The 55,894-nt window shown below is 74.6% G+C and carries 53 protein-coding genes, 4 pseudogenes and 1 riboswitch (2 of these 58 only partly in view); of the genes and pseudogenes, 25 read left to right on the top strand and 32 right to left on the bottom strand.

The genetic code is table 11. From position 1 onward, the window contains the following. Positions 1-734 carry the 5' portion of an ABC transporter substrate-binding protein gene (locus MY520_RS08745; protein WP_436691696.1) on the bottom strand. The gene continues 238 nt to the left of window position 1, outside the view, so the window shows 734 of its 972 coding nt (coding positions 1-734); it begins with the start codon at positions 732-734; its stop codon lies off the left edge, out of view. A 195-nt stretch (positions 735-929) separates the two neighbouring features. Here MY520_RS08745 and MY520_RS08740 point away from each other — a divergent pair, with 195 nt between their 5' ends. Then, positions 930-1,199: a nickel-binding protein gene (locus MY520_RS08740; RefSeq protein WP_436691695.1), complete on the top strand. Its 270-nt coding sequence runs from the start codon at positions 930-932 to the stop codon at positions 1,197-1,199. On the opposite strand, the gene MY520_RS08735 is transcribed toward MY520_RS08740, so the two are convergent. Beyond that, positions 1,182-4,073, bottom strand: a complete 2,892-nt coding sequence (locus MY520_RS08735) for a helix-turn-helix transcriptional regulator (RefSeq protein WP_436691694.1) — start codon at positions 4,071-4,073, stop codon at positions 1,182-1,184. The two genes, MY520_RS08740 and MY520_RS08735, sit on opposite strands and share 18 nt — an antisense overlap. A gap of 144 nt (positions 4,074-4,217) precedes the next feature. On the opposite strand from MY520_RS08735, the gene MY520_RS08730 reads away from it, so the two are divergent. The 3 genes from MY520_RS08730 (at position 4,218) to MY520_RS08720 (ending at position 6,323) form a co-directional block, all read left to right on the top strand. Further along, positions 4,218-5,588, top strand: coding sequence for an FAD-binding oxidoreductase (locus MY520_RS08730; protein WP_436691693.1), 1,371 nt, complete (start codon positions 4,218-4,220; stop codon positions 5,586-5,588). A gap of 35 nt (positions 5,589-5,623) precedes the next feature. After that, a complete protein-coding gene (locus MY520_RS08725) occupies positions 5,624-5,980 on the top strand; it encodes a hypothetical protein (RefSeq protein WP_436691692.1) in 357 nt (118 codons plus the stop codon). A gap of 61 nt (positions 5,981-6,041) precedes the next feature. Beyond that, on the top strand, positions 6,042-6,323 hold the full coding sequence (locus MY520_RS08720) for a DUF427 domain-containing protein (RefSeq protein WP_436691691.1): 282 nt from the start codon (positions 6,042-6,044) through the stop codon (positions 6,321-6,323). 64 nt (positions 6,324-6,387) lie between these two features. On the opposite strand, the gene MY520_RS08715 is transcribed toward MY520_RS08720, so the two are convergent. Then, positions 6,388-6,810, bottom strand: a complete 423-nt coding sequence (locus MY520_RS08715; RefSeq protein WP_436691690.1) for a hypothetical protein — start codon at positions 6,808-6,810, stop codon at positions 6,388-6,390. Between the two features lie 62 nt (positions 6,811-6,872). Between MY520_RS08715 and MY520_RS08710 the strand changes: the two genes are divergently transcribed. After that, a complete protein-coding gene (locus MY520_RS08710) occupies positions 6,873-7,499 on the top strand; it encodes a RibD family protein (protein ID WP_436691689.1) in 627 nt (208 codons plus the stop codon). Positions 7,500-7,554: 55 nt separating this feature from the next. On the opposite strand, the gene MY520_RS08705 is transcribed toward MY520_RS08710, so the two are convergent. Further along, complete coding sequence (locus tag MY520_RS08705; RefSeq protein WP_436691688.1) at positions 7,555-8,544, bottom strand: ferritin-like domain-containing protein; 990 nt, start codon at positions 8,542-8,544, stop codon at positions 7,555-7,557. A gap of 114 nt (positions 8,545-8,658) precedes the next feature. Beyond that, complete coding sequence (locus MY520_RS08700) at positions 8,659-8,838, bottom strand: hypothetical protein (protein WP_436691687.1); 180 nt, start codon at positions 8,836-8,838, stop codon at positions 8,659-8,661. Between the two features lie 202 nt (positions 8,839-9,040). On the opposite strand from MY520_RS08700, the gene MY520_RS08695 reads away from it, so the two are divergent. Continuing rightward, entirely contained in the window at positions 9,041-9,217 is a 177-nt protein-coding gene (locus MY520_RS08695; protein WP_436691686.1) for a hypothetical protein, read from the top strand. Here the strand turns inward: MY520_RS08695 and MY520_RS08690 are convergent. Then, positions 9,214-9,681 carry an NUDIX domain-containing protein gene (locus MY520_RS08690; RefSeq protein ID WP_436691685.1) on the bottom strand — a complete coding sequence of 156 codons (468 nt, stop codon included), beginning with the start codon at positions 9,679-9,681 and terminating at the stop codon, positions 9,214-9,216. The two genes, MY520_RS08695 and MY520_RS08690, sit on opposite strands and share 4 nt — an antisense overlap. Positions 9,682-9,843: 162 nt before the next feature. On the opposite strand from MY520_RS08690, the gene MY520_RS08685 reads away from it, so the two are divergent. Then, positions 9,844-12,543 (top strand): hypothetical protein, encoded by a 2,700-nt coding sequence (locus MY520_RS08685; protein WP_436691684.1) that lies wholly within the window; start codon positions 9,844-9,846, stop codon positions 12,541-12,543. On the opposite strand, the gene MY520_RS08680 is transcribed toward MY520_RS08685, so the two are convergent. The 7 genes and pseudogenes from MY520_RS08680 to MY520_RS08650 form a co-directional block, all read right to left on the bottom strand. Further along, on the bottom strand, positions 12,506-13,141 hold the full coding sequence (locus MY520_RS08680) for an isochorismatase family protein (RefSeq protein WP_436691683.1): 636 nt from the start codon (positions 13,139-13,141) through the stop codon (positions 12,506-12,508). The genes MY520_RS08685 and MY520_RS08680 overlap by 38 nt on opposite strands. After that, positions 13,138-14,820 (bottom strand): hydantoinase B/oxoprolinase family protein, encoded by a 1,683-nt coding sequence (locus tag MY520_RS08675; RefSeq protein ID WP_436691682.1) that lies wholly within the window; start codon positions 14,818-14,820, stop codon positions 13,138-13,140. The genes MY520_RS08680 and MY520_RS08675 overlap by 4 nt, the downstream gene beginning before the upstream one ends. 20 nt (positions 14,821-14,840) lie before the next feature. Continuing rightward, positions 14,841-15,014 (bottom strand): hypothetical protein, encoded by a 174-nt coding sequence (locus tag MY520_RS08670; RefSeq protein WP_436691681.1) that lies wholly within the window; start codon positions 15,012-15,014, stop codon positions 14,841-14,843. Between the two features lie 5 nt (positions 15,015-15,019). Then, entirely contained in the window at positions 15,020-15,694 is a 675-nt protein-coding gene (locus MY520_RS08665; protein WP_436691680.1) for a hypothetical protein, read from the bottom strand. Positions 15,695-15,703: 9 nt separating this feature from the next. After that, positions 15,704-16,069, bottom strand: a pseudogene (locus tag MY520_RS08660) (hydantoinase/oxoprolinase family protein); the annotation flags it as partial. A 70-nt stretch (positions 16,070-16,139) separates the two neighbouring features. After that, a pseudogene (locus tag MY520_RS08655) lies at positions 16,140-17,102 on the bottom strand (hydantoinase/oxoprolinase N-terminal domain-containing protein); the annotation flags it as partial. After that, positions 17,099-17,767: a GntR family transcriptional regulator gene (locus MY520_RS08650; RefSeq protein ID WP_436691706.1), complete on the bottom strand. Its 669-nt coding sequence runs from the start codon at positions 17,765-17,767 to the stop codon at positions 17,099-17,101. The pseudogene MY520_RS08655 and the gene MY520_RS08650, both read right to left, overlap by 4 nt. Before the next feature lie 134 nt (positions 17,768-17,901). Between MY520_RS08650 and MY520_RS08645 the strand changes: the two genes are divergently transcribed. Beyond that, complete coding sequence (locus MY520_RS08645) at positions 17,902-18,789, top strand: isocitrate lyase/PEP mutase family protein (protein WP_436691679.1); 888 nt, start codon at positions 17,902-17,904, stop codon at positions 18,787-18,789. 59 nt (positions 18,790-18,848) lie between these two features. On the opposite strand, the gene MY520_RS08640 is transcribed toward MY520_RS08645, so the two are convergent. The 3 genes from MY520_RS08640 to MY520_RS08630 form a co-directional block, all read right to left on the bottom strand. Continuing rightward, complete coding sequence (locus tag MY520_RS08640; protein WP_436691678.1) at positions 18,849-19,361, bottom strand: LppU/SCO3897 family protein; 513 nt, start codon at positions 19,359-19,361, stop codon at positions 18,849-18,851. 285 nt (positions 19,362-19,646) lie between these two features. Beyond that, entirely contained in the window at positions 19,647-20,234 is a 588-nt protein-coding gene (locus tag MY520_RS08635; protein ID WP_436691677.1) for a DUF4234 domain-containing protein, read from the bottom strand. 47 nt (positions 20,235-20,281) lie between these two features. Then, on the bottom strand, positions 20,282-21,076 hold the full coding sequence (locus tag MY520_RS08630) for an enoyl-CoA hydratase/isomerase family protein (protein ID WP_436691676.1): 795 nt from the start codon (positions 21,074-21,076) through the stop codon (positions 20,282-20,284). A 114-nt stretch (positions 21,077-21,190) separates the two neighbouring features. On the opposite strand from MY520_RS08630, the pseudogene MY520_RS08625 reads away from it, so the two are divergent. Then, positions 21,191-22,312 (top strand): annotated as a pseudogene (locus tag MY520_RS08625) (ResA-like WAxxUGC motif-containing protein). 16 nt (positions 22,313-22,328) lie between these two features. On the opposite strand, the gene MY520_RS08620 reads toward MY520_RS08625, so the two are convergent. Continuing rightward, positions 22,329-22,874, bottom strand: coding sequence for a hypothetical protein (locus tag MY520_RS08620; protein ID WP_436691675.1), 546 nt, complete (start codon positions 22,872-22,874; stop codon positions 22,329-22,331). A 229-nt stretch (positions 22,875-23,103) separates the two neighbouring features. Here MY520_RS08620 and MY520_RS08615 point away from each other — a divergent pair, with 229 nt between their 5' ends. Then, on the top strand, positions 23,104-29,160 hold the full coding sequence (locus tag MY520_RS08615) for a DUF4011 domain-containing protein (protein WP_436691674.1): 6,057 nt from the start codon (positions 23,104-23,106) through the stop codon (positions 29,158-29,160). 72 nt (positions 29,161-29,232) lie between these two features. On the opposite strand, the gene MY520_RS08610 is transcribed toward MY520_RS08615, so the two are convergent. Further along, positions 29,233-29,628, bottom strand: coding sequence for a type II toxin-antitoxin system VapC family toxin (locus tag MY520_RS08610; RefSeq protein WP_436691673.1), 396 nt, complete (start codon positions 29,626-29,628; stop codon positions 29,233-29,235). After that, a complete protein-coding gene (locus MY520_RS08605) occupies positions 29,625-29,861 on the bottom strand; it encodes a FitA-like ribbon-helix-helix domain-containing protein (RefSeq protein WP_436691672.1) in 237 nt (78 codons plus the stop codon). The genes MY520_RS08610 and MY520_RS08605 overlap by 4 nt, the downstream gene beginning before the upstream one ends. 265 nt (positions 29,862-30,126) lie before the next feature. On the opposite strand from MY520_RS08605, the gene MY520_RS08600 reads away from it, so the two are divergent. From MY520_RS08600 to MY520_RS08580, 5 genes are all read left to right on the top strand, one after another. Next, positions 30,127-31,230: a serine/threonine-protein kinase gene (locus tag MY520_RS08600; RefSeq protein WP_436691671.1), complete on the top strand. Its 1,104-nt coding sequence runs from the start codon at positions 30,127-30,129 to the stop codon at positions 31,228-31,230. 11 nt (positions 31,231-31,241) lie between these two features. Continuing rightward, positions 31,242-31,379, top strand: coding sequence for a hypothetical protein (locus MY520_RS08595; RefSeq protein ID WP_436691670.1), 138 nt, complete (start codon positions 31,242-31,244; stop codon positions 31,377-31,379). A gap of 7 nt (positions 31,380-31,386) precedes the next feature. Continuing rightward, positions 31,387-32,556: a TRAFAC clade GTPase domain-containing protein gene (locus MY520_RS08590; RefSeq protein ID WP_436691669.1), complete on the top strand. Its 1,170-nt coding sequence runs from the start codon at positions 31,387-31,389 to the stop codon at positions 32,554-32,556. Further along, on the top strand, positions 32,553-34,235 hold the full coding sequence (locus MY520_RS08585) for a hypothetical protein (protein ID WP_436691668.1): 1,683 nt from the start codon (positions 32,553-32,555) through the stop codon (positions 34,233-34,235). The genes MY520_RS08590 and MY520_RS08585 overlap by 4 nt, the downstream gene beginning before the upstream one ends. A 144-nt stretch (positions 34,236-34,379) precedes the next feature. Then, positions 34,380-36,059, top strand: a complete 1,680-nt coding sequence (locus tag MY520_RS08580) for a PHA/PHB synthase family protein (RefSeq protein WP_436691667.1) — start codon at positions 34,380-34,382, stop codon at positions 36,057-36,059. Here MY520_RS08580 and MY520_RS08575 read toward each other — a convergent pair whose 3' ends face one another. Both MY520_RS08575 and MY520_RS08570 read right to left on the bottom strand, forming a co-directional pair. Further along, a complete protein-coding gene (locus tag MY520_RS08575; protein WP_436691666.1) occupies positions 36,060-38,264 on the bottom strand; it encodes a SpoIIE family protein phosphatase in 2,205 nt (734 codons plus the stop codon). A gap of 11 nt (positions 38,265-38,275) precedes the next feature. Next, on the bottom strand, positions 38,276-38,626 hold the full coding sequence (locus MY520_RS08570; RefSeq protein WP_436691665.1) for an STAS domain-containing protein: 351 nt from the start codon (positions 38,624-38,626) through the stop codon (positions 38,276-38,278). Positions 38,627-38,702: 76 nt separating this feature from the next. Between MY520_RS08570 and MY520_RS08565 the strand changes: the two genes are divergently transcribed. Genes MY520_RS08565 through MY520_RS08555 form a run of 3 tightly spaced genes read left to right on the top strand, consistent with a single transcriptional unit; the run spans position 38,703 to position 41,826 of the window. Then, positions 38,703-39,131, top strand: coding sequence for an ATP-binding protein (locus tag MY520_RS08565; protein ID WP_436691664.1), 429 nt, complete (start codon positions 38,703-38,705; stop codon positions 39,129-39,131). Positions 39,132-39,137: 6 nt separating this feature from the next. Next, positions 39,138-40,616, top strand: a complete 1,479-nt coding sequence (locus MY520_RS08560) for a serine/threonine protein kinase (protein ID WP_436691663.1) — start codon at positions 39,138-39,140, stop codon at positions 40,614-40,616. Positions 40,617-40,668: 52 nt separating this feature from the next. Beyond that, positions 40,669-41,826 (top strand): RtcB family protein, encoded by a 1,158-nt coding sequence (locus MY520_RS08555; RefSeq protein WP_436691662.1) that lies wholly within the window; start codon positions 40,669-40,671, stop codon positions 41,824-41,826. Between the two features lie 123 nt (positions 41,827-41,949). Here the strand turns inward: MY520_RS08555 and MY520_RS08550 are convergent, their stop codons facing one another. Beyond that, positions 41,950-42,789 (bottom strand): NmrA/HSCARG family protein, encoded by an 840-nt coding sequence (locus MY520_RS08550; RefSeq protein ID WP_436691661.1) that lies wholly within the window; start codon positions 42,787-42,789, stop codon positions 41,950-41,952. A gap of 100 nt (positions 42,790-42,889) precedes the next feature. After that, complete coding sequence (locus MY520_RS08545) at positions 42,890-43,063, bottom strand: hypothetical protein (RefSeq protein ID WP_436691660.1); 174 nt, start codon at positions 43,061-43,063, stop codon at positions 42,890-42,892. A 326-nt stretch (positions 43,064-43,389) separates the two neighbouring features. Further along, positions 43,390-43,541, top strand: a riboswitch (cyclic di-AMP (ydaO/yuaA leader). A gap of 13 nt (positions 43,542-43,554) precedes the next feature. Here MY520_RS08545 and MY520_RS08540 point away from each other — a divergent pair. Then, positions 43,555-44,073, top strand: a complete 519-nt coding sequence (locus MY520_RS08540; RefSeq protein ID WP_436691659.1) for a C40 family peptidase — start codon at positions 43,555-43,557, stop codon at positions 44,071-44,073. A 49-nt stretch (positions 44,074-44,122) separates the two neighbouring features. Here the strand turns inward: MY520_RS08540 and MY520_RS08535 are convergent, their stop codons facing one another. Beyond that, positions 44,123-45,064: a serine hydrolase gene (locus tag MY520_RS08535; RefSeq protein ID WP_436691658.1), complete on the bottom strand. Its 942-nt coding sequence runs from the start codon at positions 45,062-45,064 to the stop codon at positions 44,123-44,125. Positions 45,065-45,300: 236 nt separating this feature from the next. Between MY520_RS08535 and MY520_RS08530 the strand changes: the two genes are divergently transcribed. Together MY520_RS08530 and MY520_RS08525 are read left to right on the top strand one after the other, a co-directional pair. After that, positions 45,301-46,194 carry a hypothetical protein gene (locus tag MY520_RS08530; protein ID WP_436691657.1) on the top strand — a complete coding sequence of 298 codons (894 nt, stop codon included), beginning with the start codon at positions 45,301-45,303 and terminating at the stop codon, positions 46,192-46,194. 7 nt (positions 46,195-46,201) lie between these two features. After that, positions 46,202-47,623 carry a DUF4407 domain-containing protein gene (locus MY520_RS08525; RefSeq protein ID WP_436691656.1) on the top strand — a complete coding sequence of 474 codons (1,422 nt, stop codon included), beginning with the start codon at positions 46,202-46,204 and terminating at the stop codon, positions 47,621-47,623. Between the two features lie 27 nt (positions 47,624-47,650). Here MY520_RS08525 and MY520_RS08520 read toward each other — a convergent pair whose 3' ends face one another. The 4 genes from MY520_RS08520 to MY520_RS08505 form a co-directional block, all read right to left on the bottom strand. Then, the gene (locus MY520_RS08520) at positions 47,651-48,043 is read right to left on the bottom strand and encodes a hypothetical protein (RefSeq protein WP_436691655.1); all 393 of its coding nucleotides are present in this window, start codon (positions 48,041-48,043) and stop codon (positions 47,651-47,653) included. Between the two features lie 158 nt (positions 48,044-48,201). Beyond that, complete coding sequence (locus tag MY520_RS08515) at positions 48,202-49,131, bottom strand: PGN_0703 family putative restriction endonuclease (RefSeq protein WP_436691654.1); 930 nt, start codon at positions 49,129-49,131, stop codon at positions 48,202-48,204. 108 nt (positions 49,132-49,239) lie between these two features. Beyond that, positions 49,240-49,806 (bottom strand): hypothetical protein, encoded by a 567-nt coding sequence (locus MY520_RS08510; RefSeq protein ID WP_436691653.1) that lies wholly within the window; start codon positions 49,804-49,806, stop codon positions 49,240-49,242. A gap of 9 nt (positions 49,807-49,815) precedes the next feature. Then, on the bottom strand, positions 49,816-51,171 hold the full coding sequence (locus MY520_RS08505) for a tyrosinase family protein (RefSeq protein WP_436691652.1): 1,356 nt from the start codon (positions 51,169-51,171) through the stop codon (positions 49,816-49,818). A 105-nt stretch (positions 51,172-51,276) separates the two neighbouring features. On the opposite strand from MY520_RS08505, the gene MY520_RS08500 reads away from it, so the two are divergent. From MY520_RS08500 to MY520_RS08485, 4 genes and pseudogenes are all read left to right on the top strand, one after another. Then, positions 51,277-51,795: an HAD domain-containing protein gene (locus MY520_RS08500; RefSeq protein WP_436691651.1), complete on the top strand. Its 519-nt coding sequence runs from the start codon at positions 51,277-51,279 to the stop codon at positions 51,793-51,795. 166 nt (positions 51,796-51,961) lie between these two features. Further along, a pseudogene (locus tag MY520_RS08495) lies at positions 51,962-52,150 on the top strand (cupin domain-containing protein); the annotation flags it as partial. 51 nt (positions 52,151-52,201) lie between these two features. Further along, on the top strand, positions 52,202-52,372 hold the full coding sequence (locus tag MY520_RS08490; RefSeq protein WP_436691650.1) for a hypothetical protein: 171 nt from the start codon (positions 52,202-52,204) through the stop codon (positions 52,370-52,372). Between the two features lie 103 nt (positions 52,373-52,475). Beyond that, positions 52,476-53,315 carry a carbohydrate kinase family protein gene (locus MY520_RS08485; RefSeq protein WP_436691649.1) on the top strand — a complete coding sequence of 280 codons (840 nt, stop codon included), beginning with the start codon at positions 52,476-52,478 and terminating at the stop codon, positions 53,313-53,315. Positions 53,316-53,329: 14 nt separating this feature from the next. On the opposite strand, the gene MY520_RS08480 is transcribed toward MY520_RS08485, so the two are convergent. The 4 genes from MY520_RS08480 to MY520_RS08465 all read right to left on the bottom strand — a co-directional run. After that, complete coding sequence (locus tag MY520_RS08480) at positions 53,330-53,701, bottom strand: type II toxin-antitoxin system death-on-curing family toxin (protein ID WP_436691648.1); 372 nt, start codon at positions 53,699-53,701, stop codon at positions 53,330-53,332. Beyond that, entirely contained in the window at positions 53,698-53,904 is a 207-nt protein-coding gene (locus MY520_RS08475; protein WP_436691647.1) for a CopG family transcriptional regulator, read from the bottom strand. Before MY520_RS08475 ends, MY520_RS08480 begins: the two co-directional genes overlap by 4 nt. A gap of 61 nt (positions 53,905-53,965) precedes the next feature. Beyond that, a complete protein-coding gene (locus tag MY520_RS08470; protein WP_436691646.1) occupies positions 53,966-55,621 on the bottom strand; it encodes an FAD-dependent oxidoreductase in 1,656 nt (551 codons plus the stop codon). 158 nt (positions 55,622-55,779) lie between these two features. Further along, positions 55,780-55,894, bottom strand: partial view of a DUF4352 domain-containing protein gene (locus MY520_RS08465; protein WP_436691645.1) — the final stretch only. 617 nt of this gene lie beyond the right edge of the window; 115 of the gene's 732 nt are visible here — the last part of the coding sequence; its start codon lies off the right edge, out of view; it ends in the stop codon at positions 55,780-55,782.

Raw genomic sequence — 55,894 nt, 5'->3', positions numbered from 1 at the left:
ACGGCGTCGGGGTTGTCGGCGACGAACCGCTCGCTCATCACGTACGTGCCGATCTGCAGCCCCGGCTTGAGGTCGGAGTAGGGGCGCCCGATGATCCGCATCCCCTGCTGCTCGGCGATGGTCAGGAACGGCTCGATCAGCATCGCGGCGGCGACGTCGCCCTGCTGCACGGCCGCGGCCATGTCGGGGAACGGCAGCTCGACGAACTCGACGCTGTCGAAGGAGAGGCCGGCCTCCTCCAGCATCGAGCCGAGCACGATGTCGTTGATGTTGCGCAGGCTGTTGACCGCGACCCGCTGACCCGCGAGGTCGCCGATGTCCGCCGCGGGGCTGTCGGCGCGGACCATCAGCGCGGAGAAGTCCTGCTCGACCTCCTCGGAGGTGCTGGTCCCGCCGGCCACCATCCGCAGCGGCAGCCCCTCCCCGGCGCCGATGAGGACCGACACCACGTTCGAACCGGCGACGTCGAGGTCACCTCCCACCAGCTGCGGGATGACGGTCGCGCCGCCGGTGGACGCGGTGATCTCCAGGTCCAGGCCGGCGTCCTCGAAGAACCCCTCCTGGTCGCCGTAGGTGAGGAAGTACAGCGGCGCACCGGCCGTGTCGGCGACGGTGAGCGGGACCAGGCCGTCCGCGCCCTCCTCGGCCGGGGCCGGGGCGTCGTCGCCGCCGCAGCCCGCGGCCAGCAGCGCCGCGGCGGCCAGCGCCGCACCGATCCGGGTCCTCGCGGTCATGACGTCTCCTTCCCGTGGATCGCGCGGTGTGGTCCGCGACACGTCGTCGGAGCAGGACGCTCACCGACGTAGCGCTGGGCGCTATGCCGACGAGAGGAAGTTCCGTCATGCCGAACGCGCAGTGGAGGGGTGTCCCCGGACCCCGTCGCGTCGGTACCGTCGGCGCCACCCCTGTGCCCCGGCGGAGGTCCCGCGATGCCCGTCTTCATGATCGAGCGCCGGTACGCCGACGTCCTCGAGGTCACCGCCGAGGTCGCCGACGGCGTCAACGCGATCAACGACGACGAGGGCGTCCAGTGGCTGTACTCGTTCCTCTCGGCCGACAAGCGGAAGACCTACTGCCTGTACGAGGCACCGTCGGCCGACGCGATCCGCCGGGCGGCCGCCCGCGCGGGCCTGCCCGCGGACGTCGTCGTCGAGGTCTCGGCCACCGTGCGGCCGGACGGCTCACTGCATCCCGTCTGACGCCGCCAGGAGCCCGTGCGACGCCGCGTACAGCGCCGCCTGCGTGCGGTTCCCGGCACCGGTCTTGGCCAGGATGCTGCGCACGTGGTTGGCGACGGTGTTCTCGCTGATCACCAGCCGCGCGGAGATCTCCCGGTTGAGCAGGCCCGCCGCCACCAGGCGGAGCACCTCGGTCTCCCGGGCGGTCAGGCCGGCCGGCCCGGTGGCCGGCCGGGGGGTCGGCACCCGTGCCGCCGGCTCGACGGCGGCCAGGGCGCGCAGCACCCGCGCCAGCCCCAGCTCCTCCGCCGGTCCCCTGGCCTCCTCGACCAGCTCGGCGACCCGGCCGGCCGGCGCGCCGGCCCGCCGCAGGTGCGCGGCCAGCGCGACCAGGCTGTGCGCGCGGTGCAGCGTCGCCCCCATCCGGCTGTCCATCTCGAGCGCCGCCGCCAGCAGGGACTCCGCCGAGGACCGGCCCAGGGCGGAGTCGACCATCCCCAGGTACCGGTCGGCGCTGCCGAAGACGGCGACGAACTGGCCGGCCACCAGGTTGGTCCCGGCGTACTCCGCCAGCATCGGCCGCAGGGTGCGCAGCGCGGCCTCGTCCTCCCGCTGCAGCGCGGCCTCCGTGAGGAACGCCAGCACGCACGGCCACTGGGCGGTGCCCTCGTGGGGCGCCAGCCGGCCGTCGAAGAGCCAGCGCAGCAACCGGTCCGCGGGCTCGTGCAGCCCGAGCTCGGTGTACAGGGCCAGCAGGCCCGGCGCCCAGTGCCCCTCGGGTGACTCCGTGCCGGTGATCAGCGGCCGCACCCGCTCCAGCGCGCCCGACTCCCGGCGGACCATGAAGGTCTGCACCGCCGACGAGCCCTCGGTGTCGTCGGTCCCGAAGGCCTCGCCGAACTCGAGCAGCTCGGTGCAGGTCCGGTCGGCGCCGGCGAGGTCCCCGGCGGCGAACTGGCGGCCGTACCGCACGCAGCCGGCCATGTAGTCGAAGAACGCCTCGCCGGTGGCCCGGGCCATGCGCACCAGGTCGTCGTGCGCCTCTCCCAGACCGGCCGGGTCACCCTGCAGGTAGCAGATGTGACCCCGCCAGTAGGCCGCCGGCCCGAGGTGGCCCAGCTCGCCGGTGCGGTGCGCGAGCGCGCACAGCTCGATGGCGCGGACGAGCTTGGCCGGGGCGTCGGCGGGGCGCAAGCCGATCCAGAGGCCGGCCTGGAGCGCGGCGCCGACGAGCCGGTCGTCGCCCTGCGCCCGGGCCAGGTCCAGGGCGCGGCGGCCGAAGAGGTCGGCCTGCTCGGTCGCCCCGGTGAACGCCAGCGCCCGCCCGAGCCCCGCCAGCGCCCGGACGTAGAGCGGGTCGGCCGGGTCGTGCGGGACCCCGCGCAGCGCCTCGGTCAGCATCTGGACGGCGCCGTGACCGGGCAGCCCGGGCCGCCAGGACGCCGCCTCGTACCCGATCGCCGCCTCCAGCCGGTCGCGCGGCCCGGCGGTGGTGGCCACCTCCTCGAACAGCGTCCGCGCCCGGGCGAAGTCGCCGCCGAGCAGGTGGGCCCCGGCGGCGGACAGCAGCACGCGGTGCCGCCGTTCGGGGTCCTCGGTGAGCCCGGCGGCCTGCTCGAACCAGCGGGCGGCGTCCTCGTGGGCCAGGCTGCGCGATGCCGCCTCGGCCGCCTCGGCGAGGTACCGCACCGCCTGGTCGGCGGAGCCGAGCACCGCCCCCTGCGCGTAGTGGTGCGCCAGCCGCTGGGTGCGCCGCTCCGACGCCGCCCCGGAGGACTCCAGGACGCCGGCGACCCGCAGGTGGTCACGGGCCCGCCGGGTGGCCGGCATGAGGTCGAGCACCGCCTGCCGGGCCAGGCTGTGCGGGAACCGGAACGCCGGGCCGGTCGCCTCCAGCAGCCCGAAGGCGACCGCAGTGTCCAGGGCGGCGAGGGTCGTGTCGGCGCCCCACGCGGAGATCGCCAGCACCGTGCCGAGGTCGGTCTCCTCCCCCACCACCGCCGCCAGCTCCAGGGTCTGCCGCTCGGGCTCGGTGAGCCGGTCGAGCCGGGCCGCCACCATGTCGCGCACCGACACCGGGGCCGCCGCCGTCGCGTCGGGCAGCGTGCCGCGACCGGCGCCCTCGCGGACCACCTCCCGGAGCAGGAACGGGTTGCCGCCGGTGCGGTCGCGCAGCAGCGTGGCCGCAACCCGGGCCCGGTGCGTGGGCAGCCGCGCCTCGGCGCAGAGGTACTCGGCGATGTCCTCCGTGGCCAGCCCGGCGAGGTCCAGCCGGCGGACGCCGTCGAGCCGGTAGAGCTGCGCGATCGTGCCGGTCAGCGCCGCCGAGCGCTCCGGCGCCGTCGTCCGGTGGGTGGCGAGGACGAGCAGCCGGCACTCCGCCGTCCGCTCGACCAGGTGCCCCAGCATCTGCAGGCCGGCGGTGCCCGACCAGTGCAGGTCCTCCAGCGCCAGCACCACCGGCGCCTCGCGGGCCAGCGCCCGGACGGCGTCGACGGCTGCGTCGTAGAGCTCGCGGCGGGTGTCGTTCCCGGCGACGTCGTCCCCTCCCGCCCGCCCGACCAGCCGGGACAGCGGGCCGTCGGCGTCCCCCGTGGCGGCCAGCAGCGCCTCGACCGGCTCGACGAACGGCTGGTAGGGCGGGCCGAGCTCGGCCACACAACTGCCCAGCAGGACGGTCGCGCCGCGGCCGTGCAGCAGCGTGCAGAACTCGGCCAGCAGCCGGGACTTGCCCGCGCCCGGCTCGCCGCCGAGGAAGGCGACCTGGCGGGCGCCGCCGGTGACGTCGGTCCACAGGGACTCGAGGCAGTCCAGCTCGGCGCGGCGGCCGACGAACAGCGGGCGCGCGGCCGGCGACCATCGCGCCGGCAGTGCGGGCGGCGTCCATCCGGACACGACCCCGGACGCTAGCCCTCGCCCCCGCCTGCGTCGATGGGTAGATCTGACCATGGGCGGCTGCGCCGGATTCGCGCAGTTCTGGTCATGTGCGCCGGCCCGGCCCGCTCCTAGCGTCGTCCCCCATCCGACGGAGGAGGAGACATGACGACACAGCTGCCGGGGACGCTCGCCGACCGCGTGCGGGGCCAGGTCATCCGGCCCGGGGACGACGCCTACGAGGAGGCGCGGCACGTCTACAACGCCATGATCGACGCGCACCCGGAGCTGGTCGTGCGCTGCACCGGCACCGACGACGTCGCCGCGACGGTGCGGTACGCCGCGGAGAACGGCCGGCCGGTGGCGGTACGGGGCGGCGGGCACAGCGTGCCGGGGTTCGGCACCGCGGACGGCGCGGTCGTCGTCGACCTCTCGCTGATGCAGTCGGTCGACGTCGACCCGGAGCAACGGACCGCGTCCGCCGGCGGCGGCACGACGTGGGGCCGGTTCAACGACGCGACGGCGGCCTCCGGGCTGGCCACCACCGGCGGGATCATCTCCACGACCGGGCTCGGCGGCCTCACCCTCGGCGGCGGCATCGGCTACCTGTGCCGGGGCTACGGGCTGTCCTGCGACAACCTCGTGTCGGCCGAGGTGGTCACCGCGGACGGGACCGTCCTGACCGCCGACGACGACCAGAACTCGGACCTCTTCTGGGCGCTGCGCGGCGGCGGCGGCAACTTCGGCGTGGCCACGCGCATGACCTACCGCCTGCACCCGGTGGACACCATCTACGGCGGGCCGATGTTCTTCGAGCTGGCCGACGCCCCCGCGATCTTCGCCTTCTTCCGCGAGTTCATCCGCGACGCCCCGCGCGAGTACGGGGGCTTCCCGGCGTTCCAGATCGCCCCGCCGCTGCCGTTCGTGCCGGAGGACCGCGTCGGTGACACCTTCATCGCGGTGGTCTCCTGCTGGACCGGGTCGGAGGCGGAGGGCGAACGCGTCATCGACCGGTTCCGCCAGGTCGCCCGGCCGGTCGCCGAGCACGTCGGCGCCATGCCGTACCCGGCGCTCAACAGCGCCTTCGACCCGCTGGTGCCGCCCGGGCTGCAGCACTACTGGAAGGCCGCGTTCGTCACCGAGCTCACCGACGACGCCATCGCCGCGCACGTCGAGCACGGCTCCCGGGTGCCGGTGGTCAACTCGACGATGCACCTCTACCCGATCAACGGCGCGGTGCACGACGTCGCCCCCGACGCCACCGCCTTCGGCCACCGCGAGGCCACCTTCGCCGCCGTGATCGCCGGCATGTGGCCCGACCCCGCCGACAACGAGGCGCACACCCGCTGGGTGAAGGACTACTACGCGGCCCTCGCCCCGCACTCCGAGGCCGGCGGGTACACCAACTTCGCCTCGGCCGACGACCAGACGCGGGTGGCCGAGAACTACGGCGCCAACTACGAGCGGCTGCGCGAGGTCAAGCGTCGCTACGACCCCGGCAACCTCTTCCGCCTGAACCAGAACATCCGGCCGTGACCGCGGTCGGGGGTACACGAGAGGGAGGACCAGCCATGCAGGCCATCGATCGGACCGCGCTCCCTGTCGCGGTCGAGGGGAACGGCGTCGAGTTCCGGACCCAGCGGGTCGGGGACATGAGCATCGGGTGGATGCGGCTGCCTGCGGGGGCGGACCTGCGTCCCGCGGTGGTCGGCCTGCCGGGGGACCTCTGCCCCTGCCCGCACTGGGGGTACGTCATCAGCGGCCGGCTGGTGATGCACGGCAAGGACGGTGACACGACCTTCGACGCGGGGCAGGCGTTCTACTGGGGCCCCGGTCACGCTCCCGAGGCGCTGACCGACGTCGAGTACGTCGACTTCTCGCCGTCCGAGGAACTCGAGGCGGTCGTCCGGCACATCCAGGGCGGCTGACCGGGGGCGCCGCGCACCGCCGAAGGGGAATGCCGTTCCGGAACCCGGTGTTCGCCGCTCCATGGCCACCGCGAGCTGGAACGGGACCGTCATCGCCGAGTCCGACGACATCGTCACCGTCGAGGGCAACGCCTACTTCCCCCGCGAGGCGGTGCGCGACGAGGTCCTCCGCCCGTCGGACACGCACACCTTCTGCCCGTGGAAGGGGACGGCGTCCTACTACACGCTCGAGGTCGACGGGCAGACCAACCGCGATGCGGTCTGGTACTACCCCGAGCCGAAGGACGCCGCCGCGGAGATCACCGGCCGCGTCGCGTTCTGGCGGGGCGTCACCGTCGACTGAGCCGGCCGGTCGACCAGGCCGGCCGGTCGACCAGGCCGGCCGGTCGACCAGGCCGGCCGGTCGACTAGGCCGGCTGGTTGCCGGCCAGCTCCCGGGCGGCGACGGCGTCCTCCGGGTCGAGCAGGCGGGCGCGCTCCTGCCGCTCGATGAGCCGCTGGAAGGCCGCCCAGGCCTCGGGGGGCGTCGTGTCGAGGGCGGCGGCGACCTGCGCCCAGGTCGCGCCGCCGCGCAGCGCGGCGCGGAACCCGACCAGCTGGCTGTCGTGCGCCTTGCGGGCGACCACCTCGCCGAGCGCCAGGAGCTCGAGGGACTCGGCGACGTCCAGGGTCGTGGCGGCGTCCTTGAAGGAGCTCCAGTCGTCCACGTCGAGCTCGGCGACGGTGTTGAGGGTGGTGGCCCCGCTGTCGCGCCGGCTGAGGAAGTCCAGGCGGGTGACGGCCGTCGTCAGGGAGAACTCCTGCTCGAGGGCAGCGGGTGTGATGCTCATGGTGCATCCCATCCCCGCCTGCGTCCGCAGGTCAAACCCCCTGCGACCCTCATCACCCCGAGGTGACCGTGCGCCCACTCGTCGTGGTCCACGTCGCCGTCTCGCTCGACGGGGCGACGACGGGGTTCACCCCGGACGTCGGGACCTACTACGCCCTGGCCGGCACCTGGCGCGAGGACGGGACGCTGACCGGCGCGGACACCGTCCTCGCCCAGGAACCCGCGCTGGCGTCGGCCCCGCAGCCCGGCCCGGCCCCCGGCGGGCCACTGCTCGCCGTGGTGGACGGCCGGGCCCGGGTCCGCGGGTGGGCGGCGCTGCGGGCCGCCGGGCACTGGTCCGACGTGCTGGCCGTCGGCTGCGACCGGACCCCACCGCGCGCCGTCCGCTCGGTCCGCGAGCTCCGGGTCGGCCGCGACTCGGTCGACCTGACCGCCCTGCTCGCCGAGCTCGGCGGACGGGGACTGGCCACCGTCCGCGTCGACAGCGGCGGCGCGCTGACCGGCGCGCTGCTGGCCGCCGGCCTTGTCGACGAGGTCAGCCTGCTCGTGCACCCGCTGCTCGCGGGGCCCGCCGCAGGGTCCCGGCGCTGGTACGGGGGCCGGCCGCCGCCGGCGGAGAGCCTGACCCTGGAGGAGTGCCGGCAGCTCGACGGCGACCTGGTATGGCTGCGGCACCGCGTGCGGCGCTGAGGAGACGCCGACGGCCCGCACCCCGGCTGGGGTGCGGGCCGTCGGCGGCGCGGGGTCAGCTGTCGACGCCCACGGCCTCCTTGGCCAGCTCGGCCAGCCGGGTCTGGGTCGCGCTCACGACGTTGGACCGGTTCTTGTGGGTCTCCTCGTAGCGGATCATGACGTTGACGTCGTGCGCCGAGGTCAGCCGCTTGACGGCCTTGATCGCGTCCTGCGTGGTGAGCTGGTCGAAGTTCTTGATCGGCAGCTCGTCGGCCGCGATGTCACCGAGCTCCTCGCGGGTGGCCTTGGCGGCGTCCGCGGCGTCGGTGTTTCCCTCGCGGCGGGCGATGCGCTCGGCCCGGCGCAGGGCCGCACCCCGGCCGGCGGTGAGGGTCTCGCGGACGGCGTCGGTGAGGGAGCTGGCCTTGCCGGCGACCTCGCCGAGCTTCTGGCCGGCCTCCTCGCGACGCTGCTGCGCGGTGTCGAGCACCTCGTTGACGGCGTTGGCGGCGAAGCGGACCGGGGCGTTGGCCACGCGGACGGCACCGCCGGCGACCCGCTGGAACGGCGTGGGCACCAGGGCGGTGGGGCCACCGAGGGCCTCCTCGGCGAGGACGACGGTCAGCCACTCGACGGTGGCCGAGTGCGCCGTGATCAGCCGCTCGGCCAGCGCCTTGACCCGCGGCAGCTCGGCCTTCTCGGCGAGCACCTTGACGTGGGTGGCGCGGTCGAGCAGCTGGTGCTCGAGGGACAGGTCCTGCAGCAGGGCCTCCTCGAGCGGCGCGCCCTGCTCGAAGGCGGCCTTCAGGACGGCGGCCAGCCGACCGAGGGCGGGCGTGACGACGTCCGGGACGCCGCCGAGGTCGCGCAGCTGCTCGGTGATGGCCTTGGTGCGCGCAGCGGCGTTGTCGGCGTTCTCGCTGAGCTCGCGGCGGACGGCGTCGGTGCGGGCCTGCCCGACCCGGGTCCGGGCCACCTGCTCCTCGGTCTGGCTGAGGAGGACGAGGGCGCGGAGCTGGTTGACGATCTTGGCGGTGTCTGCCTTGAGAAGCGTTTCGGTCATGACTGCACTGTGCCCGCTCCAACCGTCCGCTAACTAGAGCAAGCGGTTTGCTAGCAGTGAGACGCGTCACGTCGCCACCGGGCCCGCGGCGCTGGGGGCCCGGCGGCGCCGCGGTCAGCGGGTGGGGACGGCGGGCTTCGACGGGCGCTCGAGCCGGAGCACCGGCTGGGTCAGCTCGTCGTTCAGCGCGTAGCGCCGGCGGGGCGTGGGCCGCGTGGACGGCGGGACGGCCGTGCCGCAGCCGACACAGAACCGGCCGCGCTGCTCGGCCGCCCCGCAGTGCGTGCACGTCATGGGGTGCCTCCTCGTTCGTCGGAAGTCCGTGCGACTTCGCCGGAGGTGGACCCTGCCAGGAGGAACGCCCCGCCCGGCCCTCCGCGGGGTGGGTGTGACGACACGTCAACGGACCGTTATGTGGCCGAACTGCCAGCCGGCGAGCAGCCACCGTCCAGCCGCGGGGCGCACACTCGCTCTCCCCGAGAGAAGGGCCGACGACGTGCGCATCTCCCTGCTGGGCCTCATCTACCTCGCGGTCGGCGTCGTGGTCGCGCTGACCAACGGCTACAACAGCGTCGCCGGCGTCTCGGAGGTGCTGTCCCTCATCGTGGCGGTCGTCCTGTGGCCGCTCGTGCTGTTCGGCGTCGACCTGCACCTGCCACCGATCGCGACCTAGCCGGGCCCCAGTCGCTCGAGCAGCCGGTCGAGGAAGGCCACCTGGCCGGCCACCAGCTTCGCCCGCGCCTCGTCGACGCCGAACCACGCGGCCCGGTCGATCTCCGGGAACACCTGCACCCGCCCCGACCGCGGCGGCCACTCCAGCTCGAAGGTGTTGCTCGTGCACGCGGCCGCGTCCAGGTCGCCCTCCGCAGCCCACACCGTGAGCCGCTTGCCGCCCGACTGGCGCACCTCACCCAGCGGCACGAGTTCCGCCGCCGGCACGGGCGACCCGAGCTCCTCCTCGAACTCCCGCCGCGCGACGGCGAGCGGCTCCTCGCCGTCGCCGTACTCGCCCTTGGGGATCGACCAGGCCCGGTCGTCCTTCTTCGCCCAGAACGGGCCGCCCATGTGCCCGATGAGCACCTCGACCCCGCCCGCGCCCCGCCGGTGCAGCAGCACTCCGGCACTCGTCTTCGCCACCGCCTGATCCTCTGCCCACGCGGACAGTCCGTCACGGTGCGGCTGCGGTCACGACGCTCCGGACTCCGGTGGAGTTCCGGAACCGGACGTTCGACGGGGGGTGTACGTGTCCCGCGGCGCCGAGGACCGTGGGCGGGCACGGCAGCTGCGGAGGTGACTTCGATGAGCACCAGTGGCATGGACGGCGCACGCGGCCTGGTGCCCGGCACCGAGGCCGAGCTCCTCGTGCTGGCCGACGTCATGTCCGTGTTGTGGGGTCCGCTCGTGACCGAGCAGGAGGCCCAGCAGCCCTGGAAGCGTCACGAGCGCTTCCTGCGCCACCTCCTCGGAGCACCCGAGCGCCCGGACGAGACCCCGCCCGACGACGATGCCAGAGGACCGAGCCTCGACGGCTGGCTGCTCCCGCAGCCCGCACTCCGGCAGGCCGAGAAGGAGCTCGCCGACGCGCGCGGCCCGGTCGCCGAGAAGGCGCACCGGCAGGTGGCCGACTTCCGGCGTCGTTTCCCCGACCACCTCGAGCCGGTCGACGACGACGAGACGACCCGCGGCCCGTGGCTCACCGGCACCGACGGCGGGCTCGCACTCGACCGCGCGGTCCGCGGACTGCAGGCCTGCGGCCGGTTGTGCGACCTCCCGGACGAGGGGGACGCGGCCCTGCTCGGCGCCCTGCTGAACCTGTACGCCTGCCGCCTGTACGTCTCCGGCGAGCAGGTCCGGCGGCTGACCGGCGCAGATCGCGACCTCCTGCCGCACGCGTGCCTGGACCTGCGGTTCCGGAGCCGGCTGCGCCGGTTCTGGCTCGTTGCCACGCTGTCCCTCTGGACGGCACCGCCCGCCAGCCTCCGGCACGCCCCCGCGGAGAGGGCGGACACCCGCTGGACCTCGACGTCCGACGTCCGCGAGGCCATGCGGGCGGCGCGGGACACCTTCGAGAAGCAACTGCAGGACGCCTTCACCCCGTTGCGGATGAGCGTCTTCGCCGGGAGCAACCTGCCCTACCCGCCACCGCGGTTCTGGGTCGTGCGGGGCGACGACATGGTGGGTGTGCGCCGGAGAGCGGACCAGGGCGCGGTGGAGAACGCCAGCCGGGCGCTGCTGCAGGCCTCGCCCTCGGCCAGCACGACGGCGGCCGGCGTCATCGAGCAGTGGCCGAGCGGATCGCAGCTGTACGTCCTGCGCCGGTACGTCCCCGATCCCGGCGTACCGCGCTACGTCGTCGTCCCCCAGCGGCCCGAGGCAGGTGCCGAGCAGGAGGAGGCCGTCCGCCGGTTCATCTACGGCATGAGTGACATCGAGGGGCGCGCGGCCGCCGACCTCTACGACGTGAGCACGGACGCGAACACCCGGGGAGCGCTCGCGGACTCGTACCAGTACGTCGCCGACACCGGCAACCGGCTGTGGGACCAGCTGTCCATGGAGTTCCCGACCGCGCGCGGGAGCCAGCTGACCAAGATCCACCGGCAGGTCGACCTCATCCACCAGGTCCTCCTCCAGGGGGTGGCCGACCTCGAGGAGGTGCGCACCGAGGCCGCGCGCCTGACCGCCACGTTCGAGGACACCGTCGCCGCGCTCGTCGACGACTTCGACCGCGAGTTCACCGAGGTTCCCGTCCCGGACCGGCAACCCCTCCGCAGCTCGGTCTCCCAGAGCGGGTACGTCGCCACGACCAAGGGGGTCGTCGACGACACCTGCGGCCGCGCGCAGCGGGCGCGAGAGGCCTACGAGGGCATCCTGCACAGCGTCACGCTGGCCTTCGACGAACGCCGTGTCCGTGTCACGGACAACATCTCGCTCTGGGCGCTGGCCGTGGCGCTCGGCCTCGCGGTCGCCCCGGTGTTCGTCGAGGTGTGGGGGGCGATCGCCGGTAGGTGGGAGGGCGCAGGGCCGACGGTCTTCGTGTGGGCCGGTGTGGGCGTCGCCGTGGTGGCCGGCCTGTTCCTGTGGCACCGGCTGCGCACCCTCGGTGGGCTCGAGCTCTCCGGGGACTTCCGGACCCGGTACGAGGCCCTGCGCCGCTACCTCACCGACTGCCGCACCGAGCCGCTCGAGCGGGCGCTGCAGAGGTCCCGCAGTGTGGCTCGTGCCCGGGGTCTGGCCGGGCCGCGGCCGACGGTGTCGACGTGGGAGCAGCACCACGCGGACTGGCGAGCGTGCGACCGCGGCCTCGCCAGGAGGTTCGCCGAGCAGGTGGACGCCATCCGGGCGTTCCCGGGGACCGGGGTGTCCGAGGAGCGCAGGAGCGGGCTCCGGACGCGCATCGAACGCTGGGCGCTCGTCTCGCTGCTCGCCACCGAGCGGCCCCGGACCTTCTTCGGGTACCCGCTCCCCCTCCTGACGCTGCTCTACCGCACCTACCCGCTCTGGGACGCCCTCACGGGTGCACGTGACGACGACGGGCCCTCGCTGGTGGCCGACGCCGACCTGATGCTCACGCTCCGGGTGACCTGCCGAGCCCACCCCGAGGAGGTCGAGTCGGTCGACCGCTGGTTGCACGCGCTCCGGGTGGAAGCGCGCCGGGAGGGCGAGGCGCAGGCCGCGGGCGGGTCGCGCGGTGCCGACGCCCGCGCGGTCCTGCAGGCGATCGCCGACACCGGCATCCACGTCGGCATGGACCGGGCGGAGTGGAAGGACGCGCTGCGGCTCATGCGGGAGTCACTGGACGCCGACAGCATCACCGGTCACCTGGCCGCCCACTCCCGGGATCCGGAGCGCCGCGCGGCGGCACCGGCCCCTGGCAGTCGCCCGTCCGGTGGCCCATCAGGGCAGTCAGAGAACCAGGGACAGCGCCCCGCCCCGGGAGACGGCGACGGCGCGGCCCCGCGGACTACGCGCTCGACCGCAGGTGGGCCAGGGCCTGGGTGAGGTCGACGACGTCGGCGTACTTCGCGTCGAGGTCGGCGAGGTTGCTGTCGTGCAGCGCCGGCGTCCGGTCGGCGCACGCCTGGCGGACCACCTGCGGGCGGAAGCCGCTGTTGAGCGCGTCCATCGCGGTGGCCCGCACGCAGCCCGACGTCGACACCCCGGCGACCACCAGCGTGTCGACGCCCAGCCCGATCAGCGTGGGGGCGAGCGCGGTGCCGAAGAAGGCCGACGCGTACTGCTTGACCACCACCGGCTCGCCCGCCGCCGGCTCCAGCGTGAGCCGGCCCCACTCCCCCGGCGCGTCCTCGGCGAACGCGGCCAGCGCCGGCACCTTGCGCACGAACAACCCGCCGTCGGCCAGCCCGCGGGCGTAGCGGACCGCCGTCCACAGCACCGGGTGGCCACCGGCCCGGGCCGCCGTCACCAGGGCGGACGCCGCCTCGACGGCCGGCGCGGGATCGGGCAGGGCGAACGGCCCGCCGGGCTCGGTGTAGGCCCGGCACAGGTCGATGACCAGCACCGCCGGGCGGCGTCCCCAGCCGACCCGGCCGGAGAACGCCGACCCGTGCGGGCCGGGCGCCGGTTCGGGCTCGCTCACCCGGCCGCCCAGACGGGGCGCTCGGGTGCGGGCAGCCCGGTCTCCTCCTCGCACCGCGCGAGCAGCTCGTCGATCGGCGGGCCCATGTCGAACACCGGCAGCTCGGCCGGCCGGTCGGCGCGCAGCTGGTCGCGCAGTGTCTCCGTCGCCTCGGCGTCCACCTCTCCGCCGTCGCACACGACGACGCCGTAGCCGCGGGCGCCCTCCTGGGTGACCAGGCCGCGGCGCACCTCGGTCGCCACCAGCTCGGCGTCGCGCTCGAGCGGGTCGCCCCAGCCGCCACCGCCCCACGTCACGAAGTGCAGGACGTCGCCCGGTGCCACCGGCACCCCGTGACACTTGGACGGCAACATCTCGCGGGTGCCGCCGGCCCGGTCGATCCACTTGCGGCCGCGGGCGCCGGGCCGCCCGCCGTTGACCCCCCACGGATAGGTGAGCCAGCGGTCGTCGTGGATCGCGATCTCGCCCGGCTCCTCGAAGACGTAGGCGACGTCGACCCCGTTGCCGCCGCGGTGCAGACCGGCGCCCCCGGTGTCGGCCACGGTCTCCCACGTCTCGATCCGCAGCGGGTAGTACGACTCGAGGAACTCGCAGGGGATGTTGACGAACGACGGCCACAGCGAGTGGCCGTCGGGCCCGTCGCCGAGCGGGCGACCGGGGATGCCGCCGAAGCCGATCGAGTAGAGCTGGAACCACTCGCCCTTCCGCTCGCCGCCGGAGTAGTGCCCGGAGTACATGAAGTGCGGCGAGGAGGAGAACCCGGCGGCGTTGAGCAGCGCCGGGTTGGTCTGCCCGAGCAGCCCGCCGAACAGGTCGAACACCCGCCCGATGCCGTGGTTGCGGCCGTTGAGCGCGGCCGGGTGCTTCGGCTTCCAGTACGAGCCGTCCGGGATCGTGACGTCGACCAGCGGGTAGAAGCCGTCGTTCCACAGGATCTGCGGGTCGGCGACGGTGATCATGTAGATCCCGAAGAACATCCGGGTCAGGTTCTCGTTGATGTAGTAGTTGATCGGCCCGGTCGCCTGCGGCGAGGAGCCGGTGAAGTCCAGGTGCACCTTCTCCCCGGTGCGGGTCAGCGACAGCTTCAGCTCGTACGGGCCGTTGCCCACGCCGTCGTCGCAGATGTAGTCGGTGAAGGAGAGGGTGCGGCCCTCCTCGAACACCATCTGCAGCAGCACCTTCATGGCGTCGTAGTTGCGCTTCAGCAGCGCGTCGAGAGCCGAGAGGTAGGTCGCCGTCCCGAACCGCTGGCACATCTCGACCACCCGGCGCGAGGCGGTGCGGCAGGCCGCGACCAGGCCGTTGAGGTCGGCGCGGTTCCAGTCGGGCATGCGGACCTGGTTGAGGATGATCCGCAGCGCGTCGTCGTTGAGCTGCCCCGCGCGGTAGAGCTTGAAGGGCGGGATGACCACGCCCTCCTCGTAGATGGTGCGCGCGTCGGTGGGCATGGACGACGGCGTCTTCCCGCCGACGTCGGACATGTGCCCGAACATCGACGCCCAGCCCACGACCCGGCCCTCGTGGAAGATCGGCATGACCAGCAGCCAGTCGTTGGCGTGGCTGATCGCGGCCCCGCAGGCGTACGGGTCCGACGTCAGCAGGACGTCGCCCTCCTCGATGGTGCCGGCGAAGCCCTCGAGGAAGTCGGGGATGGACAGGCCGAACTGGCCGACGACCATCTTCCCCTCGGGGTCGCCGATCAGCGGGAACTCGCGTGCTGCTCGCGGATGCCCGGGGACAGCGCGGTGCGGAAGAGCACCTCGTCCATCTCGTAGCGGGCGTTGCGCAGCCCGTTCTCGATGAGGTCGAGGGTCACCGGGTCGACGCCGGTCTTCTCGACCGTGCCGGTCGCGGTCTCGACGATGGTGGCCATGTCGCTCAGCCCTCCGAGGGGGTGATCAGCAGGCTGCCCGACGGGTGCACGGTCGCGCGGTGCCCGGGCAGGACGAGGGTCGTGGAGTCCATCTCGGTGACGATCGCCGGCCCGGGGACGACGTCCCCGGCGCGCAGCCGGCCGCGGTCGTAGACGCCGGCGGTCACCCGCTCACCGCCGACGTGGACCGGGTGCTCGGTCACCAGCGCGCCGGCCGGGTCGCCGTCGCCGGCCTCGAGGTGCACCGGGGCGACGTCGGGCTTCGGGCCGGTCACCGTCGCGCGGGCGTTGACCAGCTCGTGGTCGACGTCGAGCAGGAAGGAGAACAGCCGGTCGTGCTCGGCGTCGAAGGCGCGCCCCAGCTCGGCCAGCGCGCCCGCGCCGCCCCTCCCCGCCCCGCCGTCGTCCAGCCAGGCGGGGTCCACCTCGACCGGGATCTCGAAGCCCTGCCCGTGGTAGCGGACGTCGACCTGGAAGCCGACCGTCTGGTCCTCCCGGGCCAGGCCCTGGGCGGCCAGCCGCTCGCCGGCCTCGTCGGCGAGCTCGCGCAGGATCTGCGCCAGCTCGGCACCGGTCAGCTGGCCGAAGCGGCGCAGCACCGTGCGGGCGGACTCGTCCCGCCGGCTGGTGGTGGCGTCACCCAGCGCGCAGAGCAGCCCCGGCCCGGGCGGGATGATCACCGGCCACGCGCCGGTGAGCCGGCCGAGCGCGTTGGCGTGCAGCGGGCCGGCCCCTCCGAAGGCGACGAGGGCGAAGTCCCGCGGGTCGAAGCCCTGCTGCACCGAGACCAGCCGCAGCCCGCCGAGCATGTTCTCGTTGACGATGTCGACGATCCCGGCGGCCGCGACCTCCGGGGACTCCAGCCCGATGGCCTCGGCCACCTTGCTCACCGCGGCGCGGGAGGCCTCGGCGTCCAGGCTGATCTCGCCGCCGGCCAGGGACGAGGGCAGGTAGCCGAGGACGACGTTGGCGTCGGTGACCGTCGGCTCGACGCCGCCCTTGCCGTAGGCCGCCGGGCCGGGATCGGCGCCGGCCGACTGCGGCCCGACCCGCAGCGCGCCGGGTCAGCTGCGGGACGTGCGCGATCGAGCCGCCGCCGGCGCCCACGGTCCGGACGTCGACGCTCGAGGCCCGCACCGCCAGGTCGCCGACCTTGGTCTCCCGGCCGATCCGCGGGGTCAGGTCGCGGACGAGGGCGACGTCGGTCGAGGTGCCGCCCATGTCGAAGGTGATGAGGTCGCGGTGCCCGCACTGCTCGGCCACCCACACCGCGCCGGTGACGCCGCCGGCCGGCCCGGACAGCAGCATCGTCACCGGTGCGTCGACCGCGGCGCGCGCCGACTGCAGGCCGCCGTCGCTGCGCAGGATCGACAGCTCCCCGGCCACCCCGCCGGAGGCCAGCCCGTCGGACAGGTGCTCGACGTACCGCGCGACCTGCGGCTGGACGTAGCCGTTGGCGACGGTGGTGAGCGTCCGCTCGTACTCGCGCATCTCGGGCAGGACGTCGCTGGACAGCGACACCGGGACGCCGGGCAGCACCTCGCCCGCGAGCTCGCCGATCCGCTTCTCGTGCGCGGGGTCGGCGAAGGAGTTGATCAGGCTGACCGCCAGCGCCTGGATGTTCTGCCCCCGCAGCTGCTCCAGCTGCCGGCGCACGTCGTCCTCGTCCAGCGGGCGGACCACCGACCCGTCGCTGGCGATCCGCTCGTCGACCTCGACGGTGTTCTCCAGGTCGGCCAGGGGCTCGGGCTTGGGCCAGATGATCCAGCCGGCCAGCCCGCCGGGGACGAAGCTGCGGGCGATCTGCAGCACCTGGCGGAAGCCCCGGGTGGTCACCAACCCGACGGTGGCGCCCTTGCCCTCGAGGATCGCGTTGGTCGCCACCGTGGTGCCGTGCAGCACCTGCGCGACCTCGCGCATCTCGATGCCGGCGTCGGCGCACACCCGTTCGATGCCGTGGAGCACGCCGACGGCCTGGTCGGCGGGGGTCGAGGCGGTCTTGGCCCGCCAGGTGGCGCCGCTGTCCTCGTCGACGAGGAGGACGTCGGTGAACGTGCCCCCGACGTCGACGCCGAGCCGGTAACTCATGGGGTCTCCTCTTCTCCGGCCGCTTGCAGTCGTGCCGCCCGGACCATGACGGCCCGGGCGTTGGCGATGTGCGAGGTCATGACGGCGCGGGCCCACTCGGGGTCGCCCGCGCGGACGGCGGCGACGATCTCGCTGTGGTGGCCCAGGCTGCGGCGCAGCGACGCCTCGTCGTAGGTGAGGAAGTTGCGCCGCACGATCGGCGGGTGGATGGCGGCGGCCAGCGCGGTGGCCAGCGTGGGGTGCGCGGCGAGGGCGACCAGCCGGTCGTGGAACGCGCGGTTGAGCGGGACCAGCGCGTGCAGGTCCTGGTGCGGACCGGGGCTGCCCACCTCGTGCATGCGGGTGGCCAGCGCGTCCAGCTCCTCGACGTCGGCCGGGCCGGCGTTCGGGACGGCGTATGCGGTGAGCTGCGGTTCGAGGCTGGAGCGCAGGTCGAAGACGCCCTCGAGCTCGGCGACGGTCCACCGCGCGACCCGGGCGCCGCGGTTGGGCACCACCTCGACCAGCCCCTCGGCGGCCAGCCGGGACAAGGCCTCGCGCACCGGCGTCCGGCTGACCCCGAGGCGGTCGGCGAGCTCCACCTCGCCCAGGCGGGCACCGGGGCGCAGCTCGCCACCCATGATCATGTCGCGCAGGGTGGTGAGGGCCCGTTCGGCGGAGGTCAGCGAGCGTGTCAGCCGTCACACCTCCCCAGAGATTGTGTGCAAACCCAGGGGTGGAGCGTCGCCAGGGGCAACGCTCGGCAGGAAATCACGACGACTGCATACAACCGATCGCGTTCCGTCATGAGGAGGCCGGCGTGGGGAACCTGTTGGGCAACGGGCGGGCACCGCGGTCCCGGCTGCGCGAGCTGCTGGCGACGCCCCAGCCGCTGATCGCCCCCGGTGCGTACGACGCGCTCTCGGCCCGGCTCGTGGAGCAGGCCGGCTTCGACGTCGTCTACATGACCGGCTTCGGGACGACGGCGTCGCTGATCGGCCGGCCCGACGTCGGGCTGCTGACCGGGTCGGAGATGGTGGACAACGCCCGCCGGATCGCCGCCGCGGTCGACGTCCCGGTGATCGCCGACGCCGACACCGGCTACGGCAACGCCATCAACGTCGTCCGCACGGTGCAGCTGTACGAGCAGGCCGGGATCGCGGGCATCCAACTCGAGGACCAGGTGATGCCCAAGAAGTGCGGGCACATGAGCGGCAAGGTGCTGATCGAGGCCGAGGAGATGGTCGGCAAGGTGCGGGCCGCCGCGGCCGCGCGGCGCGACCCGGACCTCGTGCTCATCGCCCGCACCGACGCGGTGGCGACCCACGGGCTGGACGAGGCGCTGTCCCGCGCGCGGGCCTACGCCGAGGCCGGCGCCGACCTGCTCTTCGTCGAGGCGCCGACGTCGGAGGCCGACATCGAGCGGGTGGCGACGGAGCTCGCCGGCGTCGCCCCGCTGGTGTTCAACTGGGCCGAGGGCGGGCGCACTCCCCCGCTGTCGCTGGAGCGGATGACCGAGCTGGGGTTCTCGCTGGTGATCTACCCGATCGGCACGCTGCTGGCCGCGACCGCGGGGATCCGCTCACTGCTGGCCTCGCTCAAGGCCGACGGCGTCCCCTCGCTGGACGGGCTGCCGTCGTTCGGCGCGTTCACCGACCTCATCGGCCTGCCCGAGGTGCAGGAGCTGGAGCAGCGCTTCTCGGGCTGACCCCGGAGCGGTCCGTCCCCGGTGCCGGGGAGGGACCGCTCGCTACCGGCCGGGTCGGCTCAGCGGGGCTCGGCGCAGTAGATCGTGCCCGGCTCGGTCTCCAGGCCGCCGATCCACAGGGCGACCTCGGTGGAGAGGAAGTCGGCGCAGGTGTCGGGGTCGGCCATGAAGGTGGCGTAGTCCTGCTCCTCGGCCTCGATGCCGACGATGCGGTACTCGGCCTCGGCGGCCGCGCAGTCGACGACGTCGAAGCTGGTGTCCCCCTGCATCTGCACGCAGTCGCCCACCTCGGGGTCACCGAGGCCGAGGACGCTGCCGAGGCCGCCCAAGCCGAGGACGCCGGCGACGGCCACCGGCACGCCCACCCGCAGCCACTTCTTGGCCTTCGAGGTCGCGGGGGCCGGCGCGCCGGGCTGCGGCGGGTTCCAGCCGCCCTGCTGGGGCGGGTTCCAGGCACCCGGCTGCGGCGTTGTCCAGGCACCCGGCTGCGGCTGGGCTGCGGGCGGCGGGCCCCACGGAGCGGAGCCGGGCTGCGGGGCGGCGGGGTCGGTTCCCGGGCCGGGGTGGGTCATGGTCGCTCCCGTGGAGTCGTCGGAGGGCCTGGCCCGCGGAGCCTCACCGACGTCCCGTCTCGCGTTCGGGCTGGACGCGCGACCGGACCGCATCGATGCGGCGACGAACCGCCTCGCGGGTCCCGGCCACTCCTCTCGCCCCACCACCCCCGCCGGTGTCGCTCCACCGGAGCCCCCGGGACCGGATGTCCCTGCGGCAGCTCGTGCTCTGCCCACTCCTGTGGGCAGAGCACGAGCGTCCGCGGAGATGCGTGGTGGCCGGGCCGGATCGCGCGACCGCCGGGCTCACACCAGCGTGGTCTCCCGCACGCCGAGGCTGCGCCAGTACTCGTTGAGGGCGTTGTTGGTCCGGATGAACCAGATGAACGGCCCGACGAGGATGAAGATCCCCGGGAAGAACCACAGCGCGGTCAGCGCGGTGACCGGCGGCCGCTGCCCGCGCCGCTCCGACAGCTGCCCGACCTCGTGGCTGAGCAGGAACGGCGAGACGATCCCGAAGACGATCGCGATGACGAGCGCGAGCACGCCGCCGAGGCCCTGCCCGCTGTGCCGCCGCATCTCCTCCTGCACCTGGAAGTAGTAGATGAGACCCCAGATCCCGAAGGTGACGAAGAACAGCAGGATCGTCATGCCGGTCGGGCGCATCCGGCCGGTCGGCCCGGCCGGGCTCGCGTAGCCGGCCGGAGAGCTCGGCATCGGCTGGTACCCGGTCGGGGCGGCGCGGTACGAGGCCTGGCCGATCGCGTCGGGTGCGTACGGCGGCTGCCCGTAGCCCGGAGGCGGCGGGGCGTACCCGGGCTGCTGGCCGGGGTCGTAGCGCGGCGCGTAGCCCGGTGGCGGTGGGGGCGGCTGCTTCCGCTGCGGATCGGACACGGCGCGTCCTCCTCGTCCTCGGCGGTGGATGCGGCGTCGTCGCGAACCTAGCGCCCGGTCCACCGCGGTGGGCGCTTCTCGAGCCGGGCGGCGATGCCCTCCTTGCGGTCCTCGCTGAGGTAGGGGTTGGGGCCGACGTCGAGTCGCAGCGCCTGCCACAGCGGCAGCTCGAGCGCCTTCACCGCGGTCTCCTTCATCCGGCGGACCGAGATGGGGGCGTTCGCGGCGATCCGCTCCGCCAACTCCAGCGCCGTCGGCAGCACCTCGTCCGCCGGGACGAGGTGGTTGACCAGGCCCCACCGCTCGGCGACCTCGCTGGTCACGTACTCGCCGGTGTAGAGCAGCTCGAGCGCGATGCCCATGGGGATGCGCTTGGGGAGGACGACGGAGCCGAAGTTGGCGCCCATGCCGATCTTCGCCTCGGGCAGCCCCATCGGGACCCCGGGGGCCGCGACGCGCAGGTCGCAGGCGAGCGCGAGCTCGAACCCGCCGGCGACCGCGGCGCCGTTGACGGCCGCGACGATCGGGACCGGCGTCTCGGTCACGACCTCGAACAGCGACCGGGTGGGCCGGTTCATCGGCGGGCGGAAGTGCTCGCCTCGGCGGTCGCCCTCACGGATCTCCTTGAGGTCGAACCCGGCGCAGAACGCGGGGCCGTTGCCGGTGAGCACGATCGCGCGGACATCCCCGCTCTCGGCGCAGCGCAGCAGCTCCTCGACCAGGTCGGCCTGGATCGCGCTCGACAGGGCGTTGCGCCGCTCGGGCCGGTCGAGGGTGAGCACGCGGACGTGCCCGCGGTCCTCGACGACCAGTCCCGAGTCCCGCCGCTGCGCACCACTCATGCGCAGCAACCTCTCACGGGGCCGCAGGGAGTGCGCTGACGCCGGGTTCCGGGCTGGTGGATCCCGGCGTCAGCGCACGACGCACACCCGCCCGGAGCGGCCTACGGTGCGCACGTGATCCTCGACTCGCTCGACATCACCGCGGAGCAGTTCACCGCCGGCACGGGGTGGCAGATCAAGCCGGAGGGCGCCTGCAAGGGCGAGGTCTGCGTGCCGCTGGGGCGGCCCGCCGGCTTCGACCTCGTCGCCACGGCCGAGCGGCTGCGGATGGCGCTGGTCCGCGACGAGGCGGCCGGCCTCTGGGCCCTGGGGCCGGAGACGCTCGGCGACCGGGCCCTGATCACCGCCGAGGCACCGGAGCTGGAGCTCGACGACCTCGACGGCAGGCCGTTCCGGCTGTCGTCGCTGCGCGGGTCGAAGGTGCTGCTCGTCGCCTGGGCGCCCTACTAGGGCTGCGCCTTCGACCTGCCCGGGTGGCAGGCACTGCGGGCGGAGCTGCACCCACGCGGCCTCGAGGTCGTGACCGTGTCGCTCGAGCTGTCCGGCCCTGAGGTGTCCCGGCCCTACGTCGAGGCGGCGCGGCCGGAGCACCCGTGCCTGCTCGACCCCACGCACCGGATGGACGCACTGTTCGGCGTCGTCAACATCCCCAACGTCGTCTGGATCGACGAGGACGGCGTCATCGTGCGCCCGCCCGAGCCCGGCTGGCCGACGGGAGACCGCGACACCCCGGCCGGCGTCCTCCAGTCGCTCGCCGGCACCACCCGGGCGCGGACCGCGCCGCCGCGGCCGGAGGGCGCCGTCGGCCAGCAACGGGCGCTGACCGGCGGGCAGGACCGGCACACCTACGCGGACGCCGTCCGCGACTGGGTCGCCAAGGGAGCCGCCAGCGAGTACGCGCTGAGCCCGGCGGAGGTCGTCGCCCGCTCGCAGCCGCGGCCCACCACGGCGTCGGAGGCCGCCGCCCACTTCGAGCTGGCGAACCACCTGTGGCGGGACGGACGCCGCGACCTCGCCGTCGCCCACTTCCGCGAGTGCCACCGCCTCCAGCCGGACAACTGGACCTACAAGCGGCAGGCGTGGTCCCTGGTGGGCAACGAGCGGGTCGGCGGCGAGTTCGGCCGCTTCGCCCAGGGTCCGGCGGAGGGCGAGGAGGACTCCTGGCCGTTCGACTCCGACTTCGGGTCCGACGTCTCCGCCCTCGGCGAGGGCGAGTACTACCCGAAGACGCTCTGACCCCGGGGCGCCGAGGTCAGGGGCAGGTCTCCTCGCGCTTCACGACGCCGAAGTCGATCAGCCCCTCGGCCTCACCGGTGACCCGCTGACCCGGCGCGATGTTCTGCGTGCAGACGACCCAGTTCGAGTCGAGCACCTGGTTGCGCGAGCCGAGCAGGTCGTGCGAGCGGCTGAGGAAGACCCCGTTGGTCTGGACGGTGTTCTGCGCGGTCTGCAGGTCGACGCCGACCAGGTCCGGCATCGCGAAGTCCACGACCACCTCGGCCGGGGTCGTCGGAGCGGGCGGCGGCGTCGTCGGCGGCACCACGGCCGCCGGCGGGACCGTGGTGGTCGGCGCGGGCGCGGCGGACGTCGACTCGGCTGCGGTGCTCGACGACGACGTGGCGGCCGCGGCCTCGGCCGGCTCCGCCTCCCCGGCTCCGGCGCCGGCGTTGCCGATCCCGATGCCCACGACGAGCGCGGCGGCCACACCCCACACCCACGGACGCTTGAGGAACGGCTTCGGCTGGGGCGCCGACGGCAGGGGCGCCGTCGGCTGCTGCCAGGTGGGGGGCTGGGACACGGGGACCTCCGAGGACGAACGGGGACGGAGGGCGCGGCGCCGACCGGACGACACGGACGGAACCGGCCCGTATCGCTGTCGCCTCATCGGCACGGGCGATGCCCGTCGTGACCGTCCGGAAGTGGCGCGGATGTGATCCGTGGTCAGACCGGCCGCTCCTGTCACACCCGCCCCAGACGCTTCGTCCGCCTGACCGGACCGGTCCGTCCGGACCGGTAGACAGGACGCCATGAGCACCACGGACCTCCGGGCCACCGACACCAGCACCCGGCCGGCCGTGGCGATCCAGGCGACCTCGACCCCCGTCCTCAGCTACGCACTGGCGCACAACCGGGTCCCGGTGGTCAGCCGGCTGGCGTTCACCAACCACGGCGGCGCCGTCCGCGGGGCGACGGTGCGGCTCGGCGTCCAGGACGCGGAGGGCCCGATCGGCAGCCCGGTCGAACTGCTCGTGGACCTCGACGCCGGCCAGACGACGGTGCTCAACGACGTCGACCTGGTGATGGACCCCGCCGCGATGCTGCAGATCGAGGAGCAGCGGCCCGGGTCCATCGAGATCGACCTGCTGGTGGACGGCGAGGACGTCGGCGGCACCGCCGTCCCGGTCCAGGTGCTGGCCGCCAACCAGTGGCTGGCCGCACCGGTCCCGCTGGCGATGGAGATGCTCGCCGCGCACGTCATGCCCAACCACCCGGCGGTCACCGCGCTGATCGGCGAGGCCAGCCGGCTGCTGGAGGAGCGCACCGGCAGCGCGTCGGTGCAGGGCTACCAGTCCGGGCCCGAGCGGGTCGATGAGATCGTCGCCGCGCTCACCGAGGCGATGCAGCGCCGCGCCATCCGCTACAGCGAGCCCCCGGCCAGCTGGGCCGACGTCGGCCAGAAGGTGCGCACCCCCGGCGACGTCCTCGACGGGCGGGTCGGCACCTGCCTGGACACCGTCGTCGTCCTCGCCGCGGCGCTCGAGCAGGCCGGCATCCGGCCGCTGCTGTGGCTGGCCGAGGGCCACGCCTGCCTCGGCTACTGGCGCGAGGAGCGCGGCGCGGAGAGCGCCGCCACGACCGACGTCGCGCCGCTGGTCAACCTCGTCGACCTGGGGCTCATCCGGCTGGTCGAGACGACGCTGCTCACCAGCCGCGCACGCGCCGGCGAGGCCGATCTGCACCGGGCCGCCTACAGCCCGTGGCTCACCGGCGACCTCGACCGCGTCCTCGGCGTCACCGACGTCCACCGCGCCCGGCGGGACGGGATCATCCCGCTGCCGGCCCGCACCCGCGGCCTGGACGGCGCGGTGCAGCTGTTCGAGTACCACCCCGCGGTGCACAGCGTCGCCGCCCGGCCGGTCGAGCGGGTGCCCGCGCCGCCGGTCCCGGGCCGCACCGACATCCCGCCCCGCGTCCAGCAGTGGAAGAACAGCCTGCTCGACCTGAGCCTCCGCAACCGGCTGATCAACTACACCGAGCGCGGCGGTCTGCCGCTCACCGTCCCGGCCGCGCAGCTAGCGACGCTGGAGAACCTGCTGCACGGCGGGACGGCGATCTCGCTGCTGCCCAGCGACCGGATCGCCGCCGTCCACCGCGAGCGCGGGCTGCGCTCCGCCGCCGAGCTGCCCGCCGAGCAGCTCGCCGAGGTGCTGCTGGAGCGCCGGTCGGTGCACGCCGACGTCACCGAGGGCGGCTACCTCCCGCGGCTGCGCAACCTCGCCTACAAGGCCAAGACGGTCCGCGAGGAGACCGGCGCCAACAACCTCTACCTGGCGCTGGGCAGCCTGGTGTGGGAGCTCGACGGCCGGCCGCTGCGCTCCCCGCTCGTGCTGGTCCCGGTCGCGCTCACCCCGACCAGCCGCAACGGCGTCTACCGGCTCACGCTCGACGACACCGGCGCCAGCACGCCGAACTACTGCCTGCTGGAGAAGCTGCGGCAGGTGCACGGCCTGTCCGTCCCGGGGCTCACCGAGCCGGCCGAGGACGGCGCCGGCATCGACCTCGACCGCGCCCTGCAGGCCATGCGCCAGGCGCTCGCCGACGCCGACCTCCCCCACCGCGTCGAGCCGACCGCCGACCTCGCCGTCCTCCAGTTCGCCAAGTACCGGCTCTGGAAGGACCTCGACGAGCACTGGGTCGACTTCGCGGCCAACCCGCTGGTGCACCACCTCGTGCACGAGCCGACCGCGCCGTTCACCGACCCGACGCCGGACACCGCCGGCCGGGTCGACCTCGACGAGCTGGCCACCCGGTGCCCGGTGCCGGCCGACGCCTCGCAGCTGCGCGCGGTGGCCGAGGCCGCCGCCGGGCGCACCTTCGTGCTCGAGGGCCCGCCCGGCACCGGCAAGTCGCAGACCATCACCAACCTGCTCACCCGCGCGGTCGCCGACGGCAAGCGGGTCCTGTTCGTCGCCGAGAAGCGGGCCGCGCTGGACGTCGTCGCGCGCCGGCTGGACGCGGTCGGCATGGGCCCGTTCGCGCTCGACCTGCACGACAAGGGCAGCAAGACCGCGGTCGTGCGCGCCCAGATCAAGTCCGCGCTGGAGCACGCGGTCGCCGTCGACGAGCAGGGCCTGGCCGCCGACAGCGCGGACCTCCGCGCGGCGCGCCGCACCCTGGCCCGCTACGCCGACCGGCTGCACGCGCAGAACGCCGCCGGGCTGTCGTTCTACTCGGCCCGGACGGCGGTGCTGGCGGTGCGCGACGGCGTCCCCTCGCTGCCGCTGCCCGCGGCGTTCGTGGCCGCCGCCTCCGAGGAGACGATGACCGCGGTGCGCCGGGCGGTGGCGCTGCTGCCCGACCTCGCCGACCTGGTCCGGCCCTCGCGGCAGCACGCGTGGGCCTTCGTCGACACCGCGCGGGTCGACCTGCTCGCCGCGCAGCAGACCGCGGCCGCGGTGGACGAGGCGATCCGGGCGCTGCCGCCCGAGCCGCACCTGGCCCGGGCGCTGCGCGAGGTGCGCACGCCCGGGGATCTCGACTCCCTCGCCCACCTGCTGTCGGGCCCGGCGGCGTCGCTCGACGTCCTCGACGAGGTGCCGACCGAGCGCTGGACCTACGCGACGACGACCGTGCTCGGCGAGGTGGCCGCGTTCGCCGCCGCCGTCCACCCCGGCCTGGAGCTGGCCACCCCCGCCGCGCTGGAGCTGCCGCTGGCCGACCTCTACGTCGCCGCCCAGACCGCCCAGGCCGCCCGCTGGTTCGCCCGGCGCAGCGGGCTGCGCGCCGTCCGCGACCAGCTCCGGCCGGTACTGCGGCCGGGGGTCAAGGTCAAGCTCCGGGACGTCGCCGAGCTCACCGCGCAGCTGTGGCGCGTGCAGTCCGCGGCCGGCACCCTCGTGGGGCGCGCCTCGGTCATCCCCGGCCTGGACGTGCCGCGCACCTGGAACCCGCTGGTCGAGCCGACCCTGCTCGACGGGCAGGTGGCCTGGCTGCGCCGGGCCGGCGCCGCCGTCGACAGCGCCAGCGACTTCGCCGTCGCGCTGCGGCGCTTCGTCGTCCAGGGCCCGGGCCCCGACGCCGCGGCCGGCGTGGCCGTCGCCCGGCTGCGCGACGCGGTGACCGCCCTGCTGCGCGTGTGCAGCAGCGACGCGGCCCGGCTGGCCGAGTGGGCCGGGGACGACGGCCTGGTGCTGCGCTGGCAGATGACCCGCCCCGAGCGCGGGGTGGAGCACACCGGGCTGATGTCGCTGCGCCGATGGGCCGACTTCATCGACACCCTGGAGCCGCTGCGCGCCGCCGGACTGCACGAGGCGCGGGCGCTGCTGGTCAGCGGCGACCTGCCCGCCGAGGACGCCGTCCGCGCGTTCGAGCACGGCCTCGCGCTGACCTCGGTGGGCGAGCGCCGCGGCGCCTCCGGGCTGGACGGCTTCGACGCCGAGGCGCACCAGAAGGCCATCGGCCGGTTCACCGGGGCCTCCCGCGCGGTGCGCGAGCACCTGCGGACGGCGCTGCCCGGCTCGGTGCTGTCGGCCCGGCCGTTCGACGCGGCCGGCGGCGACGGTCAGGTGGGCGCGCTGCAGCGGGAGCTGGCGAAGTCCCGCCGCGGCCTGGGCGTGCGCGGGCTGCTGGCCCAGTACGGCGAGCTGATCACCGCCGTCATGCCCTGCGTGCTGGTCAGCCCCGACTCGGTGGCGCGGTTCTTCCCGGCCGAGGCGGGCCTGTTCGACCTGGTCGTCTTCGACGAGGCCTCGCAGATCCGGGTGGCCGACGCGGTCGGCGCGCTGGGCCGGGCGAAGGCGGCCGTGGTCGTGGGCGACAGCCGGCAGATGCCGCCGACGTCCTTCGCCGAGCCGTCGTCCGGGTCGGCCGAGGACGACGCGATCGAGTTGCTCGGCACCGCGGTGGAGGACGAGGAGTCGATCCTCTCCGAGTGCGTGCAGGCGCGCGTGCCGCGGCAATGGCTGTCGTGGCACTACCGCAGCCAGGACGAGTCGCTGATCGCGTTCAGCAACGCCAACTACTACGAGAACCGGCTCTCCTCCTTCCCGGCGCCGACCCACGGCCGGCCCTCGGCGGACGTCGACGGTCGCGGCATCGCGCTGGTGCGGGTCAACGGCACCTTCCACCGCTCGGGCGCGGGCCGGCTGCTGCGCACCAACCCGATGGAGGCCAAGGCCGTGGTGGCGGAGATCCGTCGCCGGTTCGACGCCTCCCCGGACGTCCTGCCCTCGATCGGCGTGATCACGTTCAACGCCCAGCAGCGGGCCTACATCGAGGGCCTGCTGCGCGACGCCGGCGACGACCGGCTGGTCGAGGCGCTGGACCGCACCGACGGCGAGGGGATGTTCGTCAAGAACCTGGAGAACGTGCAGGGCGACGAGCGCGACGTCGTCCTCTTCTCGACCGGCTTCAGCGTCAACGACAAGGGCGTCCTGCCGCTGAACTTCGGGCCGCTGAACCGGGTCGGCGGCGAGCGGCGGCTCAACGTCGCGGTGACCCGCGCCCGGCGGCAGGTCGTCGTCTTCTCGTCGTTCGACCCGTCGCAGTTGCGCGCCGAGCAGACGTCGTCGGTGGGCATCAAGCACCTGCGGGCCTACCTCGACCTGGCCGCGCTGGGCACCGACGCGCTGCCGCGCGACGCCCGCCCGGCCGCCGTCCCCGACCGCCACCGCGACGAGATCGCCGCGGCGCTGCGCGACCGCGGGCTGGTCGTGCGCACCGACGTCGGCCTCTCGGAGTTCCGGGTGGACCTCTCGGTCGCCCGCGCCGACGCCCCCGACACCCCGGTGATGGCCGTGCTGCTCGACGGCCCCGCGTGGGCGCGGCGGCGGACGGTCGGCGACCGCGACGGGCTGCCCGTCGACGTCCTGTCCGGGATGCTCCGCTGGCCCGCCGTCGAGCGGGTGTGGCTGCCGACCTGGCTGCGGGACCGGTCCGCGGTTCTCGACACCCTGGTCGCCGCCGTCGATGCGGCGTCCGGCGCCCCCCGAAGGGCAGAAATGGCCATTTCTGCCCCCGAGCCCGCCCCCGACGGGGCCATTGTGGCCACTTCGGCCCTTCCGCAGCCGGTCTCGTCCACCGCCGTCGAGGCCGTCGCCGTCGAGGCCGCGCCCGCCGAGTCCGTCGCCGTCGAGGCGGCGGGCGAGCCGGGGGTGGTGCCGGAGCTCAAGGCGGTTGCTCCGCTGCGCGCCGTCGCCCCCGTGGTGGTGGAGGCGCCGGTGGTCGAGCCGGGGGTGGTCGAGCCGGTCGTGGCCGAGGCCGCGCCGAAGCCCGCCCGGCGGGCGGTGAAGAAGGCCCCCGCCGCCCCGGAACTGGACGGCGAGGCGCGCTTCCTGCCCTGGGCGCCGAAGAGCGGCGGCGACCGCAAGGCGCTGGACAGCCTCGACGACCCGCGGGCCGCCCGCACGGTCAAGCGGGTGCTCACCGCCGGGGTCAAGGCGGAGGGGCCGGTGCACCGCGACCGGCTGACCCGGCTGACCGCGAGCGCGTTCGGCCTCACCCGCGTCACCGAGGGCCGCCGCGACGCGCTCCTCGCGCTGTTGCCGGCGGCCACGCTCGACGGCGAGTTCGTCTGGCCCGAGACGGTCGACCGCGACGGCTGGAACACGTTCCGGCGCCAGGCGGCCAGCGCCGACCGGCCGCTGGAGCACGTCGCCCCGCAGGAGGTCGGCAACGCGATGGTGGCCCTGTGCCGCGCCGGCGCCGGGATGACCGAGGACGAGCTCTTCCTGCGGACGGCGGAGGTGTTCGGCTACCGCCGCCGGACGCCGTCCCTCACCCCGCTGCTCGAGGCGGCGCTGACCTGGGTGCTCGACGCCGGCCGCCTCACCCGCCAGGAGTCCGGCCACCTCACCGCCCCCTGACCTCGGGCCCCTCCGTCGGTTTCCGCGGAAATCGACGGAGGGGACGGACTTTTCGCGCCGAAAGTCCCTTGGTCAGTCGGGCAGGAGGAAGCGGCAGGTGGGGCCGGTCGCGCGGGCGAGCCGCCGGTCGAGGGTGACCAGCGGCGCGTCCAGCTCCTCGGCGAGCGCGACGTAGGCCGCGTCGTACGCGGTCACGGTCGAGTACAGCGCCCAGATTCGGGCGGCCAGCGGCTCGAAGTCGAACGTCGTGACCCGCAGCTGCGCCAGGTCGTGGTGGGCCAGGGTGGCGACGTCGCGGCTCAGGTGACCGGCGAGCACGCTGCGCCGGAGGACGTTGGAGGCCTCGACGAACAGGTGCGCCGGAGCGGCCAGGGGACGGCGCGACAGCACCTCGGCCGCCCACTCGCCGTCGGGCCCGTCGTCGACCAGCGCCGCGACCACCGCCGAGGCGTCGACGACGACCGTCACCTCCGGTCGGCGTCCCTCAGGTCGAGGATGACCTCGGCCGGGACGCGGGTCCCGGTCGCGCGCACCCGGTTCCGGACGCGCTCCCAGAGCTCATCGGGGCTGGGGCGCGCCGCCAGGGCGTTGAGCTCCGCGCGCACGTACTCCTGCAGCGACTGACCGGCCCGGGCGGCGCGGGCCGCGAGGACGTCGCGCGTCTCGTCCGGCACGTCGCGGATCGTCATGGAGACGGGCACGCCTGCACTCTAGCAGTGGAACATGCATCCTGCATGCAGACGGATGCCGCCTTCGTCCTCCGCGGAAACCGACGGGACCAGCCGCGGACTTTCGGCGCGGAAAGTCCGCGGCAGGTCCCGGACTTTCGGCGCGGAAAGTCCGCGGGAGGTCCCGGACTTCCGGCGCGGAAAGTCCGGCAGGGGGCGCCGGGGGCCGTGGTGGTTCCCAGGTTCGGCATCTACCGTCGGCCTCCACCCCGCCGCCGAACCGGGAGGACCGCACAGCGTGGACGAGGCGACCGACCCGGCCGTGGCCGTCGCCGACCTGGCCGGCACGCGGCAGATCGACCTGCTCGAGCCCGGGGACCCCGACCGCATCGGCCCCTACGTACTGCGCTGCCGGCTGCCGCGGGGTGGGCAGGGCGCGGACGTGTTCGTCGGGTCGGCCGAGGCGAACGGCGCGCTCGTGGTCATCAAGCGGCTGCCGGACGGCGCCCCCGAGCTCGCGCGCAAGCGGCTGGCCCGCGAGGTCGAGAACGCCGCGCGGGTGAAGAGCAGCCGGGTCGCGCGCATCGTCGACCAGGACCTCGAGGCCGACGCCCCGTACTACGTGCAGGAGTACGTCCCGGGCACACCGCTGGACGAGTTCCTGGCGCACCGCGCGGGCGGGCTCACCGACGAGGAGCTGCGGCGGATCGCGATCGGCCTGCTCCGCGCGCTGCGGGACGTGCACGCCGCGGGCGTCGTCCACCGCGACGTCAAACCGGGCAACATCATCATCTCGGGCACCGACGTCTGGCTGGTCGACTTCGGCATCAGCCGCTACGTCGGCCCCGAGCCGCCGTCGGGCACCTCGACCACCGGCATCGCGGCGCTCGGCACCAAGCTGTTCGCCAGCCCCGAGCAGCTGCAGGGCGCGGTGCTCACCCAGGCCAGCGACGTCTACAGCTGGGGCATGGTCATCGCCTACGCCGCGGGCGCCGTCCACCCGGTCGACCCCGACGACACGATGCCCGACTCCGAGTACTTCCTGGCCCTGCGCGCCGGCCGGCTCAACCTCTCCCACGTGCCGCCGCACCTGCTCGACAGCGTCACCCACGCGCTGAGGTTCGCGCCCGAGAAGCGCCCGTCCGTCGCCCAGCTGGCCCGGCAGGTCGAGCAGCGGACGCGGTGGCTGGGCGGGACGTCGCAGATCCCCGACCCGCGGACGACGATGCGCGACCTGCAGTCGGTGGGGGCGCTGGTCGAGGCGGCGCGCTACGAGCTGGCCCGGCTGGAGCGCGCGGTCGCCGACACCCGCGCCGGGTACGCGGCGGCGGTCGCGGTCGCGGTGCTGCTCGGGGTCGTCGCCGGTCTGCTGCTGGCCATCGTCTACCACGTGCTGGTCTGAGGAGGCGTCCGTTGTCCGGGATGTACGAGCGGGCCCTGGCCCAGCAGCGGCTCGACGCGCGGCGTCAGCGGTTCCGGGAGCGCCAGCGCGTGCTGCTCGTTGTGTTCTGCGTGACCGCGCTCGTCTTCTTCGTCCTCTTCGTCCGCTGAGCCGCGCATGAGGCGCCGCGTCTGCCCCCGTTGCCTGGAGCCCCTGTCCACCCCCGTGTGGCGCGACGCCCGGGGCGCGCCCACCCGCCCGCCGGTCGAGCGCCGCACCCGGTGGCAGCGCTTCCTCGATCCGCTGCGGACCGAGTCCGCCCCGGCGCCCACGCCGAGGGACGCCGCCGGCGCGGCCGCCGCCAACGTCGCCCCGACCTGCCCGAGGGGCCACCGGCTGCCGCCGGACTACCTCGACCGGCCGACCGTCGTCGTCGGGCTGGTCGGCCTGACCGGCGCGTCGAAGAGCACCTACCTGACCGTGCTCATCGACCTGCTGCACGAGGGCGCGCTGGCTCCGCTCGGCATCTCGGTGGAGATGGACGAGGACAGCGCGGCCCGCTTCGACGACTACCGTTACCGCTTGATGGTGCAGCGCCGGCAGCTGCCGCTCACCCTGCCGCTGCTCGGTGAGGGCAGCTCGCCCGAGCCGTTCACCCTCGTGCTGCGCGGACCCGGCCGCAACGGCACCGAGCGCTCGCTCAACCTGGTCTTCTTCGACGCCTCCGGCGAGCAGCTCTACCGCAGCGAGGACATGGGCCAGTACGGGAAGTTCCTCTACGCCGCCTCGTCGATCCTGGTGATCCTCTCCCCCGGCGTCTTCCCGCGGCTGCGGCACCTGGCCGACCCCGGCGAGGAGTCGATGGGGCTGGCCCGGCACACGCAGATGGTGGTCAACCTGGCCAACCTGCTGCGGACCGCCCGCAACCTGCACCCCGACAGCCACCTCGAGGGCGTGTCCACCGCGGTCGTCCTGAGCAAGGCCGACAAGCTGCGCGGGGTGACCGACTTCCCGACCGAGGCGCTGCGCGACACCGACCTCACCGCCGCACCGCTGTCGCACTGGTTCGAGGACGTGCGGAGCAACAGCTCCCGGCTGGTCGACTTCCTCGAGCTCAAGGGCGGCTCCAACCTGCTCACCGCCGTGCTCGGCCGGCTGCCGCGGCCGACGGTGCACGCGGTCTCGGCCACCGGCGCCGACGCCCGCGACGGCGGCTACCCGGAGATCACCCCGGTCGGCTGCCTGGACCCGCTGCTCGTCCTGCTCGCCCGACACGGCTTCCTCTCCGCCGAGGGGCTCGACCCGGAGGAGACCGGCTCCGGCCTGCGCCGCGAGTGGTCGGGATGAGCGGCCGGGCCTGCCCGCAGGCGGTCTACACGTCCGCGCCGCGGACCCTGGAGGGCCCGGGCTTCGGCGTCTTCGCGATGTCCGCGGACTGGCCGGCCGAGGTCGGCCGCACCCGCAAGGCCCTCGGCGCGCTGGTCGGCTTCCGGCCCGACGACGGCGAGGCCTTCGGGATCGTGCACCGCGACGGCGGCCGGGTGCTCTACCGCACGGTGGACGCCAGCGCCGACGGTTTCGGCCGGCCCGGCAACTACCTCGTGCACCTGCTGTGGGACGGCGCCGGGCGGCTCGGCGTCCGGGAGCTGCTGGCGCTGCGCCGCACCGGCCGGTTCCTCGACGGCCTGGCCGAGGACGCCGTCCCGACCGACGAGCTGCCGCCGCTCAAGGTGCCCGCCGCCGGCCGGACGCTGCCCGCGCTCCCCGCCGACGAGGTCGACCCCCTCACCCCGTGCCTGGCGCAGCTGCTGGCCCGACTCGCCGCCGGCTCCGGCAGCTGCCGGCTGCCGCGGCGGACCCCGTCCGGCCGCGAGGTGGCCGACCTGCTGTTCGACGTCCTGCCGCGAGCACTGGTCGCGCCGGTGTCGCTGCACAGCGGCCCGCAGGCCGACGACGGCGACGCGGCGGCGGTCACGGTCGAGCTGGCCGCCACCGCCGCCGGCCCGGCCGCGGGCGCCGCCGACACCGAGCGCGCCCGCACCCTGCTGGAGGAGGCGAGCAAGGGCGAGCTGCCCCCGGACGACGTCGGCGACCTGCACCGGCTCGACGCCTGGCTGTTCGCCGACGCCTGGGCCGAGCGCGACGCCGCCGCGCTCACCGCCGACCAGCTGGCATGCGTGCTGGAGTCGGAGGCCGCACCGGGCTGGCTGGCCCGCGCGGGCAACGCCGCCGCGACGATCGCGCTCGCCGGCACCGACCCGCGGGTGGGGTCCGCGCTGCGGGCGGCCGCCGGCCGGCACCCCGAGGTGTCCGAGCGGGTCCGCGGGCAGGCGCTGACCGCGCTGCTCGACGAGGTGTTCGACGGCGCCGAGGGCCCGGCCGAGGCCGCCGTCCAGCTGGCCGGGCTGACCCAGGGCGACCTGTCCGCCGCCTTCGCCGAGGAGGTGGCCCGCGGCCGCCGGGTGGCCACGCTGGACCGCGCGCCGGGGCTGCTGGTCGAGCAGACCCTGAGCCTGGGCATGGCCCTCCCGCTGCTGCGCCTGGCCGCCGACCCCTGGGAGCTGGCGCTGCTGGCCAGCCGGCGCCGGGTGGTCGGCGACGCGCTGGAGGCGCAGTGGCGGCAGGCCGCCGACCGCTCGGACGACGAGCACCGGACGCTGCTCGGGCACCTGCTCGTCGCCGACGTGAGCTGGCTGTCCCGGCTGGCCGACGTCCTCCCCGTCTCGGGGCTGCCCGCGGTCCTGCGGTGGGCGGCGCTGCGGATGGACGTCGCCGCCGTCGAGAAGCTGGCCGCCGCGGTGGCCACCGGCCCGGTCGCCGGGCGCGGCTGGGCGCTGCGCGAGGTGGTGTTCGGCTCCGAGCTGCCGGCCGCGGACGTCGACACGATCCTGGGTCGCCAGCTGGGCCTGCTGCTGGTCGACGACGGCTGGCCGAGGGAGCTGGCCGAGTCCTTCGCCCGCAGCCGGGCCACGACCGGCGACGGCGAGCTGACCCGCCGCCGGCGCGCCCCCCGCCGCCCCGGCTGAGCCGCAGCCGGCCCGGCCGGGCCGGGGCGCCCCCCACCTCCCCCGATGTGGTCGGTCCCTCGACCCGTGGGACTTTGGGCCCGGTTCCCGACCGGACCACGTCGTTAGCGTGAGCGCGACCGTGCCCACAGCGAGGGAGAGCCCGTGTCCGCAGCCGGAACCGTTCCCGAGGCCGAGCCCGTCGTCGACGGCGGAGAGGACCTCCCGGAGGTGACCCCGGTCGTGGCCGCCGGAGGGCTGGCCCGGGTGCTCGCCTCGCCGCGCGCGGTCGCGGCCGAAGCCCTCCACCTCGGCAAGGACCTCGTCGACATCACCCGCGGCACCGACCGCATCGCGCCCGCGCCGAGGGACCGGCGGTTCGCCGACCCGGCGTGGGAGAGCAACCCGGCCTACAAGCGGCTCGGGCAGGGCTATCTCGCGTGGGCGGCATCGGTCGACCGGCTGGTCGAGCGGTACGAGGCCTCCGGCAGCGACCCGCGCACCGTGGAGCGGGCCCGCTTCGCCGCCAACGCCCTGGTGAGCGCGGCGGCGCCGACGAACACCCTGCTCGGCAACCCGGCGGCGCTGAAGAAGGTCGTCGAGACCGGGGGCGCGAGCGTCGTCCGGGGGACGAAGGCGCTGCTGAACGACCTCGTGCACAACGGCGGTCTACCGGCCCAGACCGACCGCTCGGCGTTCGCCGTCGGCCGCGACCTCGGCGTCACCAAGGGCGCCGTCGTCTACCGCGACGAGGTCATCGAGCTCATCCAGTACGAGCCGACCACCGACAAGGTGCGGGAGCGCCCGCTGGTCGTCGTCCCCCCGATGATCAACCGCTTCTACATGCTCGACCTGCGGCCCGGCCGCAGCTTCGTCGAGCACGCCGTCGCCCAGGGCCTGCAGGTGTTCCTGATCAGCTGGCGCAACCCGGGCCGCGAGCACGCGCACTGGGACCTCGACACGTACGCCGAGCGGATCCGGCGTGCCACCGCCGTCGCCCGGCAGATCACCGGCGCTCCCGACGTCAACACGGTGGGCTTCTGCGCCGGCGGGATCGTGCTGACCACACTGCTCAACCACCTGGCCGCCGTCGAGGACACCAGCGTGCACAGCGCCGCGTTCGGCGTCACCCTGCTCGACTTCAGCGGCCCCGCGCCGATCAACGCCTTCTCCGGCAAGCGGATGGTCAGCCTGGCCAAGCGGATCTCGCGGGCCCGCGGCGTCATCCCGGCCAAGACGATGGGCAGCGTCTTCACCTGGATGCGCCCGGACGACCTGGTCTTCGGCTACCTGGTCAACCAGTGGCTGATGGGCGAGGCCCCGCCCGCCTTCGACATCCTCGAGTGGAACGCCGACGGCACCAACCTGCCGGCCGCGCTGCACGAGCAGTTCCTGCGAGTCTTCCAGGAGCACACGCTGGTGCGCCCCGGCGGCGAGACCGTCCTCGGCACGCCGGTCGACCTCGGCCGGATCACCGTGCCCACATATGTCACCGGCGCGGTCAACGACCACATCACGCCCTGGACCGGCTGCTACCGCACCGCGCGGCTCATGTCCGGACCGAGCGAGTTCGTGCTCAGCTCCAGCGGCCACATCCAGAGCCTGGTCAACCCGCCGGGCAACCCGAAGATGAGCTACTGGACCGGCGGCGAGCCCGGCGCCGACCCCGAGGACTGGCGGGCGGCCGCGGAGAAGCACACCGGCAGCTGGTGGGGGCACTGGGCGGACTGGACGATCGCGCGCTCCGGCGACGAGGTGCCCGCGCCCGAGAGCCTGGGCAGCGACAACCACCCGGTGCTCGAGGCGGCGCCCGGCTCGTACGTGCTGGACCGGACGCCGGCCTGATCAGGTCCGGCCGAGGCCGACCAGCGTGACGTCGTCGGTGTCGGGCGGGTCCAGCGCGGCGAGCACCGCGTCCAGCAGCGCGTCGGGGCCGGCTCCGGCCGAGCCGGCCGCGGCGCGCAGGGCGTCGAGCCGGTCGGTCAGCGGGACGTCGCGGCGCTCGACCAGCCCGTCGCTGTAGAACAGCAGCCGGTCGGCGCCGGTCAGCCGGACCCGCGCCTCGGCGTACTCGGCGTGCTCCTGCAGGCCGAGCGCCGGGCCGCGGCCGTCGCGCAGCAGCCGCACGCCGTCCGCGGTGTCGAGCAGCACCGGCGGGTGCCCGGCGCTGGCCACCGCGACCTCGCCGGTGGCCGGGTCGAGCTCGGCGACGACCGCGGTCGCCAGCTCGCCCGGCAGCAGCGCGGCGATCAGCTCGCCGAGGCTGCCCAGCGCGGCGGCGGGCCCGCGGTCGCGGAGCAGGTGCGCACGCAGGGCGTGCCGCAGCTGGGCGGTGATCGACGCGGCGGCGAGGCCGTGGCCGGCGACGTCTCCGAGCACGATCGAGATCCGGCCGCTGGGCAGCGGCACGAGGTCGTACCAGTCGCCGCCGACGACGTCGGCCGCACTGGGCCGGTAACGCGCGGCGAGCGCGACGCCGGGCACGGGCGGCAGCTCCTCGAGCAGCAGGGTGCGCTGCAGCACGGCGGCCAGCCGGTCGTCCTCCCGCGCCCGGTGCAGGGCCGACTCGGTGAGGTGCGCCGCCAGCGCCGACGCCGCGGCGACCTCGTGGTCCCGCCACGGCTGCGCCGTCCCGCGCACCGTCTCCACCCAGGCGGCGAACGAGCGGCGCGGGCTGAGCCGGGGGCCGGAGGCGCCCTCGACCAGCTTCGGCTCGTGCGGGTTGCCGCCCCAGGTGACCTGGCGGAGGGTCTCCGGGCGGAACCAGGCGAGGAAGTCGCCCGGCGCGCCACCCACCTCGACAGCCAGCAGCCCGCTGGCGGTGTCCGCGACGTCGGCGGCGGACAGGACCACCCTGCCCAGCGCGTCGGTGGCCGGCTGCCCGGTGGCCAGCAGCGCGGGGACCAGCTCGAGCACCCGCTCGGCCGGCGGCGTGCTGCCCAGCAGGTGCAGCCGGCCGTCGAGGCGGACCGCGGCGCCCCCGGCGGGCAGCAGGTCGAGCAGGGTCACCGGGCCCTCGGTGAGCGCCGCGGCCGGCCGCCGCGGGCTGCGGCCGAGGGCGGCGACCAGCGCGGCCTGCCGCTGGGCCACGCCGACGACGTCCCCCCGCTCGGCGGTCTCGACCGTGGTGTGCAGCAGCAGCGAGGCGGTGCGGCCGAGGAACTCCGCGGCCACCCGGTCGGCGTAGGACGGGCGGCGCGGGCCGCTGGTGTGGTGGCAGGCGATGAGGCCCCACAGCCGGCCGCCGTCGATCAGCGAGACCGACATGGAGGAGACGACGCCCATGGCGGCCAGGTACTCCAGGTGCACCGGCGAGACGCTGCGCAGCACCGCGCCGGAGAGGTCCAGCGGGCGGCCGGTGGCCGGGTGCGTGGCCGGCTGCAGGGGGACGGCGCGGTAGGTCGCGTCGGGGATGAGCCGCAGCCAGTTGGTGGCGTAGAGGGCGCGGGCCTGGGCGGGGATGTCGCTGGCCGGGTAGCGCAGGCCGAGGAACGGCTCGAGGTCGGCGCGGCGGTCCTCGGCGATGACCTCGCCGTTCCACTCGGCGTCGAAGCGGTAGACCATCACGCGGTCGAAGCCGGTGAGCTCGCGGACGTCGCGGGCGAGCACCGCCGTGAGCTCGTCGAGCGAGGTGGTGGCCGAGAGCCGCTGCAGCACCGCGGGCAGCCGGCGGTGCCAGGCGGCCCCGGCCTGCTCGGCGCCGGCGACCGGCTCCCACTCGGTGAGCAGCAGCCCGTCGGCGCGGGAGACGACGAGGTCGAGGTCCCGGCCGCCGACGCTGACCCGGAGCGGGTTGAGCTCGGCAAGGTCGCCGGCCAGGCCCGCGCGCAGCCGGTCGAGGTCGTCGGGGTCGAGCAGCGCCGCGAGCTCGCGCGCGTCGTCGCCGAGCACCTCGGCGGCGTTCGCCGAGGCGATGACGACGGCGAGGGCGGGCTCGGTGACGGCCAGCAGGGCGCCGTGCGGCTGGATCGCGCCGGGAACCGCGATCGGCTCGTCGGCGCAGGCCGCCGCGATGCTCCCGCGGCTGTCGTCGGGCGGCGTCGGCGTCATCCCGGGCGACCCTACGGGCCGACCTCGTCCCCGGGCTCCCGGACCGTCTCGGCGATCGGCACCAGCGAGTGGAGCTCGAGGAGGTCGACGACCAGCCACACCGGCCGGTTCTCGCGGGGGCAGACGACCTGCAGGGCGACGTCGGCAGCGGCCGCGCGGCGGGCGAGGAAGGCCAGGCAGCGGGCGCCGGAGGAGTCGAGGAACGTCGTCCCGGTGAGGTCGAGGACCATCTCGCGGGGCTGCTGGGACAGGAGGGACTCCATGGCCTCCATGAGCTGTGGGGCGGTGGCCAGGTCGAGCTCTCCGCGTACGCTCAGCGACGGTAGACCGGAGGCCGTGGTCCGCTCGATGTCGAACAGCACGGGTCGGTCTCCTCGTCGTGGTCCCACTGGCTCACCGCAGGGTAGATGCCGCCGGGCGGGAGAGGGGAACCCTGGCATGGACATCGCCTTCACCGTCCGCCTGCCGGTCGACACGGACAGCGTGCCGTTCGTCCGCAGGCTCTGCCGGCTGGCGCTCGAGCACCTGCACGTCCCGCAGCACGTGGTCGACGAGATCGTGCTGGCGCTGACCGAGGCGTGCGCGAACGTCGTCCAGCACGCCGGGGACTCCGCCGAGTACGAGGTGCAGGTGCGGCTCGACGACGCCGTCTGCCGGATCAGCGTCGTCGACGACGGCGCGGGCTTCGACCCCGGCGGGCGGCCGGCCGTCGACGGCTCGCCGCTGGAGACCGGCGGCGGGCTGACGCTCATGCAGGCACTGGTCGACCGGCTGGACTTCCACCACGAGTCCGACGGGCGGCACCGGGTGACGCTGGAGAAGCGGCTGGACGCGCACCCGCCGCTGCGCCTGGTCGACCCCGTCTGACGGCGCATGCACCCGGCCGGATCCGTTCTCGAGGAGCGCTACGAGCTCCAGTCCCCCATCGCCACCGGGGGCATGGGGCAGGTCTGGCGCGCCCGCGACCTCGTCCTGGGCCGGCAGGTCGCGGTCAAGGTGCTGCGCGCCGAGTTCACCGGGAACCAGGTCTTCCTGACCCGGTTCCGCACCGAGGCCCGGCTCTCCGCGGGGCTCGTGCACCCGAACATCGCCGTCCTGCACGACTACGGCGAGGTCGAGCCCGCCGGCGGTGACCGGGTGGTCTACCTGGTGATGGAGCTCGTGGACGGCGAGCCGCTCTCGACCCTGCTGCAGCGCGAGCACCGGTTGCCGCCGGAGCGGACCCTGGCCCTGCTGGGCCAGGTCGCGGCCGGGCTGGCCGCCGCGCACGCGGCCGGGGTGGTGCACCGGGACGTCAAGCCGGGCAACCTGCTCGTCGCATCGGACGGCACGGTCAAGATCACCGACTTCGGCATCGCCTGGTCGGCGGCCAACGCGCCGATCACCCGCACCGGCCACGTCATCGGGACCGCCCAGTACCTCGCGCCGGAGCAGGTGCGCGGGGACAAGGCCGTCCCGGCCAGCGACGTCTACTCCTGGGGCATGGTGGCCTACGAGTGCCTCGCCGGCCGGCGCGCGTTCGACGGCCCCAACCCGGTGGACATCGCACTGCGGCAGCTGCGGGAGGACCCCGACCCCCTGCCCCCGGACCTGCCGGACGGCGTGCGCCGGCTGGTCGAGCGGACCCTCACCAAGGACCCGGCCCAGCGGATCCCGGACGGCGCCGCCCTGCTCGCCGCGGTGGACGACGCCGCCGCCGGGCGGGAGCCCGACCGCGCCGACACCCTCGTGCTGCCGATCGCGCCCCCCGCCCCGGTGACGCAGGTGCTGTCCCCCGCCGCGGTCCCCGCCGCGGGGCCCGCCGTGGACGACGCCCACCCCGTCGACGACGAGCCGGAGGACCGGTCACGCCGCCGGATGCTCATCCCGCTGCTGGTGGCCCTCGTCGTCGTCGCGGCCGTGGCAGCGGGGCTGGTGGTCCTCGGGAACAGCGGGACCGACCCCGCACCGGCCGGTCAGCCGACGACGTCGACCACGCCGGCCCCGACGACGTCCGCGGCGCCGACGCCCCCGCCGGTCGTGCAGGTGCGGCTGGACCCCGCGGAGTACGTCGGCCGGCCGGTCGGCCAGGTGCAACCCCAGCTGGCCGGCCTGGACCTGGCGGTCGTGCTGCAGGCCGTCGAGACCGCCGACGTCCCCGCCGGGCAGGTGACGGCGCTCGCCCCGACCGGCGAGGTGCCGGTCGGCACGACGATCACCGTCACCCACGCCGTCGCGCCGCCCCCACCGCCGCCGCCGACCGCCGCGCCGACGACGGAGGCCCAGCCCACCGCCGAGCAGGGCGACGGGAACGGCAACGGCAACCGCCGCCGGGACCGCGACCGCGATCGCGACCGCAAGGGCGATGACTGAGGGCGTCCGCAGCCGACGGGACGGGGGTCCCGCGGCGGGGTAGGTCCTCCCGGTGGAGAAGATCAGCGACCGCCTGCTCAACTGGGCGTCGATCCTGGAGCCGACCACCCGGCTGCAGGCCGAGCGCACCGCCTCGATGCCGTTCATCCGCCCGCACATGGCGCTCATGCCCGACGCGCACCTGGGCAAGGGCGCGACGGTCGGCTCGGTGATCCCCACCGAGGGCGCGATCATCCCGGCGGCGGTGGGGGTCGACATCGGGTGCGGGATGGACGCCGTCCGCACCCAGTTCACGGCCGACGACCTCCACGGGCGCAACCTCGGCGCGCTGCACGGGCAGATCTCGCGGGCGGTCCCGCTCTCGGCCGGCCGGTACAACAAGAAGCTGCGCGACTCCGCGGCCGCCCGGGTGGCGGAGCTCCGGGAGCTGCCGGGCGTGGGCCAGGCCGACGGAGTCGCCGACACCTGGCCGATGCAGCTGGGGTCGCTCGGGTCGGGCAACCACTTCATCGAGGTGTCGCTGGACGAGGCCGACCGGGTGTGGCTGTTCCTGCACTCGGGCTCGCGCGGGGTGGGCAACCGGCTGGCGTCCAAGCACATCCGGATCGCGCAGCAGCGCTGCCGCGACGAGCACCTGCCCGACCGCGACCTGGCCTGGCTCGAGGAGGGGACGCCGGAGTTCGACGCCTACATCGAGGCGCTGGGTTGGGCGCAGCGGTTCGCCTTCCTCAACCGCGCGGAGATGATGGACCGCGTCGCCGAGCAGGTGTCCCGCTTCCTCGGCACCGAGGTCGCGCGGCAGGTGGAGATCTCCTGCCACCACAACTACACCGAGCGGGAGACGCACCTCGGGCACGACGTCTGGCTGTCCCGCAAGGGGGCCATCTCGGCGCGGCGGGGCCAGGACGGGCTGATCCCCGGGTCGATGGGGACGGCGTCCTACGTGGTGGTCGGCAGGGGCAACCCCGACGCGCTGATGTCCGCGCCGCACGGGGCCGGCCGCAACCACTCGCGCGGCGCCGCGCGGCGGCTGTTCACCCGCGCCGACCTCGATCGGCGGATGAAGGGCATCGCCTGGGGCCGGTCGGACGCCTTCCTCGACGAGCACCCGGACGCGTACAAGCCGATCGACCGTGTCATGGCCGACGCGGCCGACCTGGTCGAGGTCCGGCACACGCTGCGCCAGGTGGTCAACGTCAAGGGCGACTGACGCCCCGGGGCACATGTGTCTCCCGGGAAGCTCGTGCTCTGCCCACCACCGTGGGCAGAGCACGAGCTCCCGCAGGACACGTGCCCGGCCGCCGCCTATCCGGCGGCGCGGCGGCCGGCGCGCTCACTCCCGAGGCGACCAGCCGGTCGCCAGCCAGCCCGGGAGGTCCAGCAGGCCGGGCGCCAGCGCGCGGGTGGCCTCGATGTCGCCGCGGTAGGCGGGCGGGTGGGCGAGCCAGGTGAACATGGCGCGCGCGTCGTCGTCCAGGCCGTCGAGCGGCACCGCCTCGTAGCGGCCGGGCCGGCCGGCCCGCTCGCCGAAGGCGGCGGCGATCTGCTCGCCGGTCCGCTCGTCACCGGCGATCTCGATGCTGCCGCCGGGCACCCGGCCGGGGTCGAGGAGGACGTCGGCGGAGACCGTGCCGATGTCGGCGACGGCGATCATCTGCAGCGGCACGCCCGCCGGCAGCGGCATCCGGACGACGACCTCGCCGTCCTGCACCGCCGCCATCCAGCCCAGGTTCTCCATGAAGAAGACCGGCCGGACGACGGTCGCCGGCAGCCCCGACGCGGCCAGGTGCTCCTCGACGCGGCGCTTGCTCTCGAAGTGCGGGATGCCGGTCGAGCGCTCGGCGCCGCCGACGGAGTTGAGCACGACGTGCTCCACGCCGGCGTCCGCGGCCGCGTCGACGAGCGCGATCCCCTGGCGCTCCTCCGCCTCGGGCCCGCCGGCGCCGAACGGGGTGGTCATGGCGAACACCCGCTGCGCGCCGGAGAACGCCGTCCGCAGGCTGTCGGGGTCGGCCAGCTCGGCGCGGACGAGCTCGGCGCCCCGGTCGGCGAGGTCCCGGGCCTTGGCGGGGTCGCGGACGAGGGCGCGCACGCGGGCACCGGCGTCCAGCAGGGCGCGGGCGACGGCGCCGCCCTGCTGTCCGGTGGCACCGACGACGGCGATGACGGTCATGGGACTCCTCGGACTCGGTCTGGGCCGGCACGCGGGCGCGTGCCCCGTACGCGGCAGCGGCCCCCACCCGGGCTCGGGTGGGGGCCGCTGCGCCAGCAGATCAGTAGCGCCCGGTGCCGCGGCCCATGCCCTTGCCGCCGCCGCCCTTCTGCTGCTTCTGCTGGAAGTCCTGGATGAGCTTCTTGAGCTTGGCCTGGTTCTGCGGTTTGCGGGCCTCCTGGATGACCTTCGCCGCGATCCCCGACGCCACGAGCTTCCGGATCATGCCGGCCATGTGGGTTCCTCCTCGGTTCGGTTGACCTGCTTCGTGCCCGCCCAACGGCCGGGCCAACCACCCGGGTTCCGGCGGCAGGGCGTCGTCCGCCGATGACAGTCGGTGGTGCCACCCCGCAGGGGACGAGAACGTACGGATACCGCCGACCAGCGGTGACGGAGCCGGGCGGCTCCTCACACTGCGTCGTCCCCGCTGGTGAGGACGGCGAGCCGCGGCGTCCCCGGCCGCCGGATCCGACACCGACCCCGAATGGCGACGCCCGGCGGGGGTTCTTAGCGTTCTGCGCGGTCCAGCGGGCTCCCTCGTCGCCCACCCGTGGCGGCACCCGCCGGACACCGCCGAACCGGGCGTCGGTCGTCTACCGAGGCCCGGACCGGGGACCCACCGCAGCACTGGGGTGAAGCGCGATCCGTCGCGCCGGGCGACTCCCCCGTCCGAACCCGTCAGCTAACCCGGTAGGCGGTCGTGGAGAACAGGAGAACACGTCGTCCATGACGACTGCACGCACGACCTCTGCACGTCGCACGTTCCGTGGGATCGCCGTCGCCGTCATCGCCGGTGCCGGTATCGCGCTCTCCCCCCTGCCGGCAACGGCTGACACCGGTGGGGACGGTGGTGGGGGCGCTGCCGTCGCCGCTGCTCCGGCCGCCGCTTCGAGCGGCGCCGCCCAGGCCGCGGTCGACACCGCGCTCGCCCAGGTGGGCGACCGCTACGTGTACGGCGCGACCGGCCCGAACTCCTTCGACTGCTCGGGGCTGACGAGCTTCGCCTACAAGGCGGCGGGGATCTCCATCCCGCGCACCTCGCGGGCGCAGGCGGGCTTCGGCGCCCCGGTGGCGAAGTCGGACCTCCGGCCCGGTGACCTGGTGTTCTTCTACAGCCCGGTCTCGCACGTGGGCATGTACATCGGCAACGGCCAGATGGTGCACGCCTCGACCGCCAGCAAGCCGGTCGCCGTGGTGAACCTCGACTCGATGCCGAGCTACTCGGGCGCCCGCCGGGTCGCCTGACGCCTCGCGGTGCCCCGGCCGTCTGCTGACGGCCGGGGCACCGCGGCGGTCAGCCGATCCCGCTGAGGACGGCGGCAGCCGCGGCGTCGAGCGAGTCGCGCGCGCGTGCCCACGACGTCGAGCTCGGGAAGTCGCCGAGGAGGACGACCACCCGCCCGTCGGCGAGCTCGCCCGCCGAGTGCAGCTGCCGGCGCCCGTCGACGCAGCACATCCAGCCCTGCTTGGCCGCCACCGGCCCCGTGGCGCCGGTGCCGCTCGAGAGCAGGCCGAACCGCTGGTCGAAGCCGTCGGCGGCCGTCGCCGAGGTCGACCGCAGCCAGCCCAGGAGCCGGTCGGCGTCCCCGGGGTCGAGCAGCTGCCCGCGCGCCGCGAGGACGGCGGCGAGATCCGTGGCGCTCGTCGTCGCCTGGCCCCACTGACCCGGGATCGACGGCGGCGCGGTGGCGGTGAGCCCCAGTACCGCGGCGACGTCGGTGACCAGCCCGGGCCCGTCGTACCGGTCCCACAGCCGGCTCATCGCGGCGTCGTCCGACCCCACGATCGCCCGCTCGGCCAGGGCGACGTCCTCGTCGGGCAGGGTCAGGGCACCGCTCTCGTCGAGCGCCAGCAGCCGGGTGACCACGAGCAGTTTCACCAGCGACGCGGTGGAGACCGGCCGGCCGGCGTCCGCGCTGGCGAGCAGCCGGTCCCCGTCGGCGTCCAGGACGACGACCGAGACGGTTCCGCCGGCGCCCGCCGCTGCGGCCTCGACGCCGGCCAGCACCGGCGCCGCGTCGATCGTCCGGAGTTCGGCCTTCGCGGAGGGCCCGGTCGCCTCCGGGACGTCGGTCGCGGCGGCCGTCTTGCCGTCGGTGGCGACGTGGCTGTCCGCCGCCGCGGTCACCATCGGGGTCGTGCAGCTGGCGAGGCCGCCGAGGACCACCCCGGACGCGCACAGCGCAGCGAGACCCCGGCGGAGCCGGTGGTCCAGGAGGGGACGGCGTCCGGCCACGGGGACAGGGTGGGGGCGCTACCTGCCGGTGAGCAGGGAGTCCGCTGCTCGCCTCCTCCGGATGAGGGAGCCGCCCGCGGAGTCCACGGCTTCGCCGTCTGGCCCCTACGGGTGAGCGCCTCCTGCGGCGGCACGTTGATCTTGGTAACAAGTGTCAGGACTTCGAGCCGATCGCGTTCCGGAGCCTGTGGTTTCGAGAACAAGAGCGGGGCCTCGGCCCACGCGTCGGGGGGAACATGTTCCACGAGCCGCTGCGGCGGGATCCGCTGGTCGTCGGCTGGGCCGTGGTGATGCTCCTCGGTGCATTCGTCGCGCTGAGCAACAACACCGAGTGGAGCGGCGACCTCGACCCCGATCGGGTCGCGGGCTTCCTCAAGGACCTTGCCGATGCCTTCCTGTGGTCGTTCATGCTGCTGCTGCTGCTCGCCTGGCTCCGGGCACGCCTGTGGCGCGTGCCCAGCAGCTCACCCCGACGCAGCGGTGGAGCAGCCCGCCGGGCGACGCAGGACGCTCCGCCACTCCCCTGGACCGATCGCTGGTTGCGGGACTGGCGCGAGGCCGAGGCCCGGCAGCGCACCGATCGACCATCCGGCCCGCCCCCGGCTCCTTCGCCCGTCGTCTGTCGGCACGGCGCGCCGCTCGACGTGGAGGGCCCGGCACAGCAGGCCCCCGTCCTGCAGGCGCTGTCGGTGAGCCACACCATCGTGCGCCCGGGTTCGCAGGTCAGCGTGACGTGGTGCTTCCAGAACTGCCGGGACGTCGTCGTCGACGGCCGCGGCGGTCACCCGTCGTGCGGTGAGGCGCTCGTGCAGATCGACACCAGCCGGCGGATCCAGCTCGTCGGGCGGAACCGGTACGGGACGACACCGGTCGCGACCGCGACGGTCGTGGCCATGACCGTGCCGCAGCTGGACCTGCCGACGGTGGCGGCGCCGCCACCGGTGTCCCTGCGGACCGACGTCGCCGCGACGGTCGGCGCGAGCACTCCCATCACCCAGCGGCTCGACGACTTCTGGGCGACGCAGGAACGCCTGCGGCCACGGGTGGACGCCCCGGCGCGGGTCGTCGGGGTGCCGGCGTCGGTGGTCGACGGCCTGCGGCGAGCGCGTCGCACGAGCGGGAAGGGCTGAGCAGGCCGTGCGCACGTGGATCGACCGGCACACGATCGCCGAGGTCTTCCTGACCGTCTCCGGTGCGAACCGCGACGTGCTGGAGCAGGCACCCCGAGACCGCACCAAGCACGTCGCGATGGGCATCGTGCTCGCCTCGGTCGCCCTCATCGCGGTGGGCTCGGCGTCATACGCCTTCTACCTGGCGCTGCACATGCCCGTGCTGATCGCCGTCCTCGGGGGCCTCGTCTGGGGACTCATCATCCTCAACCTCGACCGCTGGCTCGTCGTCTCCACCCCACGCCTGAAGCGCTGGTGGTGGACCATCGCCATGGCCCTGCCACGGTTCGGCCTCGCAGTGCTCATCGGCGCGGTGGTCTCCACGCCGCTCACCCTCGCGATCTTCAGCGGCGAGATCGACACCGAGATCCAGGTGATGGCGGCCGAGGACGAGGACCGGTTCACCGAGCAACTGGCCGCGGACAGCCGCTACCAGCAGTTGCCGGAGCTGCGGCAGCGGATCGGGGAACTCCAGGCGGACCTGGCCGACGGCGTCTCGGAGAACGACGTCCTGCAGGACCCGGCCGTTGCGGACCTGCAGCGGCGGCTGGACGCCGTCACCACGCAGTACGACGCGGCTGAGGCGGCCGTGGTGTGCGAGACGGAGGGCACCTGTGGCTCCGGCGCGGCCGGCGTGGGGCCTGCGGCGGCGCAGAAGGTCGAGATCAGGGACCGGCTCCTCGGGGAGAGGGACGCGCTCACCCAGCAGCTCGAGGCGATGAAGGCGCAGGTGCGTGAGCAGCTCGGTCAGGAGGAAGGGACCAGGAGCGCGGACCAGCGGGCGCAACTGGAGGCGTTGGAGGCCCAGGTCGCAGGGACCCAGGCCGACATGGATGCCGAGATCGCTGCCCACCAGGAGGCCGTCGGGGACAGTGACGGGATCCTGGCCCGACTGTCCGCGCTCAGCCGGATCGAGGAGGACGACCCGGCACTGGGCAGGGCGCACACCCTGCTGTTCTGGTTCATGACCGCGATCGAGTGCCTGCCGATCCTCTTCAAGACGATGCTCTCGCTCGCTCCGCCCACGCTCTACGAGACGCTGGTCAAGCTGGAGGACGAGAAGGCGGAGCAGCGTGCCCGGCTACGCCTGCAGACCGAGTACGAGGAGGCCGAGACCCTGGCCCGGTCGGCGCTCGCCGCCGCCGAGGCCCGCGCGGCCCGAACTCTCGAAGCGGAGTCGAAGGCCACGGGAATGGTGCTGGGCGCCCAGCTCGCGGTCACCCGCGACGGTGTACGGCGCTGGCGGGACGAGCAGCTCGGGAGATCGCCGTCGTCCCGTGGCGGACCCGTCGACCTGGGCAAGCCATCCCCCGTGCCGGCGGCACGGAACGAGGCGGACCTCGACGCCTTCCTCGACGACCTGGACAGCGACCTCGCGCCGTCCTCGTGACCCTCCTCTGGCATGGCGGAGCGCTGGTCAGCGGCCGTTCGGCTCCTGGCAGGGGCTCGGCGGCTGATCCGCGGACTGCAGGGAGAACACCGCCCCGGCGTCGCGCGGCCAGGTGCGGAGGAAGAGGAGCCCGAACCTGCGGTTGAGCAGCGCGTCGGAGCCGACCTCGTCGACCAGCTGCGTGAGCCGCCCGGCGTCGTGGTTGCGGTAGCGCCGCAGCTCTTCGCCGGCGGCCACGGTGAGGACGTCCCCGACGGCGCCCATGACGACGACCGCGCTCCAGTCGTCGTCCGGACCGCCGTCGCACAGCTGGACCCGGCGCGGGTGCACGCCGTGGCCGGCGGCGCAGCTGTCGCACCCGGCGCCCTGCAGCGCGCGGCCGCCCTCGCCGACGGACGATCCGGGGTCGCGGTCGGTCATGGCGGGCTCCTTGCTGAGGAGGCGGGCAGGAGCCCGCCGTGCCCCAGGAGAGCACCCGGCGAACGACTATCGCCTGCTCTCCCCACCGATCGGAGGCCGATGTCCTCCGGGAGCGTGGCCGACGCGGACCGTGGTGACGCTGGGTCAGGCCCGGGCGGTCAGCAGTCCGCGACGTAGCGACGGCGGAACTCGGCGGACCACGTGCCGAGCTCGTCCACCCGGGAGGCGGCGTCGGCCAGGTCGCCGTGGCCGACGTGCCGCACCGCGGTGCGCATCCGGCCGCGCTGTCCCGCGACCGCGTCGACGGCGTCGCGCGCCGCCGCGTCGTCGTCCCGGGCCAGGACGACGGTGACCGCCTCGTCGAACACCGGGCCGCCACCGGCCCGTCCGCCCCGGCGCACGCTCTCGGTCAGGAGCACGTTGCGCAGCAGCTGCCGCGTGGCGTGCCCGCCGAGCTCGGCGAAGGCGCCGTCGGCCATGCCGAACGTGCGGCACCAGCAGTCGTACTTCTCGTCGGCGGCCTCGCTGGCGGGGTCCCGGCTGAAGCCGTCGACGTACTTCGTCTCGACGGCGATCAGCTGGCTGCGCCCGTCGGCCAGCCGGCCGGCCACCACCGCGTCGAACGCGGTCCCGTCCCGGAGGTGGTCGCGGCGGTCGGGCGCCCACTCGCACTCGATCCCCGCGATCCGCCGTCCGCGGACGTCGATCCCGACCAGCCCGACCAGGTCGAGGCCGAGCAGGTCGTTGAGGACGGCGACCGCGGACCGGGGGTGCGCGCGGAGGTGCCCGAAGACGCTGAAGCACAGCGGCATCGAGCTGAGCATGTTGGTGAACAGCCGGTTCTTCTCCAGCCGGCCACCCTCGCGCGACACCTCGTCGGCACGGCTGCACGCGTACTCGGCGGCCTCCTCGCTGAGGAAGTTGCGCCGCCACTCGTCCGGCGCCAGGTAGTTGCCGAGGGTGCGCCGGCGCGCGTCCTGGCCCGCCGGGAGCCCGAGGACGAGCTCGCGGTAGCGGGACTGCCGGTGCCGTTCGCGCCGGGTGACGGCGTTGTCGGACGCGACGGTGACGAGGTCTGCTGTGGTCATGCCGAGGCCCTTCCGCGGAGGCGGTGTGGTCCGCGCGCGGACCCGTGCCCAGGTGTTCGGCCGTGAGCTGCGACACATCAAGGTCAACGCGAGGAACGCGGGGGGTTCTCAGGGCACGACCAGTTCCCGGGTGCCGTCCGCGTCCCGGACGACCACTCGCTCCACCTCGCTCCGGAGGAAGGTCTCGGCTGCTCTCAGCGGGGTCGGGTCACTCGGCTGATCGGGGAACGCCGGCTCCAGGTAGAGCGTGTAGCTCCGCTGGCCCGTCGCGACGGACTCCAGCTCGAACCAGACCCGGCACCCCTCGGTCGGCGCGGTGACGATCGCCGACAACCGCCGCCGGTCCCCGCCGAGCGTCCTCAGCTCGTAGCCCTGGTCCGGCCTCGTGAGGACGAGGTGGTGCCCCGGGGCGGTGGCCGAGCCGGTCGCGATCCACCGCTCGAAGAGCGTGATCCACTCCGCCGGCCACGGGCCTCCCACCGGGAGACCCGGCATGTTCTGGCTCCCTTGACCGCGCAACCGGGTGAGGACCTCCTCGCGTGCGCCCCACACCGTGTCGAGGTCCCACAGGTCGATGCCGGGTGTGACCTGACTGAGCATGTGCGCGCGGTCGAGCAGCCGGAACAGCGGGCGGATGTGCAGCTCGAAGACCGGCGGCCGCTCCGGCGTCGTCATCCCGCGCTCTCAGCGGACGCGCAGGGTCAGGTCGCCGAAGTCGATCGCATGGGCGGCGTCGGACGGCCCTGCCGCCGCCTCCGCCGGGCCGTGCTCGTGGCCGCCGGCGGTGGGCGTGAGGGCCACCGACACCTGCCACTCCTCACCGGCGTGCGCGCCGGCCAGCGCGGTCAGGACGCGGCCGAGATCGACGGTGACGTCGTGGGTGGTGTGCCCGTGGTCGTGGTGGGAGCGCCAGAAGTACAGGACGTCGGCCAGGTGCCGCTGCCGGAACTCCCGGTCCGTCGTGTGCAGCTCCTCCCCGGCGCGGGTGAGGTACACGTCGGCGCCGTAGGAGAAGGGCAGGGTCACGTGGACGTCGCCCAGCCGCAGCACCGCCTCCTCGAGACCGGGCTGCGGCACGGAGAAGGCGAGCGTGCGCACGAGCGCCGGCTCGCGGCGGGCGCTCGGTACGACGTCGAGCGCGGGGTGCACCCGGAACGGCGCGCCGTCGACGTCGGGGAGCGGCGGCGGGGCCTCCCCCGGCGCGTAGTCGTAGACGTAGCCGAACTGCTTCTCGGTGTCGAGCGTGTCCCGGACGAGGAAGCGGTTCTCCTCGAGGTGCTCACGGTCCTTGAACAGGCCGCACAGCCGGCAGTCGAGATCGGTGCCGGTCTCGAACCGCTCCTGCCACTGGGCCCACAGCAGGTCGATGTAGCAGTGGAAGGAGAAGAACATCGGGTCCTCGGCCGCCGTTCCGGGGTCGGCCATCGTGCCGCCGATGAACCCGTCGTGCATCGCGTTGTGCGCGGGTTGCTCGAGGGCTCCGAAGCCCTCGCCGAACTGTCCCTGACAGTCCATCTGCCCGCCCGCGTGGCCGCCGAAGCTCGTCGAGCTGAGCTCGGGGTCGGCGGTCGACCAGTCGGGCTTGGCGAGCACCTGCTCCTCGAGGTACGCCCGCGGGAACGGCAACGCCTGACACCCCGGTGCGGAGTCGGGGCGGCACACCGGGTCGTCGTTGCGGAGCGCGTGGTGCAGGACCGAGTTCTCGTCCTCGAACGCCTTGGGGAACCGCACACCGCTCGGCAGGGCCGACCAGTCCCAGTAGGGCAGCGTGACGTTCGACGTCCGGGGCGGGTCCGAGCGCCGCAGCGCCTCCTCGAAGAGGAAGAGGTGCGCGCGATGCCACGGCAGGAAGGTGTCGTTGGCGTGCTCGCACGGGCCGAGCATCGTGTTGTGCAGGTCGGCGAAGTACTGCAGCCCGTCGATGCTGGTGGGATCGGCGTCCGAGATGGCCTTGAGCCGGGCGAAGGCGTGCTCGTAGTCGGCGAGCTCGCCCGGCGTGAGACTGTCGATGCTCTTGCGGATGCGGGGCTGGGTCGCCATCGCGGCAGCCTGCAACCGCCTGTGTCACGGGGTCGTCACCGCGCCGTCACCGCGTCGGTACTGGATGCTCGCACCGCTGGTGTCATCGGCCGGAGGACGTGTGCAGTGGATTCGACGAACGACGTCCCGATCCTGCTGCTCGACGTCGACGGCGTGCTCAACGCGGCGTGCGTCGATCTCCCCGAGGGCTGGGCGCGGGGCACGTTCAACGGGTACGTCCTGTCGTGGGACCCGACGATCACCGCCCGGCTGCGCGAGCTGCACGAGTCCGGGCGGGTGGAGATCCGGTGGCTGACCACGTGGGCGGGGGACGCCGACCGGCTGCTGGCCGGGCCGATGGGCCTGCCGCCCGGGCTGCGGGTGCACGCCCGGGAGGGTGCCGCGGCGACCGGGTTCCTCGGCGTGCTCGACGGTGCGTCGGGCTGGTGGAAGCTGGCCGCCGCGCAGGCGGTCGCGGAGGCCGAGCCGGACCGGCGGATCGTCTGGATCGACGACGACCTGGCCCAGCAGGCCGAGGACACCGGCGCGTGGCTGGCCGCGCACCCGCACGTGCTGGTGGTCGCACCGAAGCTGTACACCGGGCTCACCCACGAGCAGCTGGACGCGATCGAGGCGTGGCTCTGATCCCTGCACGTCCGTGTGCGGGGGTCCTGCGGCAGTACCGTGCTCGCCCGCCCTCCATCGAGGAGCAGACGATGAACGACCGGCCAGTCGCCCCCTCGGCACCGCGCATCCTCAGGGCCGCGGACGGCGTGGTCATGGGCGACCCCGCCGGAGTCCGTGACCGCTTCTGATCGACGGCGAGGACGCCGGCGGTCGCTTCGCTCTCGTCCAGCACCTGTTCGCACCGCGGACGCTCGCCGCTCCGCTGCACCGTCACCACCGGGAGGACGAGTACACCTACGTCCTCTTCGGGCGCATCGGCGCCGTCCTCGGGGACGACGAGGTCGTCGCGGAACCGGGCGACCTCGTCTTCAAGCCGCGGAACCAGTGGCACACGTTCTGGAACGCAGGGGACGAGCCGGCCGCGGTGCTCGAGCTCATCTCACCCGCGGGGCTCGAGCAGTTCTTCCGGTGGCTCGGGAGCCTCGAGGAGCCACCGACGCCGGAGGAACTCGCCGACATGGCCGCCCCCTACCAGTGCGACGCCGACCCGGACGGGACGCAGCGCATCCTCGAGCGGCACGGCCTGACGTTCTGACGGGCGAGATGGCCGGGAACGTCGCGGTCCGGCCGGCCGCGATCGGGGCGAGGCCCTGACGCCGGCGTGGCCGCGCCCGGCGGGCTGCGGCCCGGTGGTGGCGGTGGGCAAGCTCGTGGCCGACCAGGTCCTGGAGCTGTCCGGCCCCCTCGTGGTCGGCGGGCAGCAGCGGGTCGTGCGGACGACGACGGCGGGCGGGGCGCCGGCCAACGTGACAGCGAACGTCGCCCGGCTGGGCGTGCCGGCGCGGATGACGGGCTGGGCCGGCGCGGACCCGGCGGCCGACGGGCTGCTGGCTGCGCTCGCCGGGCGCGGGGTCGAGACCGTGGTGGTGCGGCGCGGCCGGACGCCGCTGTCCACCGTGCTCGTGCACCCGGACGGTGAGCGGACCCTGCTGAGCGACGGTGGGGAGGGCGGTCTCGAGCCGGCCGACGTCCGCACCGGGTGGGTGGCCGGCGCCGCCGTCGTCCACCTGGACGGCTACGACCTGCTGCGCTTCCCGTCGGCGCTGCGGATGGCGGCGTCCCTCGCCCGCGACGCCGGCGTCCCGGTCAGCGTCGACGCGGCGGCGGCTGCCCGGATCGAGGGTCACGGCGCGGGCGCGTACGTCGAGCTGCTGGCCGGGCTGCGGCCCGACGTCCTGCTCTGCAACGCCGACGAGGCGGACGCGCTCGGGCTGGCCGGCGACCTGCCCGGGTGGGCGCCGGAGCTGGTGCTGGTGCACGCCGGGGCCCGGCCGACGCGGGTGCTGACGCGGGCGGGTGCGGCGGAGGTGGCCGTGGAGCCGGTGGCGTCAGTGCGCGACACCACCGGCTGCGGGGACGCCTTCGCCGCCGGCGTGCTGGCCGGCTGGCGCGGTGGAGCGTCGGTGCCGGACGCCGTCCGCGCCGGTCATGCGGCGGCCGCTGTGGTTGCGGGCGTCGTCGGCGCCCAGCCGCCCTGACGCGCACCTCCGTGTCAGCGCGGGACGACCCGGAGTCGGTCGGCGATCTCCTCGACGTCGGCTGCACCGGCGGCCACATCCATGACGAGCTGGAAGGCGGCGTCGTCGCTCACGTCGGGTTCGGAGGCGTTGAGGTCCAGGAACACGACGGTGGCCAGCCAGCCCAGCCGCTTGTTGCCGTCGACCAGGGGATGGTTGCGCGCGAGCGAGTGGAGCAGCGCGGCGGCCTTCAACGGCAGCGTGGGATAGGCCTCTTCCCCGAAGACGTGCGACCGGGGTCGGGCAGCCGCGGAGTCCAGCAGACCCACATCGCGGACCGGGCCGGTCCGCAGAGCCCGGACGAGGCCGAGAAGATCATCGAGGTCGAGGTACTCGACCTCGCTCACACGGTGCCGAGCCGGTGGAGCACGTCGCCCCACTTGTCGATCAGTCGGGTCGAACTCTCCTGGACCCGCGCAGCGTGGCCGCTCCGCTCGTACCGCTCGAGAACGGCGCGTCGGATGATCTCCTGCCGCGAAGCGCCCTCAGCAGCCGCGAGCGCCGTGAGCGCCTTCTCGAGCTCGTCATCGGTCCGCAGCGTCAGCGCCATGTCCCCGATGGTATCGGTCTGATACCACCACGCCAGGGCATGGACGGCGAGGCAGCTCGTGTCAGGAGGCGACCAGGCGGTGGACGAACTGGATGGCGATCGAACCCTCGCCGACGGCGGACGCCACCCGCTTCACCGACCCGTGCCGGACGTCCCCGGCCGCGAGGACCCCCGGCATGCTCGTCTCCAGCGGCAGCGGGCGGCGCCCGAACGCCTGGAGCGCGTCGGCGCTGAGGTCGGGTCCGGTCATGACGAAGCCGCCGTCGTCACGCTCGATCGTCGGGGGCAGCCACTCGCTGTGCGGAACCGCGCCGATCATCAGGAACAGCCCGTAGGCGTCGACCGTCTCCTCCTCGCCGGTCCCGCGGTCGCGCAGGACGAGGTGCTCCAGCCGGCCCTCGCCGCCGCCGTCGACGACCTCGGCGCCGGTCCGCACCTCGATGTTCGACGTCTGCTCCACCTGGCGGACCAGGTAGTGCGACATCCCGACGTCGAGCGACGCGGCCCGCACCACGAGCGTGACGCGCTTGGCGTAGTGGGCCAGGTGCAGGGCGGCCTGGCCGGCGGAGTTGGCGCCGCCGACGACGTAGACCTCCTCCCCCGCGACCATCGGCGCCTCCGACGCGGCGGCGCCGTAGAAGACGCCGGCACCGACCAGGTCCTCGAGCGGCGCGACACCCAGCCGGCGGTAGCTGGCGCCCGGTGCCAGGACGACGGCGTGCGCCACCACCATCCCGCCGGTCTCCAGGGACACGACGATGCCGTCGTCCTCGCGCACCAGGTGCGAGACCCGCTGCATGAAGGCGAAGCGGGCGCCGAAGACCCAGGCCTGGTGGTAGGCGCGGCGGGCCAGCTCCGAGCCGCTGACGCCGCGGGGGAAGCCGAGGTAGTTGCGGATGGCCGAACTCGACGTGGCCTGCCCGCCGATGCTGCCCGAGTCGATGACCAGGGTGCGGAGTCCCTCGGAGGCGCCGTACACGCCCGCCGACAGGCCGGCCGGTCCGCAGCCGACGATCACGAGGTCGTACCGGTCCCGATTCGGGTCGACCGAGGTGCCCGCGGCGCGCGCGATGTCGGCGTCACTGGGGTCCTCCAGGACGTGCCCGTTGGGCATGACGAGGACCGGGAGCCTCTGTGCATCGGTCGCCGCGAGGAGGGCGCGTCCCTCGTCGGAGCCGGCGAGACAGAACCGGTGCGGCATCGCGCAGCGCCCCAGCACCTCGCGCAGCTCGTAGGCCCGACCGGACCAGGTCTCCCCGACCACGTCGATCGTGTAGGGGGCGCGGCGCTGCGCCTCGGCCCAGGCCAGCAGGAAGCTCGAGATCGCCAGGTGGAACTGCTCGTCCGGTGGCGGCGAGGGCCGGACGACGTACTGGTCCATGCGCCCGCGCGCGATCGCCTCGAAGATCGCGTCACCGGTGGCCGGGTCGCCGAGGTGGCCCCACCCGATGAGCAGCACCCGCTGGGCGTGCGGGAACAGGTGCGGGACGCCGGCCAGGACATCGGTGCCCGGCGAACCGCCCAGCACCTCGCCCGCGAGCACCAGGGCGACCTGTTCGCCGTTCGCCGCGAACTCCTCGAGCATGGGGCGGGCCTCGTCGGCCGAGCGCAGGCAGCAGACGCGGTAGTCCGACGCGTACCGGTTGCGGAGCTCCCGCTCGACGTCTGCCAGCAGGTCGGGGTCGTCGTCGATCGCGACGAGCAGAGGGGCGCTCATGGCCGACATGTCCCCGAACCGTAGGAAGCGCGCGCCGCGCGGGACAGGTTCGAAGGTCACCTTGCAGAGGCACGAGTCCTGTTGGTGGGCCGGCGCGCCTCGAACGACTGAGGGCCTCCCGCCGGAATCGACGAGAGGCCCTCAGCGAGGTGCCGTGATTACTGCAGGTTGACCGTGACGCCACCCGACAGCATCGAGTCGTGCAGCTCGATCGAGCTGGGGACCGTGCCGGCCGGGACGTCGAAGACGACCTTGCTCGACAGCGTGTTGCCG

Source organism: Geodermatophilus sp. CPCC 205506, from assembly GCF_051383635.1.
Taxonomy (GTDB): domain Bacteria; phylum Actinomycetota; class Actinomycetes; order Mycobacteriales; family Geodermatophilaceae; genus Geodermatophilus.
Note: the sequence above shows the minus strand (reverse complement) of the source record. Positions and strands in the feature narration are given on the sequence as shown.

Bases quoted from the DNA above. Each gene is read 5' to 3' on its own strand.
- MY520_RS08520 (WP_436691655.1), bottom strand. From the start codon at position 48,043: ATGACCGACCGCGACCCCGGATCGTCCGTCGGCGAGGGCGGCCGCGCG.
- MY520_RS08640 (WP_436691678.1), bottom strand. From the start codon at position 19,361: ATGACCCACCCCGGCCCGGGAACCGACCCCGCCGCCCCGCAGCCCGGC.
- MY520_RS08630 (WP_436691676.1), bottom strand. From the start codon at position 21,076: ATGAGTGGTGCGCAGCGGCGGGACTCGGGACTGGTCGTCGAGGACCGC.
- MY520_RS08730 (WP_436691693.1), top strand. From the start codon at position 4,218: ATGACGACACAGCTGCCGGGGACGCTCGCCGACCGCGTGCGGGGCCAG.
- MY520_RS08720 (WP_436691691.1), top strand. From the start codon at position 6,042: ATGGCCACCGCGAGCTGGAACGGGACCGTCATCGCCGAGTCCGACGAC.
- MY520_RS08510 (WP_436691653.1), bottom strand. From the start codon at position 49,806: ATGACGACGCCGGAGCGGCCGCCGGTCTTCGAGCTGCACATCCGCCCG.
- MY520_RS08685 (WP_436691684.1), top strand. From the start codon at position 9,844: ATGAGCACCAGTGGCATGGACGGCGCACGCGGCCTGGTGCCCGGCACC.
- MY520_RS08700 (WP_436691687.1), bottom strand. From the start codon at position 8,838: ATGACGTGCACGCACTGCGGGGCGGCCGAGCAGCGCGGCCGGTTCTGT.
- MY520_RS08715 (WP_436691690.1), bottom strand. From the start codon at position 6,810: ATGAGCATCACACCCGCTGCCCTCGAGCAGGAGTTCTCCCTGACGACG.
- MY520_RS08615 (WP_436691674.1), top strand. From the start codon at position 23,104: ATGAGCACCACGGACCTCCGGGCCACCGACACCAGCACCCGGCCGGCC.
- MY520_RS08670 (WP_436691681.1), bottom strand. From the start codon at position 15,014: ATGGCCACCATCGTCGAGACCGCGACCGGCACGGTCGAGAAGACCGGC.
- MY520_RS08740 (WP_436691695.1), top strand. From the start codon at position 930: ATGCCCGTCTTCATGATCGAGCGCCGGTACGCCGACGTCCTCGAGGTC.
- MY520_RS08545 (WP_436691660.1), bottom strand. From the start codon at position 43,063: ATGGCCGGCATGATCCGGAAGCTCGTGGCGTCGGGGATCGCGGCGAAG.
- MY520_RS08530 (WP_436691657.1), top strand. From the start codon at position 45,301: ATGTTCCACGAGCCGCTGCGGCGGGATCCGCTGGTCGTCGGCTGGGCC.
- MY520_RS08675 (WP_436691682.1), bottom strand. From the start codon at position 14,820: ATGGTCGTCGGCCAGTTCGGCCTGTCCATCCCCGACTTCCTCGAGGGC.
- MY520_RS08550 (WP_436691661.1), bottom strand. From the start codon at position 42,789: ATGACCGTCATCGCCGTCGTCGGTGCCACCGGACAGCAGGGCGGCGCC.
- MY520_RS08540 (WP_436691659.1), top strand. From the start codon at position 43,555: ATGACGACTGCACGCACGACCTCTGCACGTCGCACGTTCCGTGGGATC.
- MY520_RS08505 (WP_436691652.1), bottom strand. From the start codon at position 51,171: ATGGCGACCCAGCCCCGCATCCGCAAGAGCATCGACAGTCTCACGCCG.
- MY520_RS08575 (WP_436691666.1), bottom strand. From the start codon at position 38,264: ATGACGCCGACGCCGCCCGACGACAGCCGCGGGAGCATCGCGGCGGCC.
- MY520_RS08560 (WP_436691663.1), top strand. From the start codon at position 39,138: ATGCACCCGGCCGGATCCGTTCTCGAGGAGCGCTACGAGCTCCAGTCC.
- MY520_RS08565 (WP_436691664.1), top strand. From the start codon at position 38,703: ATGGACATCGCCTTCACCGTCCGCCTGCCGGTCGACACGGACAGCGTG.
- MY520_RS08475 (WP_436691647.1), bottom strand. From the start codon at position 53,904: ATGGCGCTGACGCTGCGGACCGATGACGAGCTCGAGAAGGCGCTCACG.
- MY520_RS08515 (WP_436691654.1), bottom strand. From the start codon at position 49,131: ATGACCACAGCAGACCTCGTCACCGTCGCGTCCGACAACGCCGTCACC.
- MY520_RS08585 (WP_436691668.1), top strand. From the start codon at position 32,553: ATGAGCGGCCGGGCCTGCCCGCAGGCGGTCTACACGTCCGCGCCGCGG.
- MY520_RS08470 (WP_436691646.1), bottom strand. From the start codon at position 55,621: ATGAGCGCCCCTCTGCTCGTCGCGATCGACGACGACCCCGACCTGCTG.
- MY520_RS08590 (WP_436691669.1), top strand. From the start codon at position 31,387: ATGAGGCGCCGCGTCTGCCCCCGTTGCCTGGAGCCCCTGTCCACCCCC.
- MY520_RS08705 (WP_436691688.1), bottom strand. From the start codon at position 8,544: ATGACCGAAACGCTTCTCAAGGCAGACACCGCCAAGATCGTCAACCAG.
- MY520_RS08725 (WP_436691692.1), top strand. From the start codon at position 5,624: ATGCAGGCCATCGATCGGACCGCGCTCCCTGTCGCGGTCGAGGGGAAC.